Below are 43,604 nucleotides of genomic sequence, written 5' to 3' on the forward strand. Positions count from 1 at the left end.
ACGAGCCGGGCGGACGATCCGGCGGGCCGGCTCAGGCGAGGGCGGAGACGATGTCGGCGATCGAGCGGCGGCGGCCGGTGTAGAAGGGGACCTCCTCGCGTACGTGCAACCGGGCGCGAGAGGCCCGCAGGTCACGCATCAGGTCGACGATTCGGTGCAGTTCGTCGGCCTCGAAGGCGAGCATCCACTCGTAGTCGCCGAGCGCGAAGGAGGCAACCGTGTTGGCCCGTACGTCGGGGTAGCCGCGGGCCATCTTGCCGTGCTCGGCCAGCAGTTCCCGCCGCTCGGCGTCGGGCAGCAGGTACCAGTCGTACGAGCGGACGAACGGGTAGACGCAGAGGTAGGCGCGGGCCTCCTCGCCGGCCAGGAACGCCGGGATGTGGCTCTTGTTGAACTCGGCCGGCCGGTGCAACGCCATCTGCGACCAGACCGGAGTCATCGCCCGGCCCAGGGCAGTTCGCCGCAACCGCAGGTACGCGTCCTGGAGCGCGTCGCTTGACGATGAGTGCCACCAGACCATCAGGTCGGCGTCGGCCCGCAGCCCGGACACGTCGTAGGTGCCGCGTACCACCACGTCCTTGCCGGCCAGCTCCTCGATCAGTGACTCGACCTCGCCGGTGACGTTGTCGCGCAGCGACGGCAGCGGCGCGCTGGCCCGGAACACCGACCACATGGTGTAGCGGATGGTGGCGTTGAGTTCCTTCAGGCGGGCCGCGTTGCTCTGCTCGGTCATCTCCCCGGTCCTTCCAGTGCCGTGATGATCTCCTCGGCCGCCGTCTCACCGGAGCGGACGCAGACCGGGATGCCGACCCCGTCGTAGCCGGCGCCGGCCAGCCGCAGCGTCGGATGCGTCGCCCGCAGGGTCGAGCGGGCGGCCACCACCCGGTCGAGGTGACCGGGGGTGTACTGCGGCAGCGCGCCACCCCAGCGCTGCACGTGCCCGGCGACCGGGGCGGGCAGCGGCGTTCCCAGCACCGCCGACACCTCCCGGTGCACGGTGGCCGCGAGGTCCTCGTCGGTGCGCTGGAGCTGCTCCTCGTCGCCGTACCGGCCGACCGAGGCGCGCACCAGGGCCAGCCCGTCCGGCCGGCGCAGGTGCCCCCACTTGGTGGTGAAGAAGGTGGACGCCTTGACCAGCAGTCCTTCGGTGGCGGGCACCAGGAAGCCGGAGAGTTCCGGCAGCACCGGTTCGGGCAGCGCGAGGGTGACGAGCGCGACGCTGGCGTAGTCCAGCCCGCCGATCTCCTTCGCCGCTTGCGGGGCGACGTCGGCGAGCAGACGCGCCGCCGGCCGGGCCGGCACCGCCAGCACCACCGCGTCCACGTCGACGTGCTCGGGGTCGCGGGTGGGGCCGACGGTCAGCCGCCAGCCGACGCCGGTCGGGGTGAGTTCACGCACCGCCGCGTGGCGGCGGATCGTCGCGCCGCTGGCCGTCACCGCCGCGTCGACCAGGCTGCTCAGCCCGCCGTCGAGGGTGCCGAAGACCGGCTCGCCGGGAGCACGGGGCGCGGCGGCCTGCGCCGCGCGTACGGCGGCGACAAGCGTGTGTTCCACCCGGGCGGCCCGGGCCAGCGCCGGCATGGTGGTGACCAGGGACAGGTCGTCGGCGCGGCCCGCGTACACCCCGCCGAGCATCGGGTCGACCAGCCGGTCGACCACCTCGTCACCGAACCTCGACCGGACCAGCGCGCCCACGGAGACGTCGGCCCCGGGGCCGAGCAGCGGCCCACCTCCGTCGCGGTCGGCCTCCGGGGTGGGCCGGGCCACCGCTGACACCTTGTCCAGATCACCGGGTACGCCGACAAGCGTGCCGCCGGGGATCGGGCGCAGTCCGCCGTCGACGGCCAGCGCCGCCTGCCCGACGGTGGGGTGGACGATCCGTCCCGCCAGGCCGAGCCGGCGGATCAGGGCGACGGCGGCGGACTCCCCGCCGGCCGGGTCACGCATCAGGAACGACTCGGCGCCGAACTCGACCGGGCCGCCGGCCAGCTCGCCGGTGCGCAGCTTGCCGCCGAGCGCGCCGGACTGCTCGTACACGGTGATGTCGACCTCGGCGGGGGCGCGGTCGCGTAACCGGACCGCGGCGGCCAGGCCGGCGATGCCGCCGCCGACCACCGCCACCCGCCGCCGCGTCGCCACGACGGTCAGCCCTGGTCGACCGGTCGGACGGACAGCTCGTGCACCAGGGCGACCACCCGGGTCAGCACCTCCGGGTCGGTCTCCGGCAGCACCCCGTGGCCGAGGTTGAACACGTGCCCCGGCGCGGCCCGGCCCTGCTCCAGGATCCGGCGCACCTCGGTCTCCACCACCGGCCACGGTGCCATCAGCAGGGTCGGATCGAGGTTGCCCTGCACGGCCCGCTCCGGTCCGATCCGGCGGGTCGCGACGTCCAGCGGGGTACGCCAGTCGACGCCGACCACGTCGGCACCGGCCTCGCCCATCGCGCCGAGCAGTTCGGCGGTGCCCACCCCGAAGTGGATCCGGGGCACTCCGGTGTCGGCGAGCCCGGACAGCACCTTCGTCGAGTGGGGCAGCACGAAGCGGCGGTAGTCGGCCTCGGAGAGCGCGCCGGCCCACGAGTCGAACAGCTGCACCGCCGACACGCCGGCCTCGATCTGCACCCGCAGGAACGCCAGGGTCACCTCGGCCAGCCGGCCGGCGAGGGCGTGCCACAGCTCGGGCTCGCCGTACATGAGCGCCTTGGTCTTGGCGTGGGTACGCGACGGGCCGCCCTCCACCAGGTAACTGGCAAGCGTGAACGGGGCACCGGCGAAGCCGATCAGCGGGGTGTCGCCCAACTCCTTGACCAGCAGCCGGACCGCCTCGTCGACGTAGTCGACGTCATCGCGGCCGATCGGCCGGATCCGTTCGACGTCGGCGGCGGTACGCACCGGCTCTGCCACGACCGGCCCGGTGCCGGGCACGATGTCCAGGTCGACCCCGGCGGCAGCCACCGGCACCACGATGTCGCTGAACAGGATCGCCGCGTCCACCCCGTGCCGGCGTACCGGCTGAAGGGTGATCTCGGTGACCAGGTCCGGGCGCCGGCACGATTCCAGCATCGCCACGTTGGCCCGGATCTCGCGGTACTCCGGCAACGAGCGGCCCGCCTGGCGCATGAACCAGACCGGGGTGTGCGGGACGGGCCGGCGGCGGCACGCCCGCACGAAGGGCGAATCGGCGGGCCCGCCGGGGCGGGGTTCATCGTCTCGGGCGGCGGTGCCCGTGGTGTCGGTGGTCATCGCGGCAATCGTGCCACGCGGCCGATCGCCGTCCCGCGCCCACCGCCACCTTTGTGACGTAGCGCGGTAACGGGCGGCGTGGTACGCGCCGGGTGATCGTCGGCGCGCCTCGCGGGCGGGAAACGGGCGGCGGAATAGGCTGCGGGCATGGGCCCCCCGATCGCGCTTCCCGACACGTTCGCTCGCGCGGTCGCGGGGCTCCGGTCGGCGACGCCCCGGCCGGAGATCCTGCTGGAAGAAGTGGGGGCGCCGCAACGGCTGGCCCCGTACTCCTTCGCGCTCTCGGCGTCGGTGCTGCGCGACGGTGACGAGGTGGCCAGCGGGCGGCTGATCCTGCTGCACGACCCGGCCGGGCACGAGGCGTGGCAGGGCACCCTGCGGCTGGTCACCTACGTGACCGCCGAGTTGGAGGTCGATCTGGCCGCCGATCCGCTGCTGCCCGGGGTGGGGTGGACCTGGCTCACCGACGCCCTCGACGCCCAGGACGCGGGGTACCGGGCCATCGGCGGGACGATCACGCAGACAATGTCGACCCGGTTCGGTGAGCTGGCCGGCCCACCCGCGGCCGGCGACGTGGAGATCCGCGCCTCCTGGACACCGACCGGCGGCGACCTCGCCGCGCACCTGGACGCCTGGTGCACCCTGCTCGCCTCCACCGCCGGCCTGCCGCCGCCCGGCGTCACCGCCCTGCCGGAGCGCCGCCCGGCCGCCACCGGCTGAGCCCGTCCGACTCCGGTGGCGCCGCCACCGCTCCGATCCCGGTGCTTCCCGCCGCACTGTGCCCGGCCGCCACGGGCCCCGTCTCCCGGCCGCACGGCATCGGCCGACACGCGGCGGGGCGGGTGGCGGCACTCGATCCACTCGCGCACTAGGGTTGTCAGGTGACCGACGAACCACCCCTGAGCCGTCGGGCCGCCGCAAGCCGTACGGGAAACGACACGCAGCACCCGCCATCGGCGAGGTCGGAGCCCTCGGACGCGGGGTCCGAGCCCACCGGCGGCCAGTCCGTGCCGCTGACCGCACCCCGCGAGGGCACCCCCGAGCCCGTCGCCGCCCCGGAGCAGCTCGCCGAGGTCGTGGCGCGGTTCGCCAGCGGTGCCGGGCCAGTGGCCCTGGACGCCGAACGTGCCTCCGGCTACCGGTACAGCCAACGCGCCTACCTCGTGCAGCTGCGTCGCGCCGGTGCCGGCACCGTACTGATCGACCCACTGCCGCTGCCCGACCTCAGCGCCCTGGACGCCGTTATCGCCGAAACGGAGTGGGTGCTGCACGCGGCGAACCAGGATCTGCCCTGCCTGGCGGAGCTGGGGCTGCGGCCACGCCGGTTGTTCGACACCGAGTTGGCGGCGCGGCTGGCCGGCTTCGAGCGGGTGGGGCTCGCCGCGCTCACCGAGCAGCTACTCGGATTCAGCCTGGAGAAGCACCACTCCGCAGCGGACTGGTCGAGCCGGCCACTGCCCGAGTCCTGGCTGACCTATGCCGCCCTGGACGTCGAGCTGCTGACCGACCTGCGCGACGCACTCGACGCGGAGTTGGCCCGGCAGGGCAAATCCGAGTGGGCGGCGGAGGAGTTCGCCGCGCTCGTGCTGAACGGCAGCCGACCGCCCCGGGTCCGCGCCGAACCGTGGCGACGCACCTCCGGGATCCACCGGGTCCGGGGCGCGCGGGCACAGGCCCGGGTCCGGTCCCTGTGGTACGCCCGGGACCAGATCGCCGCCCGGCGGGACACGGCGCCGGGCCGCGTACTGCCCGACTCGGCCATCGTCGCGGCGGCGGAGCTGGACCCGAGGGACGAGAAGACACTGCTCACGCTGCCCGGCTTCGGTGGTCGCTCGGTGCGGCGGTTGGCACGTACCTGGCTGGCGGCGCTCGACGACGCCCGGCAGTTGCCGGACGACGCCCTGCCGGTGACGCCGACGGTGGAAGGGCCACCTCCGCCGCATCGCTGGGCGGAACGGGATCCGGCTGCCGCCGCCCGGTTGAGCCGCTGCCGTGAGGTGGTGTTGCGGGTGGCCGGCGAGCACAACCTGCCCCCGGAGAACCTGATCTCGCCCGACACCATCCGTCGGGTCGCCTGGCAGCCGCCCGAGGAGATCACCGAAGCCACCGTCGCCGAGGCCCTGCGCGCCCACCACGCCCGCGAATGGCAGATCACCCTCCTCCTCCCCGACCTCGCCCAAGCCCTACCCCCCACCCCCACCCCCTGACCCCCACCCACCCCCGCGCCCACCCGCCCCGCCCCGCCCCCACCCCCACCCCCGCGCCCACCCGCCCCGCCCCGCCCCGGTGATCAAGAAGTTTGGGTCGGCGACACGCCGGGCGGCTGACGCAAACTTCTTGATCACCGCAGGGCGCGCGGGCGCAGGGCGCGCGGGCGTGGGCGTGGGCGTGGGCGTGGGCGGGGTGGGGTGGGGTGGGGTGGGGTGGGGTGGGGTGTGGGGTGGGTTACAGGGGGAGGTGGCGCGGGGCTTATTACTGGCGAGTAGCATCGGGGAAACGCCAGTGCTGGCGACCTTCGTCCGGTCCGTCACGTCGGTTACCGCGCGGACGACCGGATCGTGGTCGAATAGGAGGCTCATCGTGCCCCGTGAAGTCCGGGATGTCGTCTTCGTCGACGGCGTCCGCACCCCCTTCGGCAAGGCGGGTGGCATGTACGCCAACACCCGCGCCGACGACCTGGTGATCCGCTGCATCCGCGAACTGCTGCGCCGTAACCCCCAACTGCCGCCGGAGCGGGTCGAGGAAGTCGCGATCGCCGCCACCACCCAGATCGGCGACCAGGGCCTGACCATCGGTCGCACCGCCGCGCTGCTGGCGGGGCTGCCCAAGACCGTGCCGGGTTTCGCCATCGACCGGATGTGTGCCGGGGCGATGACCGCCGTGACCACCGTCGCCGGCGGCATCGCCATGGGCGCCTACGACATCGCGATCGCCGGCGGTGTCGAGCACATGGGCCGCCACCCGATGGGTGAGGGCGTCGACCCGAACCCGCGCATCATCGCCGAGAAGCTGGTCGACCCGTCCGCGCTGGTGATGGGCGCCACCGCGGAGAACCTGCACGACCGGGTCCCGCACATCACCAAGCAGCGCACCGACGCCTTCGCCCTCGCCTCCCAGCAGAAGACCGCGAAGGCGTACGCCAACGGCAAGCTCCAGGACGACCTGGTGCCGGTGGCGATCCGCGACGAGGAGAACGGCTGGGGCCTGGCCACTGTGGACGAGGCGCCCCGGGACACCTCGATGGAGAAGCTCGCCACCCTCAAGACCCCGTTCCGCCCGCACGGCAAGGTCACCGCGGGCAACGCCGCCGGTCTCAACGACGGCGCCACCGCCAGCCTGCTCGCCGACGAGGCCACCGCCCGCGAGCTGGGCCTGCCGGTCGCGATGCGGCTGGTGTCGTACGGCTTCGTCGGCGTCGAGCCGGAGGTGATGGGTGTCGGCCCGATCCCGTCGACCGAGAAGGCGCTGCGCATCGCCGGTCTGACCATCGACGACATCGGCCTGTTCGAGCTGAACGAGGCGTTCGCCGTGCAGGTGCTGGCCTTCCTCGACCACTTCGGCATCGCCGACGACGACCCGCGGGTCAACCCGTGGGGCGGCGCGATCGCCATCGGTCACCCGCTGGCGTCCTCCGGCGTACGGCTGATGACCCAGCTCGCCCGGCAGTTCGCCGAGCACCCGGAGGTCCGCTACGGCATCACCGCCATGTGCATCGGCATCGGCATGGGCGGCACGGTCATCTGGGAGAACCCGCACTGGGAGGGAGACAAGTGAGCGCGCTCGCCGCACCGAACGAGGTCGTCACCAGGGCGCTGCTGCGGCAGGTGAACGTACCGGGGCTGGACCGGCCGGCCGCCCTGATCACCCTCGACAACGGATTCGACCACACCAAGCCGAACACCTTCGGCCCCGGCGGCCTGACCAGCCTGGACGAGGCGATCAGCGCCGCGCTGGCGGCCGACCCGGCGTTCATCGCGGTCACCGGAAAGCCGTACATCTTCTGCGTCGGCGCGGACATCACGGGTTTGCCGCAGCTCGCGGACCGCGAGCAGGCGCTGGAGATCGGCCGGCTGGGTCACCGGGTCTTCGCCCGGCTGAAGGACAGCTCCGTACCGACCTTCGCCTTCGTCAACGGCGCGGCGATGGGCGGCGGCCTTGAGCTGGCCCTGCACTGCCACTACCGGACCCTGTCCGGCGGCGCGACGGCCCTGGCGCTGCCGGAGGTCTCGCTCGGACTGATCCCGGGCTGGGGCGGTACCCAACTGCTGCCGAACCTGATCGGCATCCCCGCCGCCACTCAGGTGATCATCCAGAATCCGCTGATGCAGAACAAGATGCTCAAGCCGAAGCAGGCCGCCGAGCTGGGCATCGCGGACGTGCTGCTGGAGCCGGCAGACTTCCTGGAGCGGTCCCTGGAGTGGGCCGCGGGGGTCGTCCGGGGCGAGGTCACCGTCACCCGGCCCGAGGTCGACAAGGACATGTGGGCCGGCGTGCTCTACTTCGCCCGGCAGACGCTGGACCAGCGGTTGCACGGCGCGGTCCCGGCCGCGTACAAGGCACTCGACCTGCTGGAGACGGCGAAGGACGCCGACTTCGCCGCCGGCACCGCCGCGGAGGACGAGGCCCTCGCCGACCTGGTCTTCTCCGAGGAACTGCGCAGCGGCCTGTACGCCTTCGACCTGGTGCAGCGACGGGCCAAGCGGCCGGCCGGCGCGCCGGACAAGGGCCTCGCCCGTCCGGTTACCAAGGTCGGCATCGTCGGCGCCGGCCTGATGGCCAGCCAGTTGGCGCTGCTGTTCGCCCGCCGCCTCCAGGTGCCGGTCGTCCTGACCGACCTGGACCAGGCCCGGGTCGACAAGGGTGTGGGCTACGTGCACACCCAGATCGAGAAGGCGGTAAGCAAGGGCCGGATGGACAAGGGCACGGCCGCGAAGCTGTACGGCCTGGTGTCCGGCTCGGTCGACAAGTCCGTCTTCGCCGACGCCGACTTCGTCATCGAGGCGGTCTTCGAGGACCTGAACGTCAAGAAGCAGGTCTGGGCCGAACTGGAGAAGATCGTCAAGCCGGAGGCGGTGCTCGCCACAAACACCTCGTCGTTGTCGATCACTGAAATGGCTGCGGAGCTGGAGCACCCGGAACGGGTGGTCGGCTTCCACTTCTTCAACCCGGTCGCGGTGCTGCCGCTGCTGGAGATCGTCCGGGGCGAGCGGACCGACGACGCCACCCTGGCCACCGCGTTCGCGGTCGGCAAGCAGCTGAAGAAGTCGAGTGTGCTGGTGAAGGATGCCCCGGCATTCGTGGTCAACCGGCTGCTCACCCGTTTCCTGGGCACCGTGTTCGCCGCCGTCGACGCCGGCACCCCGCTGGAGGTGGCGAACCGGGCACTGGATCCGCTGGGTCTGCCGATGCGCCCGCTCGCGCTGCTCCAGCTGGTCGGGCCGGCCGTCGCGTACCACGTGGGCGGCACCCTGCACGCGGCGTTCCCGGACCGGTTCGGGGTGAGTGAGAACCTCAAGCGGATCGCCGACTCCGGTCAGCCGATCGTCGTCGACGACGAGATCAACACCGAGGTGGCGAAGCTGCTGGTGGTCGGCGACCAGCCACTCACCGAGGAGCAGGTACGCCAGAACGCGCTGGACGCGCTGGCGCAGGAGATCCGGCTGATGCTGGACGAGGGCGTCGTCGCCGAGGCGCAGGACATCGACCTGTGCATGATCCTTGGTGCCGGTTGGCCGTTCCACCTGGGTGGCGTCACGCCGTACCTGGACCGGACCGGCACCAGCGAGCGGGTCACCGGTAAGCGATTCCTGCCACGCGGCGCGGCCAGCCTGGCCGGCTGAGCGGCGACGAACGACACCGGTCGCGGTGGTCACCCGACGAGGGTGGCCACCGCGAATCGCTTTCTCGTGGTGCTGCGGGTGCGGATGAACCACCTGGCTACGATGACCGGTCCACCCGAACCCAGGAGCTGACCGCATGTCCCACCCCTCGGATGAGCACCAGAACCCGCCGCCCGCCGGTCCGTACCCGCCCCAGGGCACGTACCCGAACCCGGTCCCGGGGCCGTACCCTCAGCCGGGCCAGGTGCCGTACCCGTCGGCCGGTGCCCAACCGCTGCCGCCGCAGCAACCCGGCCAACCGGCACCCGGCGCCTACCCGCCACCCGGCGCCTACCCACCACCCGGCCAGCCGTACCCAACCGGTTCAGGTTTCCCCGGCCCGGGGCCGGCCGGTCCAGGATTCGCTGCTCCGGGGCTCGCCGATGCAGGGCCGGTTGGTGCAGGGCCGGTCGGTCCGCCGAAGAAGAAGTTCCGGATCTGGATGATCGTGCTGATCGTCCTCGCGGTCCTGCTGGTGCTCTGCGGCGGTGGCGGCACTGCCGTCTGGTTCGCGGTCAAGGACGACGTCAGCGAGGCCGTGGACGCGACCCGGACCCGGATGGTGGCCCCGGCCACCCTGGCCGGGCGACCCAAGAACACGGACCCGGAGTTGCAGCAGGCGGCCGACGACATGGTTCGCGACATCCGCTCGACGGTGAGCAACGAGACCAGCGCGGTGGGCGCCTTCTACGGTGACCCGGCCGGCGAGGACCTCGTCATGATCGCAGGCGCGTCCGGCCTGATGTCCGACCCGAAGCAGGAACTCGACGCGGCGGTCCAGGGCCTCTCCGCCGACCTGGGCCTCAGCAACATGACCTCGGTCGATCCAGGTCCGCTCGGCGGCGAGGCCAGCTGCGGCGACGGCCTGACCGAGGACGTGCCGCTGGGCGTGTGCACCTGGGCCGACCGGGGCAGCGTGGGTCTGATCGTGATGTTCTTCTCGTCCCGTGCCGACGCCCAGGCCGAGTTCGTGACAATTCGCGGTCAGATCCAGCAGCGCGATTGATCATGGCTGGGCGGCGGACACGATCGCGTCATGAGGTGGCTGCGTCGTAGTCGTCGCGGTGCGCGAGAACCTCGCCCATGTGGGCCTGAGCCCAGTACCTGATCTCCCGTGCGGTGCGGTGGAGCGAGAGACCGAGGTCGGTCAGCTCGTAGGTGACGGTGACCGGGACGGTGGGCGTCACGGTACGGGTGAGCAGTCCGTCACGCTCCAGCGAACGCAGGGTCTGGGTCAGCATCTTCTGACTGACTCCGGCCAGCAGGCGGGCAAGCTCGGAGTAGCGCATCGCTCTCGGCGCACCCGGACCCTGCGGAGCCGCGTCACCGCCCAACGCGCACAGGATCAGCACGACCCACTTGTCCGAGATCCGGTCGAGCAACTGGCGGCTGGGGCAGGCTGCGAGGAACGCGTTGTATTCCGCTTTGGCCTGCGCCTGCCGCTGGGCTGCCCTCATCGTGGTCACTTACCGTCCCTCTCGCCGCTGGGGCGTTACGCACCTTGAAGTGCCTACTTCCCGATGGAAAGTGGCTCTCCAAGAATTATGCAGGCAAGCGAAACGCGCCCTCTCTCACCAGCGACGGAAGCGACACGATGAGCACTCCTCTTTCTCTTCCCGGCGGCACCTGGCCACTCGGCGATCGGACCGTCACCCGTTTCGGGTACGGAGCCATGCAACTCGCCGGCCCTTGGGTGATGGGGCCACCCGCCGACCGCGACGGCGCCCTGGCCGTGCTGCGCGAAGCCGTCGACTGGGGAATCACCCACATCGACACTAGCGACGCCTACGGGCCACACGTCACCAACGAGCTGATCCGCGAAGCACTGCACCCCTATCCCGAGTCGCTGCTCATCGCCACCAAGGTGGGGGCGAACCGCGACGCACAGGGCGGCTGGCCGACGGCCCGTCGACCCGAGGAGCTGCGCAGGCAGGTCCACGAGAACCTGCGCTCCCTCGGGGTCGACACCCTCGATCTGGTCAACATGCGGATGGGCGACGCGGAAGGTCCCCAGCCCGGCTCGATCACCGAGGCGTTCGAGACGCTCGCCGCGCTCCAGCAGGAGGGCCTGATCCGTCACCTCGGCGTCAGCAACGTCACCGCGGAGCAGGTCGCCGAGGCCCGGGTGGTCGCCCCAGTGGTGTGCGTGCAGAATCTGTACAACCTCGCCCACCGCCACGACGACGACCTCGTCGAGCAACTCGCCGCCGATGGCATCGCCTACGTGCCGTTCTTCCCGCTCGGTGGCTTCTCGCCGGTGCAGTCCGAGGCGCTCTCGGCCGTCGCCGCCCGGTTGGGCTCGACACCGATGTCCGTCGCGCTCGCCTGGCTGTTGCAGCGCTCACCGAACATCCTGCTGATTCCCGGTACCTCGAAGGTGGCGCACCTGCGCGAGAACGTCGTCGGGGCGGGGCTCTCGCTGTCCGCCGAGGACGTCGCCGCGTTGGACGGCATCGGCAGCTGATCGGTAGGCAGGACTGACATCGGAGCGGCGGCACCCCGCCGCTCCGATGTCGCGGCGTCGCTCCGCTCAGCCGTCCGTCACAGAGCCCTCCGCCGCCTGCCGGGCCGCCGCCTTCTCGGCGGCGCTACGAAGTACGCAGAACTCGTTGCCCTCCGGATCGGCGAGCACCACCCAACCGGCGCCGGTCGGCCCGATGTGATCGGCGACGTGCCGGGCCCCGATGCCCAGCAGCCGCTCGACCTCCTCGTCCCGGGTCCGGTCGGTCGGTTCCAGGTCGAGGTGCAGCCGGTTCTTCACCGTCTTGCCCTCCGGTACCGCCAGGAAGAGCACCTCCGGACCACCCGGCGGCAGCAGCATGGCCTCCGGATCGCCCGGGAAGTCGTCCGGCTGGCGGGGGCACTCGAAGACCTGGGCCCAGAAACCGGCCAGGGCGTACGTGTCGTGACAGTCGATTCCGATGTTGTGGATCCGTGCGCTCATGTCTCGTCCTCGTGGTCCAGCCACCGGCGTCGCAGCCCTGTCGGCTAGCGGCCGACGGACGTCGGGGCAGTCAGAACTGGCGTGTCTGGTCCGCTGAGTTGCGGGACGACGATCCCGCTACCGGTGCCCCGCGAGGATGAGCGGTCAGCCGGCAAGGCGGGGCGCGGACAGCATCATGGTGAACATCGACGCACCCCCCTCCTTGATCGGGCTGACCCAGTGATCTTCGCACCGCCACGCCTCATGGAGCAACCCGCACACCCCGGACATTACCTTCCGTGTCTCTCCCGCCCACCCCATGCGGTGCTGCTCCCACCCTTTGCTCTGCTTCAACCGACGCAACGATCACGATCTGTGTTCGGAGTCGGCTGATGGCTGAATCTCGGCACCGCATTACCGCTGTTCAGAGACGAGTGCGTGGGTTGAAGCAGAGCAAAGTGCGCGGAGGGGTGGTGCGGACCCTGGAGAGATGGTCACCCAGCGTAAGGAACACGGAGAGTCAGACCCGATGGGCTACGGTACGTCCATCTCCGACACCGGTTGAGGTGTCGAGGTCAGCGGGCGGCTTCCGCCGCCGGCAGGCTCACCGTCACCTCCAGGCCGCCGCCGGGCTGCGCGACGGCGGTCACCGTGCCGCAGTGCGCGTCGCAGACCGCGCGCACGATGGACAGGCCGAGGCCCGACCCGCGTGCCCCGGTCCGTTCCCGGCCGCCCCGCCGGAAGGGCTCGAACAGCCCCGGCACATCGGCCGGGTCCACCTCGAAGCCGGTGTTGCCGACCACCAGCCAGGATCGCTGCCCGTCCGAGCCGGTACGCACCCAGAGCCGGCCATGCAGGTGGTTGTAGCGGACCGCGTTCTCGATGAGGTTGCCGGCCAGCCGGTCCAGCAGCCCGGGGTCACCCACCACCGGTGCCGGCTCCAGCGACGTCTGGACCGCCAGCTTGATCCGCTCCACCTCCCGGCGTACGGCGGAGAGGGCGTTGACGGTGCCGGCGGCCAGGTCGCACTCGCTGCGCCGGCCGAGCCGTTGACCGGTCTGCGCCTCGCTGCGGGCCAGCACCAGCAGCGCGTCGACCAGCCCGTTGGCGCGTTCGGAGGCGTCGCGGACCACTGTCGCCATCCGGCGGTACTCGGCCGTGTCCGCCTCGTCGTCGCTGAGCGTCACGTCGATCTCGGTACGCATCACCGCCAGCGGCGTACGCAGTTCGTGCGAGGCGTTGGCCACGAACCGCTTCTGCGCCTCGAACGCGGCGGCGATCCGGTCCAGCATGGCGTCGAACGTGTCAGCCAGCTCGGCCACCTCGTCGTCCGCCCCGGAGTAGCCGATCCGCTGGTCAAGCGTGGTTTCGCCGAGCCGGCGGGCGGTGGCGGTGACCTGGTGTAGCGGGCGCAGCGCACGCCCGGCGACCGCGTACGCCCCGACCACGCCGACCACGCCGATCGCCAGCAGCGCGGCCAGCCCCTTGGCCAGCAGTTCCCCGGAGGCCGCGTCGACGAGCCGCTGTTGCCATGCGGCGGCCTCCAGCGTGCTCCCGTCGGCAAGCACCACGGTGGTGCCGGGCAGCAGCTCGTCGGTGGGGCGCAACGCGTCCTGCACCAGCAGCCAGGCCAACAGCACCAGGATCGCGCCGGCACCGACCAGCAGCACGCCGTTGAGCAGGGTCAGCCGCAGCCGCAGCGTGGGACGTAGCCGCAGGGCGGGCCGCCGCAGCGCGGGCAGCCGGCGGCGCGCCGTGCCCGTCACTGCACCACCTCGGCCGTCCGGTAGCCGGCCCCGACCACGGTCTCGATCAACGGTGGATCACCAAGCTTGCGACGCAGCGTCATCACGGTGACCCGGACGATTGTGGTGAAGGGGTCGGTGTTTGCGTCCCAGACGCGTTCCAGCAGTTCCTCGCTGGAGACCACGGCACCCCGGGCCTTGAGCAGTTCGCAGAGCACACCGAATTCCTTGTTGGTCAGCTCCACCGGCACACCGCCCCGGGTGGCGGTACGGCGGGCCGGGTCGACCACCAGGTCGGCGATTTCCAGCACCGGCGGGGCCGCCGGGGTCGCCCGTCGGCCCAGCGCCTGCACCCGGGCGACCAGTTCGTCGAAGGCGAACGGCTTCGGCAGGTAGTCGTCGGCACCGAGTTGCAACCCCTCGACCCGGTCGGCGACCGTGCCGCTGGCGGTCAACATCAGCACCCGGGTCAGTTCGCCGGACGCGGCCAACTCCGCGCAGATCTGGTCGCCGTGCCGGCCGGGCAGGTCACGGTCGAGCACCACCACGTCGTACCGGGTCACGAAGGCCATCTCGTGGCCGCTGTCGCCGTCGTACGCGACATCCACCGCCATGCCCCGTTTGCGCAGCCCTCGCGCGATCGCGTCGGCGAGGTTGCGCTCGTCCTCGACCACCAGTACCCGCATGCCCGCCCCTTTTCCGCCCGCCGACCACCGACAACGTAACGCCGCCGACCAAGCCGCCCGTGACGGGTGCCGCCCTGACCGGAGTCAGTCGGGCAGTTGCCAGATGCCGTAGCCACCATCGAGCAGACGGCAGCCGACGAGGTCGTACCGGCTCTGGCAGTCACCGCCGGCACCGGGCAGCACATCGAGCCGGCGGGCCGGCGCCCCCGTGGGATCGAGCCGGGCCAGCACCAGCCCCACCTCGGCCACCGCACGCACCACGAGCACCTGCGGGGCGTACTCGTAGCGAGAGACCATGCTCCACGACCCGTGCTCGGCCAGCCTCTTACCGGTGCCCAGGGCGATCGTGACAATCTCGTTGGTGGTGTGGGCCACCGCGAGGACGTTGCGATCATCGGCCAGCACGATGTCGAGGATTTCCTTGCTGTCCCAGCGCAGCGCCCCGGTTGCTGGATCGAGGACCTGAAACCCGCCGCCGGCCAGCCCGGCGCAGAGCAGTGGCCCGCAGCCGGTGACGTAGGTCGCCGTCGGCACGGTCGCCTGCCAGCGCTGTGCCAGATCATCGACATCGAGCGCGGTGATGGTGCGGGAATTGCGCACCACCGTCACGAGATCGCCGGTCACCCACGCCTGCTGGTAGCTGCTCGAATGGTCGGCAGGCGGGGGAAGGCGGTGCCGTACCGCACCGGTCATCGGGTCGATCACCTGGACCTCGCCGTCGACCGTCGCCACCACGATGCTGTCGAGCGTTCCGTCTTCCCGCTGCCAGTGGTCGACACTGGCCGCCGACAAGGTCATGGACCACAGTTCGTGGGCGGTCGCCAGCTCGATCATCCGTAGTACGTTCGGCTCGCTGTCGCTGAAGGTGCGCAACAGCGCCCGGTCGGCCATCTCCATGATGGCGATCCCGGGCACCCGCCAATTCTCCGCGCCGGTGTGCGCGTCCAATCGCACCGTCTGGCTGCTGCCGGTGTCCTGGCGAGCCATGGCGACCAGCAGCCCGGCGTCGGCGACCGGCTGCACCCGGTAGACCCGGTTGCCCAGCGGCACGGGTACCCGCCACAACGGCGTCAACCGCTGCGGTGCGGCGGTGGGACGGTCGGGCCGTGGATAGGCGAGCAGTTCCTGGCTACCGTCGGTGACCCCGGGCGTCGGGGAGACCGTGAAGACCTGATCGGCTGCGATGAACAGGTCGCTGCCGAGGGCGGCGGGAACGATCGCGTGGATCCGCCCGGCCGGCGGTGTGCCGCCCGCCAAGGTCAGCAGCGCGATCAGTGCCACCACCACGACCGCCACCCGGCGGCCACCCGGCCCGGGGCGGCGGCGCTGTGCCGGCGGCGGATCGGTCAGCTCGGTCAGCTCACCGAGGTCGATCAACGTCACGCTCGTCCTCCCCTGACACACACCCTACGCGCGGCGGGCGGGCGGGGTTCCGCCTGTACGATGGCCCGTCGTGGCTGTGCCGGTGGTGAATACCTCGCTGAAACCCGTCTCCGAGACCGTCGAGACGCGATCAACGACAACACGTACCCGGCGGCGGCCGACGCGCGTCGACGCGCTGGCCATCGGAGCCTACGTGCTGCTCGGCGTCGTCGTCTGCCTGAGCTACTGGGCCGACGTGAACAACCGGGTCTCCTCCCACCTGCCCACCGACCACAGCTGGTTCGAGTGGCTTTTCGCGCACGGCGCGTACTCGGTGCAGCACCTGGAGAATCCGCTCTTCACCGCCCGGCAGAACGCGCCGGACGGGGTGAACATGATGGCCAACACCTCGCTGCTCGGGGTGACCCTGCCGCTGGCGCCGCTGACCATGCTGCTCGGCCCCCAGGTGGTGTACGCGCTCTACCTGGGCGGGGCATTGGCCGCGACGGCGGGAACCTCGTACTGGATGCTGTCGCGGCACCTGGTGCGCTCCCGGGCGGCGGCCTTCGTCGGCGGCGCGTTCCTCGGTTTCGCCCCCGGCATCGTGCACCACGCCAACGGCCAGCCCAACTTCGTCTCCAACTTCCTGCTACCGCTGATCGTGGTGCGGGTGTTCCGGCTGGTCGAGCCGGGCCGCTGGCGGCGCAACGGGCTGGTCCTGGGGCTGCTGGTGGCGTACCAGATCTTCATCAACGAGGAGATGCTGCTGCTCACGGCGCTGGCCTGTTTGGTCGTCGTGATCGCGTACGCGGCGATGCGCCCCCGGGTGGCGTGGGCACGGGCCGGCACGTTCGCGGCCGGTCTGGGCCTCGGTGGTGCGGTGGCGCTGCTGCTGACCGCCTATCCGATCTGGTTCCAGTTCAACGGCCCGCAGTCCTACCGGGGACTTCAGGGCGGGGTGTTCCACAGCTGGGGCGAGGACATCGTCGCCTTCGTCACCTTTCCCCGCGACACCATCGCCGGTGACGAGGCGGTGGAGGCGACAATCGGCCTGACCGAACAGAACACCTGGTTCGGCTGGCCGCTGGTGCTGCTCTCGGTGGTGGCCCTGGCCCTGCTGGTCCGCCGCTCGCTGGTGGCCCGGATCCTGGCCGTACTGGTGGTGGTCTTCTCGGTTGCCGCGCTCGGCCCGGAGATCCGGTTCAACGGCGAGCTGACCGGCATCGCCGGCCCGTGGTCGTACATCCCGGCGGATCTGCCGCTCGTCGAGATGATGATGCCGACCCGGCTGACCCTGGTGACCACCGCCGCGCTCGGCGTACTGCTGGCACTGGCCTGGGACGCGGTGGCCGACAGCCACCGACCGACGGTGCCGGCGCCCCGCGCCCCGGAGGCCACGGCCACCGACCGGCGGCGACTGCGCTGGCAACACGTCGTCGGATACGCCGCGATCACCCTCGCCCTGCTGCCGCTGCTGCCCCGTCCGCTGCCGGCCGAGCCGGTCGATCCGCCGCCGACCTTCATCACCTCGGGCGCCTGGCGACCGTACGTGCCGGACGGCCGTACGCTGGTGCCGGTGCCCATCCCGAGCAACGTGCACGGGCTGTCCACGCTGCGCTGGAGCGCGCTGACCGGGCACGAGTTCCCGATCCCGGCCGGCTACTTCATCGGCCCGAACGAGAACGGCGAGGGCGTCTTCGGCGCCCCGAACCGGCCCACCAGCACCCTCATCTACCAGACCATGGACGCCGGTGAGCTACCCGAGATCAGCGACGAGAACCGCCGGCAGGCGGTGGAGGACCTGCGCTTCTGGCGGGCGTCGGTGGTGGTGCTGGGCAAGCATCCCCGCGAACCGGTGCTGCGGGAACTGCTGACCGCGCTGCTCGGGGATCCGCAGCGCGTCGACGACGTCTGGCTCTGGGACGTACGCGACCGGGTGTGACGTACCGTCATCCGACGTCGGGAGGCAACGGCTCGGAGACGTGGGCGGTGACGATCCGCCAGCCCTCCGGCAGGCGTACCCAGGTCTGGGTCTGTCGGCCGGTGGTGGCGGCGTCGCCGTACCCGAATCGGGTCGTGACGACCGCGAGGTCCGCGCCGAAGGCGGTGACCACCGTGTCGACGAGCCGACGACCGGGCGGCAGCGGTGGTTGCCCGGCCCGCCACTTGCGCTGCTCGTCGAGACCATACTGGTGGTCGGCGAGACCGAAACGCACAGTGGCCGCAGAGTCCCAGAAGTATCCGCAGATCCGGTCGACGTCGCCGGCCACGAGCGCCTGCTCGTAGCCGACGAAGGCCGCCGTCACCTCGCCGACCACGTCCGTCCGGTCGATCTCCATGCGGTGAGTCCTTTCTGGACGGACGCGGCGGGTTGCTTGGGTGTCGAGGAGTCGCCACCGTGCAGGCGGTCCAGTTCGGCCTCCTCCGGCTCGGGCACCCGGGGCGGGTACTTGCCGAGCGCGAAGATCGCGCAGATCACCGCCACGAAGAGGTAGCCGAGCGCCACCTGCCCGTTGGCGTTCCACTGGACCTCTTCGCCGTGGATCAAACCGATGAAGGCGAGCACCGCGCCCGAGGCGGCGAAGATCGCCGCCTGCACGAAGCGTTTGTCGATGATGAAGGCGACGATCGCGCCGAGCACCAGACCGGCGAGGATCGCGCCCTCGCCGAGGATGCGCAGGCCGTCGTAGACCACCCCGGCGCCGGCCAGCGCCTCGTCGCCGACCTCGGCGGCGGTGGTGCCGGCCGCCGCCAAAGCATTGTTCATCTGCCCGGTCGCCCACGCCGCGATGTTGGGGATCAGGGCCGCGACCACCGCCGCAGCATGTGCCCGGGGCGTCGCCTGGAACGCCTGGGCACCGATCAGCAACCCGATGTAGAGCAGGATCGGCACGATCGCCGCGGTCGGGAAGATCGCCCCGAGCAGGGAGAACATGCCGAGGAAGCAGAGCAGCGCGATGACGATCCCGGTCGCCATCGAGTAACCGGTACGCCCACCGGCGGCCTTCCAGCCCGGGTGGCCGACGTAGACCGCCGGTGGGAACGGCGAACCGAGGGCCGAGCCGATGACCGCGCCGGCACCGTCGGCGAGCAGCACACTGCGCAGGTTGTAGTTGTCCCCGGCGGTGGCCGCGCTCTCCACGTTCGTCATCGCCTCGGTGAAGTTGTAGACGCCCAGTGGAATCGCGGTCGCCAGCAGCGGCGCCATGTCGGAGAGCCCGCGCAGCAGCAGGTCGATCTGGAAAGTGGGGAAGGCGAACGCGATGTCCCGCGCCGCCGCCGTGACGTCCGGTACCGACATCGCCCCGCCGATCCAGCCGATCGCCGTACCGAGCAGCAGCGCGGCCAGCCCGATCGGGAAGTTGAACGGCAGCTTCACGTCGGTCAGCAGCCCGATCAACAGCAGCGCCAGCACCGGCAGCGCGATCCAGGCCAGCCGCCACATCTGGCCCGCCGGGTTCATCGAGATGAAGGTGATGGAGATGCCGGCGAGGGTGCCGAGCAGCGCCGCACGCGGCGTGTAGCGGCGGATGTACGGGCCAACGAACGCGCCGATCAACACGATCACGCCGATGATGAAGGCCCAGGCCAGCCCCGCCTCCCAGGCGCGCACCGGGTCACCGGTGCTGAGGTAGATGGGCAGCATGATGACGAAGATGACGATGAACATGTGCGGCACGCTCGGCCCGTACGGCAGGGCTGTCACATCTGGGCGGCTCTCCCGCCGGGCCAGCCGTCGGGCCAGGTGCGTGTAGTAGATGTTGCCCGCGACCAGGGCGATACCGAGCGCCGGCAGGATCGTGCCGAACACCTCCCGCTCGGGCAGGTTCACCACGAAGAGGCAGAGCCCGGTCAGGGTGAGCACGTTGACCAGGACGTTGACGCCGAAGCCGAAGAACGCGTTGGTGTCGCCGCGCACCCAGTACGGCAGCGGCACGACTGAGGGTCTGGTGGGGACCATGGCTGCTCCCGGTCAGGAGGAGGGTTGCAACACGGGGGTGGTGGGCAGCACGGCGAGCACGTCCGTCGAGTCGGCGACCCACCCGAAGATGCCGCCCTGGGCGGCGATCATGTCGAGCCCCACCCGGTGGAACTCCGGGAAGTACGACCCGACGCAGTCGGCGAGCACGAGGCACTCGTACCCGCGGTCGTTGGCCTCCCGGACCGTGGTGTGCACGCACACCTCGGTGGTCACCCCGGTTACCAGGAGACTGTGGATGTTCCGCTCGGCGAGCAGGGCGTCCAGGTCGGTGGCGTGGAAGGCGCCCTTGCCCGGCTTGTCGACGACCGGCTCGCCGGGCAACGGCGTCAACTCATCGACGATGTCGTGGCCGTACTCGCCCCGAACGAGGATCCGGCCCTTGGGACCGGGGTCGCCGATGCGCTTGCTCGGCAGGCCGCGGTTGAGCTTGGCCGGTGGGCAGTCGGAGAGGTCGGGCAGGTGCCCTTCCCGGGTGTGCACGACCGTCAGCCCGGCGGCGCGGGCACCGGCCAGCAGCGCCGTCAGGGGTGCGATGGTCCGCCGCAGTTGGCCGACGTCGTTGCCCAGGCTCTCACCGAAGCCGCCGGGCTCCAGGAAGTCGCGCTGCATGTCGATGACGAGCAGCGCGGTGGTCGCAGGGTCGAAGGTGTACGGGAAGGGCCGCGCCGCGGCAACTGTCACCATGGCTCACCTCACCTGGTCGTGGCGGCGATGACGGCGTCGGAGGTGGCGACGCAGCCGAAGACGCCGCCCTGCATGGTCACCATGTGCAGCGCGGCGTCGTGGTTGTCCTTGTCGGTGGCCCCGGTGCAGTCGGCGAGGATCAGGCACTCGTAGCCCCGGTCGTTCGCCTCGCGCATCGTGGTGTGCACGCAGACGTCGGTGGTGATGCCGGTGAGGATCAGGTGGGTGATGCCCCGGGTACGCAGCACCAGGTCGAGATTCGTGGCGTAGAAGGCGCCCTTGCCGGGCTTGTCGACGACCACCTCGCCGGGCGCCGGGGCGACCTCGGGCACGATCTCCCAGCCGGGTTCGCCCTTGACCAGGATCCGCCCGCACGGGCCCGCCGCGCCGATCTCGGCACCGATCTGCGCGGACCGCCAGCGCTTGTTCGCCGGCAGGTCGGACAGGTCGGGGTCGTGGCCCTCGCGGGTGTGCACCACGAGCATGCCGAGCGACCGGACGTGGTCCAGCAGTCGGGCGGTGGCCGGCAGGCCGGCCCGGGTGAGGCCGATGTCGTAGCCCATCGCGTCGACGTAGCCGCCCGGGCCGCAGAAGTCGGTCTGCCAGTCGATGCAGAGCAGCGCGGTACGCGCGGTGTCGGCCGTGCCGTCGTACGGCCACGGGTAGGGGTTCGCCGTTACCGGCCCGATCCTGCCCATCCTCTCCTCCTCCGTTGGTCAACTCCGGTGCGCTGCCGCCCGGCGGTAGGCCCGCCACCCACCTGCGGCGCTGATGTCCTCGGCCCGCGCATCGACGGCGTACGCCTCGCAGAGGAAGCCGAGCACGTCCCGCCCGTCGTGCAGCCGAACCCAGCCCAGCGACAGCGGCGCCGGCACCCCGGCCAGCAGGTCGCCTACGGCGGTCACCGGCAGTCGCCACAGCTCGACCTCGATCGGGTGTCCCTCCGGGTCGGTGTCGGCGACCCGGACCAGGCCGGGCAGCCCGTCACCGTCGGCCGTCTCCAGGCGGTAGAGCCGGTAGCGCGGCGCGGTGCGCGCGGCACCGGCGAGGGTGGCGCCCCGCTCGGTCAGCTCCGCGTTGCGGGACTCGCCGGCCAGGTGCCGGCCGACTACGGCGATCAGCACCTGCGTCGGCCCGGGCGTCGAGACGGTGGCGACAGCTTCGGGCGCGGCGCGGGTGGCGGCGGTGAAGGCGGCGGCAAGCTGTGCCAGGGTGGTGTCGCTGAACGCTGGGCCGAGCAGGGTCAGGCTCGCCGGCCGGCCCGCCGCGGTGAACCCGTTGGGCACGGTCCCCGCCGCCAGGTCGAGCAGGTTGGCGAACTGGGTGTAGCGACCGAGCATCGTGTTGCGGCCGATCGGGTCCTCGGCGATCTCGTCGAGGGTGAAGGTCGTGCCCACGGTGGGCACCACCAGCACGTCGACCTCGTTCCACAGCTGGTCGACCCGGGTCCGCAACTCGCGCAACCGGTGCTGGCCCCGGAAGACGTCGATCGCGTCGTAGCGCCGGCCGGTCTCCAGCACGCTGCGGGTGACCGCCAGCACGGCCTCGGGATGTTCCCGCAGGAAGCCGTCCAGCCCGGCGAGCCGTTCGGCCACCCACGGTCCCTGGTAGAGCAGCTCTCCCGCCTCGAAGAAGCTCTGCAACGGCACCGACCCGACCTGGCCCACCAGACCCCGTAGCGCCTGCACGCCCGCAGCGAACCGGACCGCCTGTCCCGCGTCCCCGAAGAACTCCAGGTCTTCTGCGCGGGGTACGCCGAGGCGTAGCGTGCCCGGCATGCGGGCCATGACCCGCTCCGCCGGTAGCGGACGCCCCCACGGGTCAGCCGCCGAGACGCCGCGCGCGGTGTGCAGCACGTCCACCGCGTCCGCGACGTCGGTGGTGAAGACCGAGACGCAGTCGAGCGAACGGCAGGCCGGCACCACCCCGGCGGTGCTGAGCAGGCCCCGGGTGGGCTTGAGGCCGACGATCCCGTTCAGCGCCGCCGGCACCCGGCCGGAGCCGGCGGTGTCCGTACCCAGGGCGAAGCTGACCTGGCCGGCGGCGACCGCGACGGCCGACCCGGAGCTGGAGCCGCCGGAGATCAGCCCACCGCCGAAGACGCTCTCGCAGCTGCCGTACGGGGACCGTGCCCCGGTCAGGCCGGTGGCGAACTGGTCGAGGTTGGTCTTCCCGACCAACAGGGCACCGGCGTCGAGCAGCCGACGCACCACGGGCGCGTCCTCGCCGGCGGAGTACCCGAAGTCGGGGCAGCCAGCCGTGGTGATCATGCCGGCGACGTCGATGTTGTCCTTGACCGCGAACGGAATCCCGTACAGCGGCAGGGTCGCGGGGTCGGCGGTGGCGGTCAGCCGCTCGGCGCGGGCGAGAAGCACCCGGGCCGGCACGGTGCTGATCCAGACCGGTCCACCGTCCGCTCCGGGCAGCCCGTCCAGGACCCGTTCCGCCAGTTCAGTGGGAGTCAGGTCGCCGTGGCGGTACGCCGACCGCAGCTCCGAGATCGATCCGATCCGCTCTGGCATACAGTCGATTGTCGACAGTTGTGTTTCGGCAAACCACGCGAAACGTAACGACGACATGACGGCCGCCCGGTGAAGCTACCCGAGATACGACCGCGCCCCGTGCTCGGACAGCACGGCGAGCACCAGCTCGGGGTCACCAGCCGCGACCGCCTCGAAGAGCCGCTCGTGCCGGTGGACGCCGTCGTGCGGCTGCGCCACCTCCGCCTCGCGGCGCAGGTTGATCGCCATGTAGAGCTGCAACTTCACCAGGATCGAGTCGTACACCGAGGAGAGCTGCCGGTTGCCGGCCAGCGCCACAAGCGCGACGTGGAACGCCCGGTGCGACTCGGCGACCGCCAGCCGGTCACCGTTCCGGGTCGCCTCGCTCATCTGGTCCAGCGCCGCCCGCAGCCCGGCCAGATCGCTCTCCCGCGACACCGGGATCGCCGACCGGACCGCGAATCGTTCCAGCACGTCGCGCAGTTCGTACAGCTCTCGCACGTCGCGATCCGACAGGGTGGCGACCCGGACTCCCCGGCGCGGGACGTGCTCGACCAGCCCCCGCTGCGCCAGCAGCCGCAGCGCCTCACGCAGCGGCGCCCGGCTGATTCCGAGCCGCCGGGTCAGTTGCTCCTCCACCAACCGTTCACCGGGATCACTGCGGCCGCTGAGGATCTCCCGGGTCAGCCGGGAGACGGCGAGCTCCACCAGACTGACACTCTCCAGCTCGCCCTCCGCCGGCGATGCGGCCACGTCACTCACCCCGACGAGTGTGCCACCTGCCGCCGCAGCCCCCGTCGGACGCGTCAACCCACCAGCGGCCGGACGTCCCAGACGAGTGCCCCGCCGATCTCCCGGGCCGGACCGAGCAGCGCCTCGACCGTCCGGCGCACCGGGTCGCCGTGGTGCAGTCCACCCTGCACCACCACGGCCGCCCGCCAGTGCCGCAGGTCGGCCACCGCCTGCCGGCGGTCGGTCTCGCTGATCGGCGGCACCTCGCCGGTGTCGGCCACCCGGCGCAACAGCAGGGAGGTGGGCCGGTCCGGAGCGCCCCAGCGGGCGGCCGGGTCGTCGGGGGAACGCGGACCGATGAAGAAGCCACCCGGGGCGGTGAAGGCCAACCCGGTCCGGGCGGACCAGAGCATCGCCGGGCTCTGACCCGCGTTGGTCACCGGCGGCACCGGCACCACCGTCCGCCCTGCCGGCACGTACGCCCGCCAGGTCCCCTCCGCCACGAACGCCGGGACCGGCCAGTTCGGCACGGCGCGGATCGGGGTCGGCGTCAACGGCAGCAGCGCGGCGGCCACCGCACCGGCCCAGAGCAGCCGCACCGGCACCGCGTCCGGTCCCGCACCAGCGGTGGCCGGCTGCCGCTGTACCCGGTCCACCGAGAGGGCCAGCAGGATGCCCAGCACCGGCACGCAGACCAACGCGAACCGGGCCGGCACCACATGGTCGAGCAGGGGCAGCTCGGCGATCAGCAGGTACGGGCCGGGCAACTCCGTCGACGATCCGTCGAGGCGTACCCGGGGGCCGAGGGAGAGCAGGGCGAACACCACCCCGCAGGCGGCGAGGGCCCGGACCAGCGGTCGACGCCACAACCACACCGTCACGACCAGGGCCAGCACCAGCAGACCCGGCCCGAAAAAGGAGTTCTCCTCGGTCGCGTTGGGGGCCAGCAGAGCGGGTAGACGGTGGTCGCCGAAGACGGTCTGCCGGGCCGTGGCGGTGAACGAGGCGGCGTCCAGTTGGAAGCCGTACGCGTGGAACGGCATCCCCCGGTAGTGGCCGGGGCCGAAGAACTGGAACCACAGCGGATAGGCGAGCAGGGCGGCCGCGACCACCGCACCGACCGCGATCCGGCCGGCCGTGACCGGGGCGAGCCGGCGTGCGGCGGCCCGGTCGGTCAGCGCGTAACCGATGACCAGGACACCGGCGGCGAGCGCCACCAGGAGCAGCACCTCCTCGCCGAGGAACGCCTGGTAGGTCACGACCAGACCGAGCAGCACACCGGGCCGCCACACCCGCGGCCCGGCGCCCGCCGGTGCCGCTGTCGCGTCGGCCGGCTCGGGCGCGAACACCAGTGCCAGGATCACCGGCACCAGGAACTGGGCGGCCATGTGCAGGTGCGATCCGGCCTGCGCGACCATGCCGGGGGCGAATCCGCAGACCAGCCCGCCGAGCGCGGCGGCCAGCCGGGACTCGACCAGACGGCGACGCAGCAGCACGTACCAGGCGGTGGCCGTACCGGCCAGGCATCCGACCACCGCCACCGCGAACGCCACCTGCGAGCCGAACAGCAGGGTGACCGGCGCCAACGGGACACCCAGGCCGAGCACCGAGGTGTTGGCCATCAGATTCATCCCGCCGGGCGCGTTCAACGCGTCGCTCCACAGCGGATTGTCCAGGCCAGCCACCGCACGAGCGGCGTGGGCCAGCATCCACTCGAAGAGGATCTGGTCGCCGGCCTGATGGAACAGCCGGTCCGGTCGGCCCCACTGCCGGCTGGTCAGCCAGGTGGCCAGCGCCAGGTAGCCCGCCACCACCGCCAGGTCAGGCGTACGCGGGCGGAGCCGCCAACGGCGACCGGTGGCGCGGGCCTGCACGTCCCGCTCGACGGTACCGAGCGACATCAGACCCGGGGGTCGGTGAGTGACCGTACGTCCCACACCCAGACGTCCAGTTCGAGCCGGGCCGGTCCGACCAGTTGCTCGACGGTCTGCCGCAGCGGCTCCGAATGCGGCTGCCGGACCGGCAGCACGAGGATCGCCGCCCGCCAGTACCGCAACTCGTCCAGGGACCGACGCCGCTGACGGTCGTCCAGTTGCGGCGTCCGGCCGGTGGTGGCGACCTCCTCCAGCAACTTTCCGATGCCGCTTGGCCGGCCTCCGAAGCGCCCCGGGTCGCCGGTGTTGCCGTTGCGTGGGGCGAGGAAGTAGCCCCCGGGGATCTTGAAGTCGAGGTTGGTGGCGGCGGCCCAGCGCATGCCGTGGGTGTTACCCATGCTCGGCACCGGGATCGGCACCAGGGTCTGCTCCGGCCCGACGTAGGCGCGCCACCGGTCGGAGGTGATGAAGTCCGGCACCGGCGGGCGGGAGGTCATCGGCAACGGCATGGGGGTGATCGGCAGCAACGCGAGCACCAGACCGGCGGCGGTGAGCGTACGCACGGTCCTTCGGTCCAGGGACAGGGTGCTGGTCCGCTCGATGGCCAGGGCCAGCAGGATCGCCACCACCACGCTGGTGATCATGCCGAACCGGGTCGGCACCACCGCGTCGAGCAGCGGCAACCGGACCAGCCAGTTCCACGGCCCGACGACCAGTTCCCGGTCCCACCAGCTGATCCGCTCACCGAGGGAGAGGATGGTGTAGAAGGCGGCGGTCGCGGCGAGCGCCCGGACCAGCACCTCCCGCCGGAGCCAGAGCACGATGCCGACCGCGATCAGCGCCAGGCTCCACCCGAAGAAGGCGTTCTCCTCCGAGTAGTTCGGGGCGAGGTTGACGTTCGCCCGCTGGTTGCCGCCGATGGTGGGTGACCCGGGGGCGAAGTACGCGGCGATGTCGTTGCCGTAGTCACGGACGGCGTCGCTGAGCCCGTGATAGGCCATCGGGCCGGCGAACTGGATGTACAGCGGGTACGCCAACAGCGAGCCGGCGATCAACGTGCAGGTGGCCAGCGCCTTGACCAACGGCCGCCAGGCCGCCGACCAGATCCCGGGCCGTTGGACGACCACCGCGATCAGGAAGATCCCACAGCCCATCGCGGTGAAGAGCAGGATCTCCTCGTTGATGAACGCCTGCGCGGTGACCAGCAGGGCCAGCAGCGCGCCGTCCCGGTACGGCCGGGTCGAGCGAGTGATCACCATGACCCGCCACACGATGAACGGCAGCAGGAACTGGCTGATGATGTTCGGGTGCCAGCTGGCGTGCGACAACATCGCCGGTGAGAAGCCACAGAACCAGCCGCCCACCACCGCGGCGAGCGGGTTGCGCACCACGTGCCGGGACAGCACGAAGTACCAGGCCGAGGCGGTCCCGGCGAGACCGAGCGTCACCAGCAGTACGAACGTCACCGCCGGCCCGAACAGCAGGGTCACCGGCACCATCGGGATACCCAGGGCGAGGATGGCCGTGTTGGCCATCAGGTTGACCCCGTCGGGGTAGTTGAACTGCTCGGTGAAGAAGGGGAACTCCCCGTGCAGCACCACCCGCACCGAGTGGGCGAGGAAGAACTGCACCTGCGCCGGGTCGCTGCTGTAGAGCGATGCCACCCGACCGGCCGGGTCCATCCAGATCTGGCTGGTCACCCAGAGCGCGGTCAGCAGGAACCCGCCGAGGACCGCGAGGTCCCGTCGCCGGGGCGTCCACCGGAACCGGCGTCGGCGTTCCGGGGCGGCGTCGGCGGCATCGACGCCCCGCGTACCGTCGGCCGGTGCGGTCTCCGTCAACTGCCGGTCCGTCCCACCCCCGGTCTCGGGTGCCTCCGTAACCGGTGCCTCGGTGACCGGTGCCTCCGTCGCGGGTGCGGGGGCCTCGGTCGCGGGTGCCGCCCCGTCGATCGCTGCGGTCTCCGCCACGGCCGGCTCGGCGGCGGACGTGGTGCCCCCCGGCGCGGACCGCGCGCGGTCGTTCGCCTGATCACCGACGGTGACGACTTCGGAGGGAGAGTCGGCGACGTCGGCGGATCTCGGCAGCGCGGCAGCGCGGGTCTCGGCAGGCGTCACAGTCGGCGGAGTCTACCCGAGTGGGGAAAATGCCCCAAGTCAACGCGGTGTCCCCTGTGGCCGGTGTGGTGGCCGCGCGACGCAGCGTATGGCGACCCGAAGCGGCGGCGGGACGTCTCGTACTATTGCCCTCCGACACGACGACGCGATCCGATCGGGGGCGTGACAGGTGGCTCCAGCCCGTTGGCGCGGCTTGACCGCCACCGGCCTGTCCACCCTGCTGATCGCCGTCACCGCCTGCGGGCCGGTCGCCGAGCGTCAGGCACGGGACCTGCGGGTCGGTTACGACAGCATGGACGGTTCTCTGACGGTGTGGCCGCCGCGCGGCTCGCTCGCCGAGGACACCGCGGCGACCGCCGCCGTCACCGAGGCGGTACGCGACTGGCGTTCGCCCGTGGACGACCGGGTGCACGTACCCTCGTCCGGGATCCTCTTCTCCGGTGAGGTCGGCGGCCGACCACTGGCCCTGGTCGCCGCGTCGGTACCCGGTGAGGCCGCGTCCTGGCTGCTCCAGCTCACCGGGGACGGCGACCGGTACACGGTCGGTCACGCCACTGAGTACACCGACCCCGGCTACCTGGTCTACTCCGACGTGTTGCCGGTCCAGGCCGCCGACGGCCGGCGCTACCTGACCTCCGAACGGGTTCGGCGTCTGGTCGGACCGAACGGTCGTATCCTGTCCGACCGTGACGGCCTGACCGACCCGGTAGAGGTGCCCCGGTGCCGGGCGGTGACGGTCACCGCCACCCTGCGCTCCACCGAGTCGCTGCCCCGGGGCCGTGCCACCGACCGGTTGCTCGACCTCGGCACCGGCATCACCGCCCCCCGCTACCCGCTGGTGCGCGACGAGAGCGGCTCCGGCCGGCGCGCCCTGACCGGCCTCGACACCTGCCTGCTGGCTGGCGAGGACGGCCCGTTCGGCAGCATTTTCCGGCGCGTCGGCGACCGGGACGTGCCGCAGTCGGTGCCGGCGTCCTGGCCGATGGCGAAACTCGCCGTACGTACGCTCGGCGAGCTGTCCCTCGACGGTGGCGAGCCGGCCGAGCTGGAGCAGCTCACCTGGGAGAGCGCCGAGGGCACGATGAGCGCGGTGGTCTACCGACCCGCCGACGATGGCCCGGTGGTGCTCTCCCCCGCCGACCGGACGAACCCGTTGCAGGTCTACGAACTGCCGATTCCGGATCAGCCGCTGGTCGTGCTGAGCTGGCGCGCTACCAAGGACACCACGCTGTCGGTGCCGCCGGACACGACCCGCCTGGTCGACCGCCCCGGGCTGGTGGTGGCCCCCCTGCCCGAGCGCCGCGAAACCTTCAGCCTCGCCGCCGACGAGAAGACCCACTACCGCTCCGCCGGCTCCCCCCGCCGCTGAACCCACCCCCTCTACACGCGTCGATCATGACGTTGTTGTCGCGCCACGCCGGACGCAGTGACAACAACTTCATGATCAACGCCGCGAGGCACCCGCGCGGGGTAGGGAGGCTTGGGGGGTGGGTGGGTTAGTTGGGGGAAGGGTTGGCGGTTAGGCGGGGTGGGTCGACCGGCTCGGTGTCGAGGCGGGAGATCCAGCCGGTGACGTCGCGGGCCACGCCCTGGGCGGTCAGGCCGAGGTCGGTCAGGAGCTGGTTGCGGGAACCGTGCGGGTACCACCCGGGCGGTACGCCCAGGTCCCGCAGCGGCACTCGGACATCGGCGTCACGCATGGCCTGGGCGAGCGCGTCGCCAACCCCGCCGGACCGTACGCCGTCCTCGATCGTGACCACCAGCCGGTGCTCGGTGGCCAGCTCGACCAGCTCCGCCGGGATCGGACGCACCCAGCGCGGGTCCACCACGGTGACTCCGTAGCCCTGCTCAGCGACCCGGGCGGCGACCTCCATGCCGAGCTGACCGAAGGCGCCCACCGCGACCAGCAGCACGTCGGTACGCGCCGACTCCGCCAGCACATCGACCGGCCCGACCCGCCGCACGGCGGGCAGATCGGCGGCGACCGCGCCGGTCGGGAAGCGGACCACGGTGGGGCCGTCGTCGACTGCGACCGCCTCGCGCAGCTCCTCGCGCAGCGTGGCGGCATCCCGGGGTGCCGCGATCCGCAGGCCCGGCACCACTCCGAAGACCGACATGTCCCAGATGCCGTAGTGGCTCGGCCCATCGGGGCCGGTGATCCCGGCCCGGTCCAGCACGAAGGTGACCGGCAGCCGGTGCATGGCCACGTCCAGCAGGACCTGGTCGAAGGCCCGGTTGAGGAAGGTCGCGTAGACCGCCACCACCGGGTGCAGCCCGCCGAGCGCCAGGCCCGCCGCCGAGGTGGCGGCGTGCTGCTCGGCGATGCCCACGTCGTAGGTGCGCTCCGGGTACTTGCGGGCCAGCTTCGCGATGCCGGTCGGCTCGGCCATCGCCGCGGTGATGCCCACCACGTCGGGCCGCTCGTCCGCGATCGCGACCAGCTCGTCGGCGAAGACGTGGGTCCACTTCACCGACGGTGCGGCGGTGGCCTTGCCGTCGGTGATGTCGAAGGCGCCGGGGCTGTGGAAGCAGTCCGCCTCGTCCTCCTCGGCGGGGCGGTAGCCGTAGCCCTTGCGGGTGACCGCGTGCACGATCACCGGGCCGCCGAAGTTCTTCGCCGCCCGCAGGGCCGTCTCGACGGCGGCCAGGTCATGCCCGTCGACCGGGCCGACGTACTTGATGCCGAGGTCCTCGAACATCGCCTGCGGCGCGACCGCGTCCTTGATGCCCTTCTTGACCGCGTGCAGCACCTCGTACATCGGCTTGCCGACCAGCGGGGTCGAGCCGAGGGCGTCCTTGACGGCGTCCAGGACCTTCTCGTAGCCGGGGTTGAGCCGCAGCGTCGAGAGGTGGTGGGCGAGACCGCCGATCGTCGGCGCGTACGAGCGGCCGTTGTCGTTGACCACGATGACCAGCGGGTTGTCCGTGGCGGCGATGTTGTTCAGCGCCTCCCAGCACATGCCGCCGGTCAGTGCCCCGTCGCCCACCACGGCGACGACGCTGCGCGATTCGCCCCGCAGCGCGTACGCCTTGGCCAGCCCGTCGGCGTACGACAGGGCGGTCGAGGCGTGCGAGTTCTCGATGAGGTCGTGCTCGCTCTCGGCCTGGTTCGGGTAACCGGAGAGCCCGCCACGCTGGCGCAGCTGGTCGAACCCGCCCTGCCGGCCGGTGACGATCTTGTGAACGTACGCCTGGTGGCCGGTGTCGAACAGCAGCCGGTCCCGGGGAGAGTCGAAGACCCGGTGCAGGGCCAGGGTGAGTTCCACCACGCCCAGGTTGGGCCCGATGTGCCCACCGGTACGCGACACCTTGGCGATCAGGAAGTCGCGGATCTCGGCGGCGAGGATGTCCAGTTCGGTGGCGGACATCCGCTTGACGTCCTGGGGACCGTGCACCGTGGCCAGCAGCCGGCCGTGGTTGGCCGTGTCCTCTTCAACACTCATGACCGCAGAGTCTATCGGCCCTCGCGCACCTTGCAGCGTGGGCGCAGCGACCACCGGTACTGAGCACCTGGTCAGGCCGGCACCAGCAGCCCGACCAGCTCCACGTGCCGGGTCATCGGAAACAGGTCGTACCCGCGCAACGCCGCCAACCGCCAACCAAGCTCGGCGAAGACCCGCAGGTCCCGGGCGAACGCCGCCGGGTCACAGGCCACGTACGTCACCGCGCGCGGTCCGGCGGCCACCACGTCGCATACCACCCGAGCGCCGGCCCCCGTCCGGGGCGGATCGAGCACCACCACGTCGACCGGACCGGTGATGCGGCGACGGGCCAGAGCGGTCTCCACCCGGGCCGCCACGACCTCGACGGCGGGCAGGTCGCGCAGATTCTCCCGGGCCGCCGCGACGCCGTCACCAGCCGCCTCGACCAGGGTGACCCGCCCGGCCTGGCCCACCCGACCGGCCAGCGCGGCAGCGAACAGGCCGGCGCCACCGTAGAGATCCCAGGCCCGCTCCCCCGGCCGGGGGTCGGTCAGCTCCAGCACCGCGTCGACCAGGGTGTCCGCAGCGGCGGGATGCACCTGCCAGAACGACGAGGCAGGCAGCACCCACTCCCGGCCGGCGGCCCGCTCCCGGATCCGTTCCGGTCCACTGACCCGGCGACTGGCCCCGGCCGCGACGGCGGTCACCGCCACGTCCCCGCCGGTGCTGGCGACGGTCTCCACCGCCTCGGCGTCCGGCCAGCTCACCCCGGCGGTGAGCACCGGCAGCTCCTGGATCGCCGGATGGGCGATAAGGCAGCGGTCGACCGGCACCACCTCGTGGGAGCGATGCTTGAGCAGCCCGGCACGACCCGCCGCGTCGACCGCGTAGCGGACCCGGGACCGCCAGCCGAGCGGACCACCCGGCAACGCCATCACCCGTAGGTCCAGCTCGTCACACCGGGCCTCGTCCAGTCCGCCGAGACGGATGAGCTGTTCACGGACCGCCGCCGCCTTCCAGCGAAGTTGGGCGTCGGGGGCGACGTGTTGCAGGTCGCAGCCGCCGCAGCGGCCCGGTCGTGCGTACGGGCAGGGTGGGTCGACCCGGTCCGGTGCCGCCTCCAGCACGGTGACCGCGTCGGCCCGGACGAACCCCCGGTGCACCTCGGTCACCTCGGCCAGCACCCGCTCTCCCGGCAGTGCGTGCCGGACGAAGACCACCTGGCCGTCCACCCGGGCCACGCAGTGCCCTCCGGGGGCGACCGCCGCCACGGTCAGTTCGACCCGCTCGGCCTCCTCAAGCCCGCTCACCGGGCGTCCCCGTCCGACGATTCGCGCTCGACCGACGGGGGCAGGGTGGCACCGCGCGCCACGCGGGGACCACGGACCGGCCCACGGCCGAGCGTGGCGTCCATCCGGTCCAGGTCCTTGCCGGCGGTCGAGGCGAGTTGCCACGGCACGCTTGTCACCATCACCCCGGGCTCGAACAGCAGCCGGCCCTTGAGCCGCAGCGCGCTCTGGTTGTGCAACAGGTTCTCCCACCAGCGACCCACGACGTACTCGGGGATGAAGACCGTGACCACGTCGCGCGGCGACTCCCGGCGTACCCCGGCCACGTAATTCAGAATCGGGCGGGTGATCTCCCGGTACGGCGAGTCGATCACGGTCAGCGGGATCGGCACTCCCCGCCGGTCCCAGTCGGCCTGCAACTGGCGGGTGTCTTGGTCGTCGACGTTGACGGTCACCGCGGTCAGGGTGTCCGGCCGGGTGGCCTGCGCGTACGCCACCGCCCGCAGGGTGGGCTGGTGCAACTTGCTGACCAGCACGATCGCGTGATTGCGGGCCGGCAGCACCGGCCGTCCGTCGTCGTCCGGGGCCAGCTCGACTGCCACCCGGTTGTAGTGCCGGCGGATGGCCAGCATCAGCACGTAGATCAGGCCCATCGCGACGATGGCGATCCAGGCCCCGAGCAGGAACTTGGTGATCAATACGATCACCAGCACCGCGGCGGTCATCGTCATGCCGAAGGTGTTGATCGCCCGGGACCGGAGCATCCGGCTGCGCACCTGCGGGTCCCGCTCGTTGCGCAGCAGCCGGTTCCAGTGCCGGATCATTCCGGCCTGGGAGAGGGTGAACGAGACGAAGACGCCCACGATGTAGAGCTGGATGAGCTTGGTCACCTCGGCCTGGAAACCGATGATCAACAGGATCGCGAAGCCGGCCAGAAAGAGGATCCCGTTGGAGAAGGCGAGCCGGTCGCCCCGGGTGTGCAGTTGCCGGGGCAGGTAGCGGTCCTGGGCGAGGATCGAGCCGAGTACCGGAAACCCGGTGAAGGCCGTGTTGGCGGCCACGAACAGGATCGTGGCGGTCACCCCGACGACCAGAAACAGCAGCACCGAACCCGGCCCGAAGATCGTCTCACCGAGTTGCGCGGTGACCGTCTTCTGCACGTACCCCTCGGGGCCGGAGACGATCTGCAGGGCGGGGTTCTCGACGAACTGCAGCCCGGTGAGCCGGGCCAGCCAGACGATGCCGACAAGCATGGTCACCGCGACCAGACCCAGCATCAGCAGCGTGGTGGCGGCGTTGCGGCTCTTCGGCGCCTTGAACGCCGGCACGCCGTTGGAGATCGCTTCCACGCCGGTAAGCGCGGCGCAGCCGGAGGAGAAGCTGCGCAGCAGCAGGAACGCCATCGCCCAGCCGGTGGTGTCGTGCCACTCGGCGGCGATGACCAGGTCGGCGCTGGGGGCGCGCAGGTCCTCACCGAGTACCACGATCCGGACCAGTCCGGTGAGGATCATGCCGACAATAACGATCATGAAACCGTACGTGGGGATGGCGAACGCGCTGCCCGCCTCCTTGATTCCGCGCAGGTTGACCGCGGTCAACAGCACCACGGCGGTGACCGCGATGAGCACCTTGTGGGTCGCGACGAAGGGGATCACCGAGCCGAGGTTGGCCACCCCGGAGGAGACCGACACCGCCACGGTGAGCACGTAGTCGACAAGCAGCGCGCTGGCCACCCCCACACCGGCACGCGGGCCGAGGTTCACGGTGGCCACCTCGTAGTCGCCGCCGCCCGACGGATAGGCGTGCACGTTCTGCCGGTAGCTGGCCACCACGGTCAGCATGACCACGACCACGCCGAGGGCGACCCACGGTGAGAACACGAACGCCGAGGCGCCCGCGACGGAGAGCATCAGCAGGATCTCGTCCGGCGCGTACGCCACGCTCGACAGCGCGTCCGAGGCGAAGACGGGCAGGGCGATGCGCTTCGGCAGGAGGGTGTGCTTGAGCCGGTCGGACCGGAACGGCCGGCCGACGAGCAGCCGCTTCAGCAGGGAGGTGGATCGGACCACAACGGCCAAGCGTACGACCACCGACAACGGGCACGTGGGGTGGCCGGGTACCGGCGTATCCGGGGCGGGAGTACCGTCGGTCCCCGTCCGCGGCCCCGACGTGGCAGGCTCGCAGGCGACGAGGCGCAGCGGTACGCATCGTGGGAGGCAGCGTGCATGTCGTGATCATGGGTTGTGGCCGGGTCGGCTCGACCCTGGCTCACAACCTGGAGGCCCGGGGGCACTCGGTCGCGGTCATCGACCAGGACGCGGACGCCTTCCGCCGGCTGCGGCCCGACTTCGCCGGCGTCACGGTCACCGGGGCCGGCTTCGACGGCGACGTGCTGCGCCAGGCCGGCATCGAGCGGGCCGACGCCTTCGCCGCCGTCTCCAGCGGCGACAACTCCAACATCATCTCGGCCCGGCTGGCCCGCGAGACCTTCGGCGTGGTGCGGGTCGCTGCCCGCATCTACGATCAGCGCCGCGCACAGGTCTACGAACGGCTGGGCATCCCCACCGTGGCCACCGTCCGGTGGACGGCCGACCGGATGCTGCGACACCTGCTGCCCGAGGGCAACGTGGAGATCTTCCGCGATCCCACAAGCACCGTCTCGATCGTCGAGGTGCCGGTGCACAAGGACTGGATCGGCCGCCCGGTGCGGGCCCTGGAGCAGGCGACCGGCGCCCGCGTGGCGTACCTGATCCGGTTCGGCATCGGCACGCTGCCCACCGTGTCCAGCGTCGTGCAGGAGGGTGACCAGGTCTTCATGCTGGTCACCGACGACATGGTGGCGGCGGTCACATCCGTGGCGGCGGCGCCGGAAGGGGGTCAGTGATCATGCGGGTCGCCATCGCCGGTGCCGGCAACGTGGGCCGCTCCATCGCACAGGAGTTGATCGAGAACGGCCACCAGGTGATGCTCATCGAGCGGCAGCCTCGAATGCTGCGGCCGGCCCGGGTGCCGGACGCGGAGTGGGTGCTGGCCGACGCCTGCGAGCTGACCAGCCTGGAGGAGGCCGAGCTGGCCGGCTGCGACGTGGTGGTCGCGGCCACCGGCGACGACAAGGTCAACCTCGTGGTCTCGCTGCTGGCCAAGACCGAGTTCGCGGTGCCCCGGGTGGTCGCCCGGGTCAACCGGGCCGAGAACGAGTGGCTGTTCACCGAGCAGTGGGGTGTCGACGTGGCGGTCAGCAAGCCGCGGGTGATGGCCGCGCTGGTCGAGGAGGCGGTCACCGTGGGCGACCTGGTCCGCCTGATGACGTTCCGGCAGGGCGAGGCCAATCTGGTCGAGATCACCTTGCCGCCGACCGCGCCCTACGTCGGGCACCCGCTGCGCGAGGTGCCACTGCCCCGGGACTCCGCGCTGGTGGCGATCCTGCGCGGCAAGCGCGTCCTGGTGCCCAGCCCCGACGACCCGCTCGAGGCCGGCGACGAGCTGGTCTTCGTCTGCACCGCCGAGGTGGAGGACGCCGTACGGGCGGTGGTGCTCGGCCCGGACAGCGTCGAACGCACCCGCGAATCACGCTGACCACCGCGCCGGGCCGGGCCTCGGCACCCCCGACCGCTGGGGCAGGCTCAGCTCGGCAGCGGCTCCGTCCGGTGTTCGCGGGTTACCCGCCGCACCGTCCAGACCGTGATCAGCAACAGCAGCACGTACGGCGGGTAGCCCAGGGCCAACCGCGCCACCCCGAGGGCGGTCTCCATGTCGGCGGCGGCGGCCTCGTCGCCGAGCTGGTCGAACCGGCGGGCCGCCAGGTAGATGCCGGCCTGCACGCCGACCTTGGCCAGCCAGACCACTCCCCACAGCACGGTCAGCCGGGTGAAGGTGCGGACCAGCAGGGGATCGTCACGCCACTGCGAGCTGCCCTTGGCCACCAGCACCGACCAGATCCAGCCGACCAGCGGCTGGCGGATCACCGCCGACAGCAGCAGGGCCAGGCCGTAGCCGATGCCGTAGAGGATCCCCGGCAGGTAGAAGTCGCGCGCGTCGCCGGTACGCCAGGCGATGGCGGCACCGATCCCGATGCCGAACAGTCCGTTCACCGCGTGCCGCACCGGTCGGCGCTGGGCCAGCCGCAGCCCGCCGATCAGCACCGCCACCGCCACCGAGGCGATCACAGCCGGCCGCAGGTCGGTGACGATGTTGGCGATCACGAAGACCACCACCGGGATGCTGGACTCGGCCAGCCCGCGCCAACCGCCCAGCTGGTCGGCCATCTGCTCCGCGACGGTGGGCAGCCGCTCCTCGTCCGCCGGCCCGGTCTCCGGCTGGGTCGCCGGGTGCTGTCCGGTCGTCATCGCCCGCTGTCCATCCGCAACGCCCGCAGGTTCACTTTGACGGCTCCAGCTCGTAGTACGGGTTGTAGATCACCTTGCGGTCGTCGCGGACCGCGACCCGCCCTCGGGCCGTCAGGTGCCGCCCCGGCTCGATGCCGACGATGTGCCGCCGCCCGAGCCAGACCAGGGTCACGACGTCACTGCCGTCGTAGAGATCCGCCTCCAGCGCCGGCAGGTTGGTGCGAGGGGTGTAGACGACGGTACGCAGTCGGCCGCTCACCGAAACCACCTGCCCCCGCCCGCACTGCAACACCGGCACCGCGCCGCACCGGGCACTCTCCCGCTGCAACTGCTGCGCCTCGATCTCGGCCTCGCTCGCGGTCAGCCGTCGCAACATCCGCCGCAGCGAACCCCGACCCTCGTCGGTGGTCATGAGTTCCGCGTCACCCTCTCCACGCCGACCGGCTGGCACCGGAAGCCACCGCCGCCGGACAGCTGCCGGAACGGCACCCGCCAGCGTACGCCCGACCGGACCCTTCCGGCGCACCGGAAGCGCTCGCCCGCCGTGCCGGGCACGCTCGACGGGGCCCGGGTCCGCTGACGGTCGATCAGCGGTTGCCGGGCGCGGACGCGGCGTCGGTCTGTCGGGCTTCCGGATCGGCCGCCGTGGCCTGCTCGCCCGCCTCGCGTGGCAACCGCAGCGGCAGCGGCTCGCGTACCGGCTTGGCCTCCACCCCCCGGTCGACGACCAGCCCGTCCAGACAGACGGCCAGCGGACCGGCCGCGGCCGGATCGGTGGCCGCGGCGCCCTGGTAGACCGCGCGTACCATCCAGCGAGGTCCGTCGATGCCGACGAACCGCAGATCGGTCGGGCCGTCCTCGGTGCGTACCCGGGCGTGCAACTCCGTGCCGTACTCGCCGGTGGCCTCCTGCGCGGCGGCACCGTCGCCGAGCAGCGACTGGCGGATCTCCTCGCGTACCTCGTCCCAGATCCCCTCGGAACGGGGGGCGGCGAAGACACCGAGTTGCAGGGCGCTCTGGCCGTGCACCAGCACGACCTGCTGGACCACCCCCTGCTGGTCGGCCTGCACCCGCACCTCGACCTCGGGCACCGCCGGGATCTGCAGGCTGCCCAGGTCGAGCCGCTGCACCCCGTCCGGGGCCTCGGTGACGTCGTACGGCCCGCGCGCCGGCTCCACCGAGGTCGGCGGAACGTCCTCGGCGGTCTCGGGCACGTTGAGGGCCCGCTCGTCAAGGGCGTGCCGTCCTGCGGCCCGCTTTCGGGAGAAGATCACTGCGTCCAACCTCCGCTGTTCGCACTCACGGTGCCATCGTTTCCGTTCGCGCCGTCCATGGCCGGCGGCGGTACCAGCCCGGCGTGCCCGCCGGTGGAGCCGTGCCCACCGGTCCCGCGTCCGGACGCGGGCAGCTCGGCCACCGGCTGGAAGATCGCCCGTTCCACCCGCTGCACAACCAGCTGCGCGATCCGGTCGCCCCGGGAGATCTTCACCGACGCGGCCCGATCATGGTTGATCAGGTTGACCAGGATCTCGCCCCGGTAGCCGGCGTCGACCGTACCGGGCGCGTTGAGCACCGTCACGCCGAGTCGGGCGGCGAGCCCCGATCGGGGATGGACCAGGCCCACGTACCCCTCGGGCAGAGCGATCGCCACGCCGGTCGGCACCAACGCCCGACCGCCGGGGGGCAGCTCCACGTCGGCGGCCGCCACCAGGTCGGCACCGGCATCACCGGGATGGGCGTACGCCGGCATCGGCAGCTCGGGATCGAGCCGCCGGACCGGCACGGGCACCACGTCGGTCACGATGTCCCTCTTTCGTCCGTTCCGCTGGGGGTGACCCTGTCATCCTGCCCGGTACCCGTGGCCCGCCGCGCCGTACCCTGGCACGAGTGAGCCAGTCACCGTCGCCTTCGTCAGTCTCGGCGCCCCCGGCGTACGCCGAGCGTCTGCGGTTGCCCTGGTGGTTGTGGTTCGCCGGGATCGCAGCCGCCGGCCTGCTCGCGGTGGAGGTGTGGATGGGCGCGGGCGGTGCGCGCGCCTGGCTGCCCTTCGCGGTGCTGCTGCCGGCCGCCGTCGCCGGGCTGGCGTGGCTGGGCCGGATCCGGGTCGCGGTGGCCGACGGAGAGCTGCGGGTCGACGACGCCCGGCTGCCCGTGCGATTCGTCGCCGACGCCATCGCGCTGGATGCCGAGGGACGGCGTGAGGTGCTCGGTGTCGGTGCCGATCCGCTGGCGTTCGTCGTCCAGCGCCCGTGGATCCCCGGTGCCGTCCAGGTGGTCCTGAACGATCCGGCCGACCCCACACCGTTCTGGGTGGTCAGTTCGCGGCACCCGGTCGAGCTGGCCGAAGCCCTGCTGGCCGCGCGGGACGCGGCACGCTGATCCGACCCGCCACCGGTCGAGCGCCGGTGCGGCTCTGACCGACGGCGCTCCCGCCGACCGATCCCCGGGTCGACGGTCAGGACGAGCCGGGCAGGGCTGGCGGCGCGGGCGGCCCGCCGGGCAGGCCACGGTGCTGCCGGCGCAGGTCGGCGCGGAGCTGGTCGGCCAACGTCCGGGTGGCCCGCCGGTTCAGGTAGCTCGCCACCGCGGCTCCGGTCAGGAAGGGCCCCAGCGTGGTGAGATTGCGGCCGAACCGCTTGAGCATAGTGTCCCGTAGTTCGTTCCGGGCAGCCGTGCCGAGCACGGCGCCCACGCCGACGCCGGGCATCATCGGGTTGACGCCGCGCTGGCTGGCCCAGGCCTGCACCAACGCGATGGTCCGTTCGGTGCCGCCGGCCGGCAGCGGTACGCCGTAGACCTCGTGCAGCTCGCCGGTCAACTTCAGTTCCACCGCCACCACCGCGACCGTCTCGGCGGCGAGCAGTACCGGGGCGGACAGCAGGGTCGGGGTCACCGTCCACTGCACCGCCGAGGCCCCGCCGCCGGCAGCGCCGACCCCTGCGGTCGCCCGGGACGCGTTGCGGACCAGCCGGTCGGCCAGTTCCTCATCCGTCAGCCCGGGAAAGTGCCGACGCAGGGTGGCCAGATCCCGGATCGGCACGTGCGGGGCGATCTCCGCGACCGTGTCCACCATCCAGCGCAGCGCGGCCCTCGGCTTGAACAGGTCGCCGATCCCCCGGGCCCGAGCCTGCCCGACCAGGCGGGTGAGCAGTTGACGCCGTTTCGCCGGCTCGATCTCGTCGGCGGTCAGTGCCGCCACGGTCTTCCCCAGCTCGTCCGGATCCTCGGCACGCTCGGTGTGCTCGCTCATGATCGCACCACGGCGCCGAGCCGGCCGATTCGCTCGCTCATGGCTATCGAGTCAACCAGGTTGTGCGGCGTGGCGCTCGCCGAGCCGGGCGGCGGCGACTCCACTCGGGAGTCGCCGCCATGGTCGTGGTCGTCGCCCTGTGGTCAGACGCACTCTCGGCAGATCAGCTCGCCGTTGCGTTCCACCGCCAGTTGGCTGCGGTGGTGCACCAGGAAGCAACGGGCGCAGCGGAACTCGTCCTGCTGCATCGGTAGCACCTTGACCGTCAGTTCCTCGTCGGCAAGGTCGGCGCCGGGCAACTCGAAGCTCTCAGCCACTTCGGCCTCGTCGACGTCCACGGCGCCCGACTGTGAGTCGACGCGCCGGGCCTTGAGCTCTTCCAGGCTGTCCTCGCCGAGATCGACCTCGTCGCGGCGCGGGGCGTCGTAGTCGGTGGCCATCGGTTTCACTCTCCCATTTCGATGTTGTCGCTTCCGGTTGTAACGCCGGACGACGCTGTTTCGGTTCCGCTGGCCGGCCACCGCTTGTGTCGGCCACCTGACCCGACGACCGCTCGGACCAGACCGCCAGAGGATCTCCCCGGCGAGCGCGGAACCCTACCCCCCCTTTGGGCGAGGCATGTATACCGCCCTCGTGGCTGAGATGTACGCCCCTGCACGGGAAGTTGTTCCCAATGTGACTCAGGCGACACGAAGATAGGGGTAGTACTACCCCGTTCTCCGGTGGCGCGCCGGCATGTCGGACTGTTTCCACGCGACGGTCGGACACCCGTTAACCTCAGCGGCGTACCCGACGGCCGACGGAACGGCCCGATCGCCGGCCGTTGCCACCCACCGATGCCCGGGAGTGCCCTGATGAGCTTTGCGCGAGTGCGAGCACTCGTTGTCGTCGGCATGCTGGCGGTGCTCGCCCTGCTCTTCGTGGTCGTGGCGCTGGTCAAGGACACCCAGAGTAACGCCGGCGCCGGCGAGGGTTGTCCGGACGACTGGCCACGCGCCGACGTCACCCTGCGCGATCACAAGGATGTCAAGATCAACGTGCTCAACGGCACGGATCGCCCCGGGCTGGCCGCCGACGTCGGGAACGACTTCCGCAACCGCGACTTCCAGGTGCAGAAGGAAGCGACCCAGAAGAAGAAGATCGACGACGTGGCGGTCCTGCGTTACGGCCCGAAGGGGGTCGGCTCGGCGCACCTGCTGCGGGCGTACTTCCTCGGCGACGCCGAGCTGGAATACAACGCCAAGCGCGAGGACGACATCGTCGACGTGGTGCTGGGCGGCAACTTCCAGCAGCTGGCCACCACCACCGAGGTCAATCAGTCGCTGGGCGACCTGGGCGCCCCGGTCGCACCGCCCGGTTCCTGCCCGATCGTGGTCGACAACTGACCGTCGGCCCGCTGTCGGCCGACGGCTCACCGGTGCGGTCCCGAACCAGCTGCTGACGGGCGGCGGACGGCGTCCAGCCTCGCGCGTCCAGCTCCCGGTCGCTGAGCGGGTGCCAGGCCCCCTCAGGGGCCGCCGGAGGCGTCCAACGCGGCCAGGTGCTCGTGCAACGCGTCGAACAGGGTCGGCGGCGCGGCAATGACCATCTCCGGCCCGGGAGCCAGCCCCTTGAGCCCGCCGACCCGCAGGCCGGCCTCGGTGGCCACCAGCGCGCCGGCGGCTTGGTCCCAGGCCGCCAGGCCCTTCTCGTAGAAGGCGTCGGCCCGCCCCTCGGCGACCAGGCAGAGATCGACGGCAGCGGCGCCGAGGCGGCGGATGTCGCGTACGTGCGGGATCAGTTCGGCCAGCACCCGGGCCTGGTGGACCCGGCGCGCGGCGTCGTAGCCGAAGCCGGTGACGACCAGCGCCTGACCGAGATCGGTCTCGGTGGAGCAGTGCAACCGCCGGCCCTCGCGCCAGGCGCCCCCGCCGACGGTCGCCGTCCACTCCTCGCCGGTGTGGACGTTCCGCACCACTCCCGCCACCACCTCGCCGTCCAGCTCAGCGGCGATCGACACGCCGCAGTGCGTCAAGCCGTACAGGTAGTTGACGGTCCCGTCGATCGGGTCGACGATCCACCGCACCCGGGGGCGGGGGCCGTCGCCATTCACCGCGGCGCCGTACTCCTCGCCCAGCACCGCGTCGTCCGGCCGCAGCCGGCGCAGCTCGTCGGTGATCTGGCGTTCCACGGCCCGGTCGGCAGCGGTCACCACGTCGGTGACGGTGCTCTTGGTCGCCGCCACCGAGACGCCCTCGGTGCGCATCCGGTACGCGGTGGCCGCCGCGCCCCGGGCCACCTCGATCGCGATCTCCAGCAGCTGCGGTGGCGGTGGCGCCGAGCGCTCCATGTCCGTCCCCTTCCCGCACGGCCAGGTATTCGGCTTCCGCGCAGGTATCATCCTTACAAAGTCCAAAAGCGCACCGAATCGGCGGTCCCGGCCGCCGATCAGCCGTGCGGCGCAGGATGATCGCCGCAGACGGCGTTACAATTCACCCCTGCCCACGCGCCACGGGCCGCCCGACAACCGGCCGGCCCGGGACACGGGGGTTCCTCAACCACATCGCCCGGCGCGGTGCCCCACGCTGCGTCGGACGATCCCGGCCGTGCTCGCTCTTCGCCTCCGGAAGGTCATTCGTGACAGAACCCCGCCAGACCGGCGCCGACGTTCGCTCGCTCACCGACACCTTGATCGCCCACGCGCAGAGCGCTGGCGGCCAGCTCACGTCGGCCCAGCTCGCGCGCACCGTCGAGTCCGCCGAGGTGACTCCGGCCCAGGCCAAGAAGATCCTGCGGGCGCTCTCCGAGGCCGGGGTGACCGTCGTGGTCGACGGCTCGGCCAGCACCCGCCGACGGGTCGCCGCCGCCCGGTCCGCCACCCCCGCGTCCCGGGCCACCACCGCCAAGACCACCAAGAAGGCGGCCGCGCCCGCCCCGAAGCAGGCGCCCGCGACCGAGGAGGCACCGGCACCGGCGCCACGGAAGGCGACCTCGCGCAAGGCCGCCGGCACCACCGCGGGAGTGGCCGCCAAGGCCGCCGCGCCGGCCAAGAAGTCCACCCGGGCCACCAAGGCCACCGTGGCCGCTGCGGCGGGCGCGGCGAAGCCGGCCAAGGGTGCCGAGGGCGAGGCCGCCGAGGGCGAGGTCAATCCCGAGGAACTCGCCGCCGAGATCGAGGACGTCGTGGTCGAGGAGCCGGCGGAGCTGGCCCAGGCCGCCGCGACCGACGCGGCGAACTCCGCCACCGACAACGACTTCGAGTGGGACGACGAGGAGTCCGAGGCGCTCAAGCAGGCGCGTCGGGACGCCGAGCTGACCGCTTCGGCGGACTCGGTCCGGGCGTACCTCAAGCAGATCGGTAAGGTTCCGCTGCTCAACGCCGAGCAGGAGGTGGAGCTGGCCAAGCGGATCGAGGCCGGGCTCTACGCCGCGGAACGTCTGCGGGCCGCCGACGAGGGCGAGGAGAAGCTCGTCCGGGACATGCAGCGCGACCTGCTGTGGATCTCCCGGGACGGCGAGCGGGCCAAGAACCACCTCCTGGAGGCGAACCTCCGCCTGGTCGTCTCGCTGGCCAAGCGGTACACGGGCCGT

Annotated in this window: 39 protein-coding genes; 13 read left to right on the top strand and 26 right to left on the bottom strand. The window is 71.8% G+C overall.

Going from position 1 to position 43,604, the window contains the following annotated elements:
• Positions 1-31: 31 nt before the first annotated feature.
• Genes hemQ through hemE form a run of 3 tightly spaced genes read right to left on the bottom strand, consistent with a single transcriptional unit; the run spans position 32 to position 3,242 of the window.
• Positions 32-733 carry a hydrogen peroxide-dependent heme synthase gene (gene hemQ, locus Vse01_RS26810; protein ID WP_093410403.1) on the bottom strand — a complete coding sequence of 234 codons (702 nt, stop codon included), beginning with the start codon at positions 731-733 and terminating at the stop codon, positions 32-34.
• Positions 730-2,139: a protoporphyrinogen oxidase gene (hemG, locus tag Vse01_RS26815; RefSeq protein WP_093410401.1), complete on the bottom strand. Its 1,410-nt coding sequence runs from the start codon at positions 2,137-2,139 to the stop codon at positions 730-732. Before hemG ends, hemQ begins: the two co-directional genes overlap by 4 nt.
• Positions 2,140-2,144: 5 nt before the next feature.
• A complete protein-coding gene (gene hemE / locus Vse01_RS26820) occupies positions 2,145-3,242 on the bottom strand; it encodes a uroporphyrinogen decarboxylase (RefSeq protein WP_093410399.1) in 1,098 nt (365 codons plus the stop codon).
• 147 nt (positions 3,243-3,389) lie between these two features.
• Here hemE and Vse01_RS26825 point away from each other — a divergent pair, with 147 nt between their 5' ends.
• The 5 genes from Vse01_RS26825 to Vse01_RS26845 all read left to right on the top strand — a co-directional run bounded on the left by Vse01_RS26825 (position 3,390) and on the right by Vse01_RS26845 (position 10,127).
• On the top strand, positions 3,390-3,962 hold the full coding sequence (locus tag Vse01_RS26825; RefSeq protein ID WP_093410397.1) for a DUF3000 domain-containing protein: 573 nt from the start codon (positions 3,390-3,392) through the stop codon (positions 3,960-3,962).
• A gap of 161 nt (positions 3,963-4,123) precedes the next feature.
• Positions 4,124-5,449, top strand: coding sequence for a ribonuclease D (locus Vse01_RS26830; protein WP_093410395.1), 1,326 nt, complete (start codon positions 4,124-4,126; stop codon positions 5,447-5,449).
• A gap of 373 nt (positions 5,450-5,822) precedes the next feature.
• Complete coding sequence (locus tag Vse01_RS26835) at positions 5,823-7,016, top strand: thiolase family protein (protein ID WP_093410393.1); 1,194 nt, start codon at positions 5,823-5,825, stop codon at positions 7,014-7,016.
• Positions 7,013-9,082 carry a 3-hydroxyacyl-CoA dehydrogenase NAD-binding domain-containing protein gene (locus Vse01_RS26840; protein ID WP_093410391.1) on the top strand — a complete coding sequence of 690 codons (2,070 nt, stop codon included), beginning with the start codon at positions 7,013-7,015 and terminating at the stop codon, positions 9,080-9,082. Before Vse01_RS26835 ends, Vse01_RS26840 begins: the two co-directional genes overlap by 4 nt.
• A 136-nt stretch (positions 9,083-9,218) precedes the next feature.
• The gene (locus Vse01_RS26845; RefSeq protein ID WP_232511446.1) at positions 9,219-10,127 is read left to right on the top strand and encodes a hypothetical protein; all 909 of its coding nucleotides are present in this window, start codon (positions 9,219-9,221) and stop codon (positions 10,125-10,127) included.
• A gap of 28 nt (positions 10,128-10,155) precedes the next feature.
• On the opposite strand, the gene Vse01_RS26850 is transcribed toward Vse01_RS26845, so the two are convergent.
• Complete coding sequence (locus tag Vse01_RS26850) at positions 10,156-10,587, bottom strand: winged helix-turn-helix transcriptional regulator (RefSeq protein ID WP_093410389.1); 432 nt, start codon at positions 10,585-10,587, stop codon at positions 10,156-10,158.
• 128 nt (positions 10,588-10,715) lie between these two features.
• Between Vse01_RS26850 and Vse01_RS26855 the strand changes: the two genes are divergently transcribed.
• Complete coding sequence (locus Vse01_RS26855) at positions 10,716-11,585, top strand: aldo/keto reductase family oxidoreductase (protein ID WP_093410387.1); 870 nt, start codon at positions 10,716-10,718, stop codon at positions 11,583-11,585.
• A gap of 66 nt (positions 11,586-11,651) precedes the next feature.
• On the opposite strand, the gene Vse01_RS26860 is transcribed toward Vse01_RS26855, so the two are convergent.
• The 4 genes from Vse01_RS26860 to Vse01_RS26875 form a co-directional block, all read right to left on the bottom strand.
• Entirely contained in the window at positions 11,652-12,065 is a 414-nt protein-coding gene (locus tag Vse01_RS26860) for a VOC family protein (protein WP_093410385.1), read from the bottom strand.
• Positions 12,066-12,619: 554 nt separating this feature from the next.
• Complete coding sequence (locus Vse01_RS26865; protein WP_232511445.1) at positions 12,620-13,810, bottom strand: sensor histidine kinase; 1,191 nt, start codon at positions 13,808-13,810, stop codon at positions 12,620-12,622.
• Positions 13,807-14,475, bottom strand: a complete 669-nt coding sequence (locus Vse01_RS26870) for a response regulator transcription factor (RefSeq protein WP_093410381.1) — start codon at positions 14,473-14,475, stop codon at positions 13,807-13,809. Before Vse01_RS26870 ends, Vse01_RS26865 begins: the two co-directional genes overlap by 4 nt.
• A gap of 84 nt (positions 14,476-14,559) precedes the next feature.
• Complete coding sequence (locus Vse01_RS26875) at positions 14,560-15,858, bottom strand: outer membrane protein assembly factor BamB family protein (RefSeq protein WP_093410379.1); 1,299 nt, start codon at positions 15,856-15,858, stop codon at positions 14,560-14,562.
• A gap of 76 nt (positions 15,859-15,934) precedes the next feature.
• On the opposite strand from Vse01_RS26875, the gene Vse01_RS26880 reads away from it, so the two are divergent.
• Positions 15,935-17,779 carry a DUF6311 domain-containing protein gene (locus Vse01_RS26880; protein WP_373870725.1) on the top strand — a complete coding sequence of 615 codons (1,845 nt, stop codon included), beginning with the start codon at positions 15,935-15,937 and terminating at the stop codon, positions 17,777-17,779.
• Between the two features lie 7 nt (positions 17,780-17,786).
• Here the strand turns inward: Vse01_RS26880 and Vse01_RS26885 are convergent, their stop codons facing one another.
• From Vse01_RS26885 to Vse01_RS26920, 8 genes are all read right to left on the bottom strand, one after another.
• Positions 17,787-18,176 carry an AtzH-like domain-containing protein gene (locus tag Vse01_RS26885; protein WP_093410375.1) on the bottom strand — a complete coding sequence of 130 codons (390 nt, stop codon included), beginning with the start codon at positions 18,174-18,176 and terminating at the stop codon, positions 17,787-17,789.
• On the bottom strand, positions 18,140-19,798 hold the full coding sequence (locus tag Vse01_RS26890) for a permease family protein (RefSeq protein WP_232511444.1): 1,659 nt from the start codon (positions 19,796-19,798) through the stop codon (positions 18,140-18,142). The genes Vse01_RS26885 and Vse01_RS26890 overlap by 37 nt, the downstream gene beginning before the upstream one ends.
• A gap of 12 nt (positions 19,799-19,810) precedes the next feature.
• The gene (locus Vse01_RS26895) at positions 19,811-20,503 is read right to left on the bottom strand and encodes a cysteine hydrolase family protein (RefSeq protein ID WP_093410373.1); all 693 of its coding nucleotides are present in this window, start codon (positions 20,501-20,503) and stop codon (positions 19,811-19,813) included.
• An 8-nt stretch (positions 20,504-20,511) separates the two neighbouring features.
• Positions 20,512-21,201, bottom strand: a complete 690-nt coding sequence (gene biuH, locus Vse01_RS26900) for a biuret amidohydrolase (RefSeq protein WP_093410371.1) — start codon at positions 21,199-21,201, stop codon at positions 20,512-20,514.
• A gap of 18 nt (positions 21,202-21,219) precedes the next feature.
• On the bottom strand, positions 21,220-23,025 hold the full coding sequence (gene atzF, locus Vse01_RS26905) for an allophanate hydrolase (protein WP_093410369.1): 1,806 nt from the start codon (positions 23,023-23,025) through the stop codon (positions 21,220-21,222).
• Positions 23,026-23,100: 75 nt separating this feature from the next.
• Entirely contained in the window at positions 23,101-23,766 is a 666-nt protein-coding gene (locus Vse01_RS26910; protein WP_093410367.1) for a GntR family transcriptional regulator, read from the bottom strand.
• A 44-nt stretch (positions 23,767-23,810) separates the two neighbouring features.
• On the bottom strand, positions 23,811-25,637 hold the full coding sequence (locus tag Vse01_RS26915; protein WP_232511443.1) for a DUF6311 domain-containing protein: 1,827 nt from the start codon (positions 25,635-25,637) through the stop codon (positions 23,811-23,813).
• Positions 25,637-27,451: a DUF6311 domain-containing protein gene (locus Vse01_RS26920; protein ID WP_373870726.1), complete on the bottom strand. Its 1,815-nt coding sequence runs from the start codon at positions 27,449-27,451 to the stop codon at positions 25,637-25,639. Before Vse01_RS26920 ends, Vse01_RS26915 begins: the two co-directional genes overlap by 1 nt.
• A 445-nt stretch (positions 27,452-27,896) precedes the next feature.
• On the opposite strand from Vse01_RS26920, the gene Vse01_RS26925 reads away from it, so the two are divergent.
• A complete protein-coding gene (locus tag Vse01_RS26925; RefSeq protein WP_093410363.1) occupies positions 27,897-29,096 on the top strand; it encodes a hypothetical protein in 1,200 nt (399 codons plus the stop codon).
• A gap of 127 nt (positions 29,097-29,223) precedes the next feature.
• On the opposite strand, the gene dxs is transcribed toward Vse01_RS26925, so the two are convergent.
• The 3 genes from dxs to Vse01_RS26940 all read right to left on the bottom strand — a co-directional run bounded on the left by dxs (position 29,224) and on the right by Vse01_RS26940 (position 34,507).
• Positions 29,224-31,170, bottom strand: a complete 1,947-nt coding sequence (dxs, locus tag Vse01_RS26930) for a 1-deoxy-D-xylulose-5-phosphate synthase (protein ID WP_093410361.1) — start codon at positions 31,168-31,170, stop codon at positions 29,224-29,226.
• Between the two features lie 71 nt (positions 31,171-31,241).
• The gene (locus tag Vse01_RS26935; protein ID WP_093410359.1) at positions 31,242-32,459 is read right to left on the bottom strand and encodes a class I SAM-dependent RNA methyltransferase; all 1,218 of its coding nucleotides are present in this window, start codon (positions 32,457-32,459) and stop codon (positions 31,242-31,244) included.
• A complete protein-coding gene (locus tag Vse01_RS26940) occupies positions 32,456-34,507 on the bottom strand; it encodes an APC family permease (RefSeq protein WP_093410357.1) in 2,052 nt (683 codons plus the stop codon). The genes Vse01_RS26935 and Vse01_RS26940 overlap by 4 nt, the downstream gene beginning before the upstream one ends.
• Positions 34,508-34,659: 152 nt before the next feature.
• Here Vse01_RS26940 and Vse01_RS26945 point away from each other — a divergent pair, with 152 nt between their 5' ends.
• Together Vse01_RS26945 and Vse01_RS26950 are read left to right on the top strand one after the other, a co-directional pair.
• Positions 34,660-35,322 carry a potassium channel family protein gene (locus tag Vse01_RS26945; protein WP_093410355.1) on the top strand — a complete coding sequence of 221 codons (663 nt, stop codon included), beginning with the start codon at positions 34,660-34,662 and terminating at the stop codon, positions 35,320-35,322.
• Positions 35,319-36,014 (top strand): potassium channel family protein, encoded by a 696-nt coding sequence (locus Vse01_RS26950; RefSeq protein WP_093410353.1) that lies wholly within the window; start codon positions 35,319-35,321, stop codon positions 36,012-36,014. Before Vse01_RS26945 ends, Vse01_RS26950 begins: the two co-directional genes overlap by 4 nt.
• Before the next feature lie 47 nt (positions 36,015-36,061).
• Here the strand turns inward: Vse01_RS26950 and Vse01_RS26955 are convergent, their stop codons facing one another.
• The 4 genes from Vse01_RS26955 to dut all read right to left on the bottom strand — a co-directional run bounded on the left by Vse01_RS26955 (position 36,062) and on the right by dut (position 38,585).
• Entirely contained in the window at positions 36,062-36,784 is a 723-nt protein-coding gene (locus Vse01_RS26955; RefSeq protein WP_093410351.1) for a DUF3159 domain-containing protein, read from the bottom strand.
• 31 nt (positions 36,785-36,815) lie between these two features.
• Positions 36,816-37,196, bottom strand: coding sequence for an OB-fold nucleic acid binding domain-containing protein (locus tag Vse01_RS26960; protein ID WP_093410348.1), 381 nt, complete (start codon positions 37,194-37,196; stop codon positions 36,816-36,818).
• A 175-nt stretch (positions 37,197-37,371) separates the two neighbouring features.
• On the bottom strand, positions 37,372-38,058 hold the full coding sequence (locus Vse01_RS26965; protein WP_093410347.1) for a DUF3710 domain-containing protein: 687 nt from the start codon (positions 38,056-38,058) through the stop codon (positions 37,372-37,374).
• Positions 38,055-38,585, bottom strand: a complete 531-nt coding sequence (gene dut / locus Vse01_RS26970; RefSeq protein ID WP_093410344.1) for a dUTP diphosphatase — start codon at positions 38,583-38,585, stop codon at positions 38,055-38,057. Before dut ends, Vse01_RS26965 begins: the two co-directional genes overlap by 4 nt.
• A 77-nt stretch (positions 38,586-38,662) precedes the next feature.
• On the opposite strand from dut, the gene Vse01_RS26975 reads away from it, so the two are divergent.
• Positions 38,663-39,163, top strand: coding sequence for a DUF3093 domain-containing protein (locus tag Vse01_RS26975; protein ID WP_093410341.1), 501 nt, complete (start codon positions 38,663-38,665; stop codon positions 39,161-39,163).
• Positions 39,164-39,239: 76 nt separating this feature from the next.
• Here Vse01_RS26975 and Vse01_RS26980 read toward each other — a convergent pair whose 3' ends face one another.
• Together Vse01_RS26980 and Vse01_RS26985 are read right to left on the bottom strand one after the other, a co-directional pair.
• The gene (locus Vse01_RS26980; protein WP_093410338.1) at positions 39,240-40,034 is read right to left on the bottom strand and encodes a hypothetical protein; all 795 of its coding nucleotides are present in this window, start codon (positions 40,032-40,034) and stop codon (positions 39,240-39,242) included.
• A gap of 143 nt (positions 40,035-40,177) precedes the next feature.
• Entirely contained in the window at positions 40,178-40,474 is a 297-nt protein-coding gene (locus Vse01_RS26985; RefSeq protein ID WP_007075406.1) for a DUF4193 domain-containing protein, read from the bottom strand.
• Between the two features lie 429 nt (positions 40,475-40,903).
• On the opposite strand from Vse01_RS26985, the gene Vse01_RS26990 reads away from it, so the two are divergent.
• On the top strand, positions 40,904-41,419 hold the full coding sequence (locus Vse01_RS26990) for a LytR C-terminal domain-containing protein (protein ID WP_170863611.1): 516 nt from the start codon (positions 40,904-40,906) through the stop codon (positions 41,417-41,419).
• Positions 41,420-41,541: 122 nt separating this feature from the next.
• On the opposite strand, the gene Vse01_RS26995 is transcribed toward Vse01_RS26990, so the two are convergent.
• The gene (locus tag Vse01_RS26995) at positions 41,542-42,363 is read right to left on the bottom strand and encodes an inositol monophosphatase family protein (RefSeq protein WP_093410333.1); all 822 of its coding nucleotides are present in this window, start codon (positions 42,361-42,363) and stop codon (positions 41,542-41,544) included.
• Positions 42,364-42,650: 287 nt separating this feature from the next.
• Between Vse01_RS26995 and Vse01_RS27000 the strand changes: the two genes are divergently transcribed.
• Positions 42,651-43,604: sigma-70 factor domain-containing protein (locus Vse01_RS27000; protein WP_275415543.1), on the top strand; the 954-nt coding region annotated here is incomplete at its 3' end.

The sequence above is a fragment of the Micromonospora sediminimaris genome, assembly GCF_016863575.1.
GTDB lineage: Bacteria > Actinomycetota > Actinomycetes > Mycobacteriales > Micromonosporaceae > Micromonospora > Micromonospora sediminimaris.

Excerpts from the sequence above, each read along its gene's own strand:
- hemQ (WP_093410403.1), bottom strand. The coding sequence starts at position 733 with ATGACCGAGCAGAGCAACGCGGCCCGCCTGAAGGAACTCAACGCCACC.
- hemE (WP_093410399.1), bottom strand. The coding sequence starts at position 3,242 with ATGACCACCGACACCACGGGCACCGCCGCCCGAGACGATGAACCCCGC.
- Vse01_RS26825 (WP_093410397.1), top strand. The coding sequence starts at position 3,390 with ATGGGCCCCCCGATCGCGCTTCCCGACACGTTCGCTCGCGCGGTCGCG.
- Vse01_RS26845 (WP_232511446.1), top strand. The coding sequence starts at position 9,219 with ATGTCCCACCCCTCGGATGAGCACCAGAACCCGCCGCCCGCCGGTCCG.
- Vse01_RS26855 (WP_093410387.1), top strand. The coding sequence starts at position 10,716 with ATGAGCACTCCTCTTTCTCTTCCCGGCGGCACCTGGCCACTCGGCGAT.
- Vse01_RS26860 (WP_093410385.1), bottom strand. The coding sequence starts at position 12,065 with ATGAGCGCACGGATCCACAACATCGGAATCGACTGTCACGACACGTAC.
- Vse01_RS26870 (WP_093410381.1), bottom strand. The coding sequence starts at position 14,475 with ATGCGGGTACTGGTGGTCGAGGACGAGCGCAACCTCGCCGACGCGATC.
- Vse01_RS26885 (WP_093410375.1), bottom strand. The coding sequence starts at position 18,176 with ATGGAGATCGACCGGACGGACGTGGTCGGCGAGGTGACGGCGGCCTTC.
- Vse01_RS26890 (WP_232511444.1), bottom strand. The coding sequence starts at position 19,798 with ATGGTCCCCACCAGACCCTCAGTCGTGCCGCTGCCGTACTGGGTGCGC.
- Vse01_RS26895 (WP_093410373.1), bottom strand. The coding sequence starts at position 20,503 with ATGGTGACAGTTGCCGCGGCGCGGCCCTTCCCGTACACCTTCGACCCT.
- biuH (WP_093410371.1), bottom strand. The coding sequence starts at position 21,201 with ATGGGCAGGATCGGGCCGGTAACGGCGAACCCCTACCCGTGGCCGTAC.
- atzF (WP_093410369.1), bottom strand. The coding sequence starts at position 23,025 with ATGCCAGAGCGGATCGGATCGATCTCGGAGCTGCGGTCGGCGTACCGC.
- Vse01_RS26915 (WP_232511443.1), bottom strand. The coding sequence starts at position 25,637 with ATGTCGCTCGGTACCGTCGAGCGGGACGTGCAGGCCCGCGCCACCGGT.
- dxs (WP_093410361.1), bottom strand. The coding sequence starts at position 31,170 with ATGAGTGTTGAAGAGGACACGGCCAACCACGGCCGGCTGCTGGCCACG.
- Vse01_RS26955 (WP_093410351.1), bottom strand. The coding sequence starts at position 36,784 with ATGACGACCGGACAGCACCCGGCGACCCAGCCGGAGACCGGGCCGGCG.
- Vse01_RS26960 (WP_093410348.1), bottom strand. The coding sequence starts at position 37,196 with ATGACCACCGACGAGGGTCGGGGTTCGCTGCGGCGGATGTTGCGACGG.
- Vse01_RS26980 (WP_093410338.1), bottom strand. The coding sequence starts at position 40,034 with ATGAGCGAGCACACCGAGCGTGCCGAGGATCCGGACGAGCTGGGGAAG.
- Vse01_RS26985 (WP_007075406.1), bottom strand. The coding sequence starts at position 40,474 with ATGGCCACCGACTACGACGCCCCGCGCCGCGACGAGGTCGATCTCGGC.
- Vse01_RS26995 (WP_093410333.1), bottom strand. The coding sequence starts at position 42,363 with ATGGAGCGCTCGGCGCCACCGCCACCGCAGCTGCTGGAGATCGCGATC.